This is a genomic window from Mesorhizobium sp. 128a, assembly GCF_053848025.1.
Genome location: NZ_JBSPKY010000027.1, coordinates 1 through 51,569 on the forward strand (window position 1 = coordinate 1; position 51,569 = coordinate 51,569).

44 protein-coding genes and 3 pseudogenes are annotated in these 51,569 nt (G+C 63.4%); 26 read left to right on the forward strand and 21 right to left on the reverse strand.

Features of this window, described 5'->3' with window-relative positions:
* From groEL to ACWTU9_RS29705, 3 genes are all read right to left on the reverse strand, one after another.
* On the reverse strand, positions 1-874 hold an 874-nt coding region (groEL, locus tag ACWTU9_RS29695; RefSeq protein ID WP_455861422.1), incomplete at its 3' end, for a chaperonin GroEL.
* 63 nt (positions 875-937) lie between these two features.
* Positions 938-1,234, reverse strand: coding sequence for a co-chaperone GroES (gene groES / locus ACWTU9_RS29700; protein ID WP_006203049.1), 297 nt, complete (start codon positions 1,232-1,234; stop codon positions 938-940).
* A 186-nt stretch (positions 1,235-1,420) separates the two neighbouring features.
* Positions 1,421-2,131: a class I SAM-dependent methyltransferase gene (locus ACWTU9_RS29705; RefSeq protein ID WP_455861423.1), complete on the reverse strand. Its 711-nt coding sequence runs from the start codon at positions 2,129-2,131 to the stop codon at positions 1,421-1,423.
* Positions 2,132-2,385: 254 nt separating this feature from the next.
* Here ACWTU9_RS29705 and ACWTU9_RS29710 point away from each other — a divergent pair, with 254 nt between their 5' ends.
* Positions 2,386-3,153, forward strand: a complete 768-nt coding sequence (locus ACWTU9_RS29710) for a hypothetical protein (RefSeq protein ID WP_455861424.1) — start codon at positions 2,386-2,388, stop codon at positions 3,151-3,153.
* Positions 3,154-3,167: 14 nt separating this feature from the next.
* On the opposite strand, the gene ACWTU9_RS29715 is transcribed toward ACWTU9_RS29710, so the two are convergent.
* The gene (locus ACWTU9_RS29715; protein WP_455861425.1) at positions 3,168-3,794 is read right to left on the reverse strand and encodes a TetR family transcriptional regulator; all 627 of its coding nucleotides are present in this window, start codon (positions 3,792-3,794) and stop codon (positions 3,168-3,170) included.
* 159 nt (positions 3,795-3,953) lie between these two features.
* Here ACWTU9_RS29715 and ACWTU9_RS29720 point away from each other — a divergent pair, with 159 nt between their 5' ends.
* Both ACWTU9_RS29720 and ACWTU9_RS29725 read left to right on the forward strand, forming a co-directional pair.
* On the forward strand, positions 3,954-5,138 hold the full coding sequence (locus tag ACWTU9_RS29720) for an MFS transporter (RefSeq protein ID WP_455861426.1): 1,185 nt from the start codon (positions 3,954-3,956) through the stop codon (positions 5,136-5,138).
* Positions 5,139-5,247: 109 nt separating this feature from the next.
* A complete protein-coding gene (locus ACWTU9_RS29725; RefSeq protein WP_455861427.1) occupies positions 5,248-6,183 on the forward strand; it encodes a bifunctional helix-turn-helix transcriptional regulator/GNAT family N-acetyltransferase in 936 nt (311 codons plus the stop codon).
* Between the two features lie 5 nt (positions 6,184-6,188).
* Here ACWTU9_RS29725 and ACWTU9_RS29730 read toward each other — a convergent pair whose 3' ends face one another.
* Entirely contained in the window at positions 6,189-7,022 is an 834-nt protein-coding gene (locus tag ACWTU9_RS29730; protein WP_455861428.1) for an AraC family transcriptional regulator, read from the reverse strand.
* 151 nt (positions 7,023-7,173) lie between these two features.
* Here ACWTU9_RS29730 and ACWTU9_RS29735 point away from each other — a divergent pair, with 151 nt between their 5' ends.
* A complete protein-coding gene (locus ACWTU9_RS29735; protein ID WP_455861429.1) occupies positions 7,174-8,703 on the forward strand; it encodes a winged helix-turn-helix domain-containing tetratricopeptide repeat protein in 1,530 nt (509 codons plus the stop codon).
* Here the strand turns inward: ACWTU9_RS29735 and ACWTU9_RS29740 are convergent.
* The 3 genes and pseudogenes from ACWTU9_RS29740 to ACWTU9_RS29750 all read right to left on the reverse strand — a co-directional run bounded on the left by ACWTU9_RS29740 (position 8,679) and on the right by ACWTU9_RS29750 (position 11,429).
* Positions 8,679-9,011, reverse strand: coding sequence for a hypothetical protein (locus tag ACWTU9_RS29740; RefSeq protein WP_455861430.1), 333 nt, complete (start codon positions 9,009-9,011; stop codon positions 8,679-8,681). The genes ACWTU9_RS29735 and ACWTU9_RS29740 overlap by 25 nt on opposite strands.
* 28 nt (positions 9,012-9,039) lie before the next feature.
* A complete protein-coding gene (locus ACWTU9_RS29745; protein ID WP_455861431.1) occupies positions 9,040-9,453 on the reverse strand; it encodes a hypothetical protein in 414 nt (137 codons plus the stop codon).
* 129 nt (positions 9,454-9,582) lie between these two features.
* Positions 9,583-11,429, reverse strand: a pseudogene (locus tag ACWTU9_RS29750) (FAD-dependent monooxygenase).
* Positions 11,430-11,497: 68 nt separating this feature from the next.
* On the opposite strand from ACWTU9_RS29750, the gene ACWTU9_RS29755 reads away from it, so the two are divergent.
* From ACWTU9_RS29755 to ACWTU9_RS29770, 4 genes and pseudogenes are all read left to right on the forward strand, one after another.
* Positions 11,498-11,968 carry a MarR family winged helix-turn-helix transcriptional regulator gene (locus tag ACWTU9_RS29755; protein ID WP_454576846.1) on the forward strand — a complete coding sequence of 157 codons (471 nt, stop codon included), beginning with the start codon at positions 11,498-11,500 and terminating at the stop codon, positions 11,966-11,968.
* Positions 11,965-13,158, forward strand: coding sequence for an HlyD family secretion protein (locus ACWTU9_RS29760; RefSeq protein ID WP_455861432.1), 1,194 nt, complete (start codon positions 11,965-11,967; stop codon positions 13,156-13,158). Before ACWTU9_RS29755 ends, ACWTU9_RS29760 begins: the two co-directional genes overlap by 4 nt.
* A gap of 341 nt (positions 13,159-13,499) precedes the next feature.
* Positions 13,500-15,034: pseudogene (locus tag ACWTU9_RS29765) on the forward strand (DHA2 family efflux MFS transporter permease subunit).
* A gap of 359 nt (positions 15,035-15,393) precedes the next feature.
* Positions 15,394-18,015 carry an EAL domain-containing protein gene (locus ACWTU9_RS29770; protein ID WP_455861433.1) on the forward strand — a complete coding sequence of 874 codons (2,622 nt, stop codon included), beginning with the start codon at positions 15,394-15,396 and terminating at the stop codon, positions 18,013-18,015.
* 14 nt (positions 18,016-18,029) lie between these two features.
* Here the strand turns inward: ACWTU9_RS29770 and ACWTU9_RS29775 are convergent, their stop codons facing one another.
* Positions 18,030-18,512, reverse strand: a complete 483-nt coding sequence (locus ACWTU9_RS29775) for a CAP domain-containing protein (protein WP_455861460.1) — start codon at positions 18,510-18,512, stop codon at positions 18,030-18,032.
* Between the two features lie 136 nt (positions 18,513-18,648).
* Between ACWTU9_RS29775 and ACWTU9_RS29780 the strand changes: the two genes are divergently transcribed.
* Positions 18,649-18,774 carry a hypothetical protein gene (locus tag ACWTU9_RS29780; RefSeq protein ID WP_455861434.1) on the forward strand — a complete coding sequence of 42 codons (126 nt, stop codon included), beginning with the start codon at positions 18,649-18,651 and terminating at the stop codon, positions 18,772-18,774.
* A 149-nt stretch (positions 18,775-18,923) separates the two neighbouring features.
* A complete protein-coding gene (locus ACWTU9_RS29785; protein ID WP_455861435.1) occupies positions 18,924-19,748 on the forward strand; it encodes a DUF2189 domain-containing protein in 825 nt (274 codons plus the stop codon).
* Between the two features lie 20 nt (positions 19,749-19,768).
* Here ACWTU9_RS29785 and ACWTU9_RS29790 read toward each other — a convergent pair whose 3' ends face one another.
* The 4 genes from ACWTU9_RS29790 to ACWTU9_RS29805 all read right to left on the reverse strand — a co-directional run bounded on the left by ACWTU9_RS29790 (position 19,769) and on the right by ACWTU9_RS29805 (position 24,799).
* On the reverse strand, positions 19,769-20,401 hold the full coding sequence (locus tag ACWTU9_RS29790) for a LysE family translocator (RefSeq protein WP_023742986.1): 633 nt from the start codon (positions 20,399-20,401) through the stop codon (positions 19,769-19,771).
* Positions 20,402-20,498: 97 nt separating this feature from the next.
* Positions 20,499-22,460, reverse strand: a complete 1,962-nt coding sequence (locus ACWTU9_RS29795; RefSeq protein ID WP_455861436.1) for a pilus assembly protein TadG-related protein — start codon at positions 22,458-22,460, stop codon at positions 20,499-20,501.
* Between the two features lie 195 nt (positions 22,461-22,655).
* Positions 22,656-24,590, reverse strand: coding sequence for a pilus assembly protein TadG-related protein (locus ACWTU9_RS29800; RefSeq protein ID WP_455861437.1), 1,935 nt, complete (start codon positions 24,588-24,590; stop codon positions 22,656-22,658).
* Entirely contained in the window at positions 24,587-24,799 is a 213-nt protein-coding gene (locus ACWTU9_RS29805; RefSeq protein WP_455861438.1) for a hypothetical protein, read from the reverse strand. Before ACWTU9_RS29805 ends, ACWTU9_RS29800 begins: the two co-directional genes overlap by 4 nt.
* 132 nt (positions 24,800-24,931) lie before the next feature.
* Here ACWTU9_RS29805 and ACWTU9_RS29810 point away from each other — a divergent pair, with 132 nt between their 5' ends.
* Positions 24,932-25,792 carry a TIGR01459 family HAD-type hydrolase gene (locus tag ACWTU9_RS29810; RefSeq protein WP_455861439.1) on the forward strand — a complete coding sequence of 287 codons (861 nt, stop codon included), beginning with the start codon at positions 24,932-24,934 and terminating at the stop codon, positions 25,790-25,792.
* A 10-nt stretch (positions 25,793-25,802) separates the two neighbouring features.
* A complete protein-coding gene (locus ACWTU9_RS29815) occupies positions 25,803-26,786 on the forward strand; it encodes a bifunctional riboflavin kinase/FAD synthetase (RefSeq protein WP_455861440.1) in 984 nt (327 codons plus the stop codon).
* A 12-nt stretch (positions 26,787-26,798) separates the two neighbouring features.
* Here ACWTU9_RS29815 and ACWTU9_RS29820 read toward each other — a convergent pair whose 3' ends face one another.
* A complete protein-coding gene (locus tag ACWTU9_RS29820) occupies positions 26,799-27,353 on the reverse strand; it encodes an HdeD family acid-resistance protein (protein ID WP_455861441.1) in 555 nt (184 codons plus the stop codon).
* Positions 27,354-27,567: 214 nt separating this feature from the next.
* Between ACWTU9_RS29820 and ACWTU9_RS29825 the strand changes: the two are divergent.
* From ACWTU9_RS29825 to ACWTU9_RS29835, 3 genes and pseudogenes are all read left to right on the forward strand, one after another.
* Positions 27,568-28,374, forward strand: a pseudogene (locus ACWTU9_RS29825) (MipA/OmpV family protein).
* A 227-nt stretch (positions 28,375-28,601) separates the two neighbouring features.
* Positions 28,602-31,523, forward strand: a complete 2,922-nt coding sequence (ileS, locus tag ACWTU9_RS29830) for an isoleucine--tRNA ligase (RefSeq protein WP_455861442.1) — start codon at positions 28,602-28,604, stop codon at positions 31,521-31,523.
* 199 nt (positions 31,524-31,722) lie between these two features.
* Positions 31,723-32,406, forward strand: coding sequence for a hypothetical protein (locus ACWTU9_RS29835; protein ID WP_455861443.1), 684 nt, complete (start codon positions 31,723-31,725; stop codon positions 32,404-32,406).
* Between the two features lie 27 nt (positions 32,407-32,433).
* Here the strand turns inward: ACWTU9_RS29835 and ACWTU9_RS29840 are convergent, their stop codons facing one another.
* Positions 32,434-32,886: a nucleoside deaminase gene (locus ACWTU9_RS29840; protein WP_455861444.1), complete on the reverse strand. Its 453-nt coding sequence runs from the start codon at positions 32,884-32,886 to the stop codon at positions 32,434-32,436.
* 179 nt (positions 32,887-33,065) lie between these two features.
* Between ACWTU9_RS29840 and ACWTU9_RS29845 the strand changes: the two genes are divergently transcribed.
* The 5 genes from ACWTU9_RS29845 (at position 33,066) to ACWTU9_RS29865 (ending at position 39,576) form a co-directional block, all read left to right on the forward strand.
* Positions 33,066-35,165 carry a pseudouridine synthase gene (locus ACWTU9_RS29845; protein ID WP_455861445.1) on the forward strand — a complete coding sequence of 700 codons (2,100 nt, stop codon included), beginning with the start codon at positions 33,066-33,068 and terminating at the stop codon, positions 35,163-35,165.
* On the forward strand, positions 35,162-35,716 hold the full coding sequence (gene rsmD / locus ACWTU9_RS29850; RefSeq protein WP_455861446.1) for a 16S rRNA (guanine(966)-N(2))-methyltransferase RsmD: 555 nt from the start codon (positions 35,162-35,164) through the stop codon (positions 35,714-35,716). Before ACWTU9_RS29845 ends, rsmD begins: the two co-directional genes overlap by 4 nt.
* Positions 35,717-35,811: 95 nt before the next feature.
* Positions 35,812-37,167 (forward strand): M16 family metallopeptidase, encoded by a 1,356-nt coding sequence (locus tag ACWTU9_RS29855; RefSeq protein ID WP_455861447.1) that lies wholly within the window; start codon positions 35,812-35,814, stop codon positions 37,165-37,167.
* Positions 37,168-37,297: 130 nt separating this feature from the next.
* Positions 37,298-38,719 carry a M16 family metallopeptidase gene (locus ACWTU9_RS29860; protein WP_454589454.1) on the forward strand — a complete coding sequence of 474 codons (1,422 nt, stop codon included), beginning with the start codon at positions 37,298-37,300 and terminating at the stop codon, positions 38,717-38,719.
* Complete coding sequence (locus ACWTU9_RS29865) at positions 38,716-39,576, forward strand: patatin-like phospholipase family protein (RefSeq protein ID WP_455861448.1); 861 nt, start codon at positions 38,716-38,718, stop codon at positions 39,574-39,576. The genes ACWTU9_RS29860 and ACWTU9_RS29865 overlap by 4 nt, the downstream gene beginning before the upstream one ends.
* 41 nt (positions 39,577-39,617) lie before the next feature.
* On the opposite strand, the gene ACWTU9_RS29870 is transcribed toward ACWTU9_RS29865, so the two are convergent.
* Entirely contained in the window at positions 39,618-40,154 is a 537-nt protein-coding gene (locus tag ACWTU9_RS29870) for a dihydrofolate reductase family protein (protein ID WP_455861449.1), read from the reverse strand.
* A 281-nt stretch (positions 40,155-40,435) separates the two neighbouring features.
* Here ACWTU9_RS29870 and ACWTU9_RS29875 point away from each other — a divergent pair, with 281 nt between their 5' ends.
* Entirely contained in the window at positions 40,436-41,881 is a 1,446-nt protein-coding gene (locus ACWTU9_RS29875) for a hypothetical protein (RefSeq protein WP_455861450.1), read from the forward strand.
* Between the two features lie 51 nt (positions 41,882-41,932).
* Here ACWTU9_RS29875 and ACWTU9_RS29880 read toward each other — a convergent pair whose 3' ends face one another.
* From ACWTU9_RS29880 to ACWTU9_RS29900, 5 genes are all read right to left on the reverse strand, one after another.
* Positions 41,933-42,949: a zinc-dependent alcohol dehydrogenase family protein gene (locus ACWTU9_RS29880; protein WP_455861451.1), complete on the reverse strand. Its 1,017-nt coding sequence runs from the start codon at positions 42,947-42,949 to the stop codon at positions 41,933-41,935.
* Entirely contained in the window at positions 42,943-44,169 is a 1,227-nt protein-coding gene (locus tag ACWTU9_RS29885; protein ID WP_455861452.1) for an arabinose transporter, read from the reverse strand. Before ACWTU9_RS29885 ends, ACWTU9_RS29880 begins: the two co-directional genes overlap by 7 nt.
* A gap of 32 nt (positions 44,170-44,201) precedes the next feature.
* Entirely contained in the window at positions 44,202-45,191 is a 990-nt protein-coding gene (locus ACWTU9_RS29890) for an aldo/keto reductase (RefSeq protein ID WP_455861453.1), read from the reverse strand.
* A gap of 11 nt (positions 45,192-45,202) precedes the next feature.
* Complete coding sequence (locus ACWTU9_RS29895; RefSeq protein WP_455861454.1) at positions 45,203-45,574, reverse strand: DUF2255 family protein; 372 nt, start codon at positions 45,572-45,574, stop codon at positions 45,203-45,205.
* Between the two features lie 102 nt (positions 45,575-45,676).
* Positions 45,677-46,072 (reverse strand): (R)-mandelonitrile lyase, encoded by a 396-nt coding sequence (locus ACWTU9_RS29900; protein WP_455861455.1) that lies wholly within the window; start codon positions 46,070-46,072, stop codon positions 45,677-45,679.
* 122 nt (positions 46,073-46,194) lie between these two features.
* Between ACWTU9_RS29900 and ACWTU9_RS29905 the strand changes: the two genes are divergently transcribed.
* The 5 genes from ACWTU9_RS29905 to ACWTU9_RS29925 all read left to right on the forward strand — a co-directional run bounded on the left by ACWTU9_RS29905 (position 46,195) and on the right by ACWTU9_RS29925 (position 51,552).
* Positions 46,195-47,088 (forward strand): LysR family transcriptional regulator, encoded by an 894-nt coding sequence (locus ACWTU9_RS29905; protein ID WP_454576816.1) that lies wholly within the window; start codon positions 46,195-46,197, stop codon positions 47,086-47,088.
* A gap of 188 nt (positions 47,089-47,276) precedes the next feature.
* Complete coding sequence (locus ACWTU9_RS29910; protein ID WP_455861456.1) at positions 47,277-48,326, forward strand: LacI family DNA-binding transcriptional regulator; 1,050 nt, start codon at positions 47,277-47,279, stop codon at positions 48,324-48,326.
* 70 nt (positions 48,327-48,396) lie between these two features.
* A complete protein-coding gene (locus ACWTU9_RS29915) occupies positions 48,397-49,638 on the forward strand; it encodes an ABC transporter substrate-binding protein (protein WP_455861457.1) in 1,242 nt (413 codons plus the stop codon).
* 178 nt (positions 49,639-49,816) lie between these two features.
* Positions 49,817-50,746, forward strand: coding sequence for a carbohydrate ABC transporter permease (locus tag ACWTU9_RS29920; protein WP_455861458.1), 930 nt, complete (start codon positions 49,817-49,819; stop codon positions 50,744-50,746).
* A complete protein-coding gene (locus ACWTU9_RS29925) occupies positions 50,746-51,552 on the forward strand; it encodes a carbohydrate ABC transporter permease (RefSeq protein ID WP_455861459.1) in 807 nt (268 codons plus the stop codon). The genes ACWTU9_RS29920 and ACWTU9_RS29925 overlap by 1 nt, the downstream gene beginning before the upstream one ends.
* The last annotated feature ends 17 nt before the right edge of the window (positions 51,553-51,569 follow it).

Below are 51,569 nucleotides of genomic sequence, written 5' to 3' on the forward strand. Positions count from 1 at the left end.
TGTCTTCCAGCATGGCCTTGCGGCGATCACCGAAGCCCGGCGCCTTGACGGCGGCGATCTTCAGGCCACCGCGCAGCTTGTTGACAACCAGTGTGGCCAGAGCCTCGCCTTCGACGTCTTCCGAGATGATGAGCAGCGGCTTGGAGGTCTGCACGACGGCTTCGAGAACCGGCAGCATGGCCTGGAGGTTGGAGAGCTTCTTCTCGTGCAGGAGGATGTAGACGTCCTCGAGCTCGGCAACCATCTTGTCGGCGTTGGTGACGAAGTAGGGCGAGAGATAGCCGCGGTCGAACTGCATGCCTTCGACGACTTCCAGCTCGGTCTCGGCGGTCTTGGCTTCTTCAACCGTGATGACGCCTTCGTTGCCGACCTTCTGCATCGCTTCGGCGATCATGGCGCCGACCGACTCGTCGCCATTGGCCGAGATCGTGCCGACCTGGGCAACTTCCTCGGAGGTCTTGATCTTCTTGGCAGCCTTGCCGAGCGCCGCGACGACTTCGGTCACGGCCAGATCGATACCGCGCTTCAGGTCCATCGGGTTCATGCCGGCGGCAACGGCCTTATGGCCTTCCTGAACGATCGACTGCGCCAGAACGGTCGCGGTCGTGGTGCCGTCGCCGGCGATGTCGTTGGTCTTCGAAGCAACTTCGCGAACCATCTGCGCGCCCATGTTCTCGAACTTGTCCTCAAGCTCGATTTCCTTGGCGACGGTGACGCCGTCCTTGGTGATGCGCGGGGCGCCGAACGACTTGTCGATGACGACGTTGCGGCCCTTCGGGCCGAGCGTGACCTTCACGGCGTCGGCGAGGATGTTGACGCCGCGCAGCATGCGCTCACGAGCGTCGCGGGAGAATTTTACGTCTTTAGCAGCCATGTTTTAGCTCCTGGCAAGGGCTTGCGATCAAGCCCGGAATTCAGTTGACGGTGAGGCCGATAATCAGCCGATGATGCCCATAATGTCGGATTCCTTCATGATCAGAAGGTCTTCGCCATTGAGCTTGACTTCGGTGCCCGACCACTTGCCGAACAGGATGCGGTCGCCAGCCTTGACGTCCAGGGGAACCAGCTTGCCGGCTTCGTCGCGGGCGCCGGAGCCGACAGCGATGATCTCGCCTTCCTGCGGCTTTTCCTTTGCCGTATCCGGGATGATGATCCCGCCGGCGGTCTTGGATTCGGATTCGACCCGGCGTACGACCACGCGGTCATGAAGCGGGCGGAACTTCGACTTTGCCATTTTTTCTTCCTCGAATGAGAACGGTGAGAACAGTTCCTCCATCCGGCGATGCCGGATATCAGTTAGCACTCACCCAAGGCGAGTGCTAACGTGGCGCTGAAATAGGCGCGTGGCTTGCGAGAGTCAAGGCGAACGGTGGGATCAATTTTGCCCAAATTTGAGCCCTGCCGTGGTCCGACGGGAAGCCTAGCGACGCCTCGGTGATCGAAGCACCAGCAGAGGGCATCGCTCCGCCAGCGGATAGGAGCCGCTCGGTACGACGCGCACTTCGCCGAACCACCCACCCGCCTCGTCGACCAGCACGGCCAGCGTTGCGAAGCTGTAGCTTATGTCGGAGCCGGCATAGACGTCGATCGTGTTGATCGACGCCATGCTCCATCCCGTCCGCGCGGCAAGGGCCTCGCGGTCGGGGAACAGGCCGTCGAATGTGTCGCGGATTGCCCGCACCTTGATGGCGAAATCCGGACCGCCCGTGGTGCACGCCATGGCGATCCGCCATTTGAGCGCGTGGAAATTCTCGATCGCGCCGGCCAGCACCTGAGCTTCAATGCTGGCCAGATCCTCGGGCGTTTCCGGGGCCGCGAAAACGCGGATCGCGGCCCGCCCGCCGGGTTTCAGCACCCTGGCGATTTCGCCGTGCAGGCGATTGCGTGCCGCCTTCGAGGCGATGGCGGACAGGCATCCGTCGCCAATGACGGCCTCGGTGCTGGCGCCGGCAACGGGCAGATCCAGCCAGTCTCCGACCACCGCCCTGCGCGAGGCATTGTCGCCTGCCCACACGCCCGAGATCATGGCCGCCGATTGGTCGATTGCCAGCATCGATCTGCCGAGCACGGCGAGTTCCGGCGTCACCCCCAGGAGCAGGACATCAGCATTTGCCAGGCTGACTTCGTGCACGAATATATCAACGGTTTCCGGCGTCGGCCGAAGCGGTGCGTCCAGGAGCCTCCAGTGACGGTGATAATTATCCCAATGATTTGTCATGCTGCCTTTGGGGGCCTGAGAGTTCTGGCTTTTGGCGGTCGCAGCCGCTTAATAGAAAATTGCAGAAGATCAAAAGGCCAGCTGTGGCACGTATTGTCGTCGTAACGCATGAGCACGACCGGTTCCAGAGCAGACGCAACGTCTTGTTGCGCAGGTCGAGCCCCTACATGCTTTTCGACGTTCTGGAAGAACTGAAAAGGCGCGGTCATTCGGTTCGGGTTCAGCAAGGCCCGGCCAGGGCGCACGGTGCCGACATAGCAATTCTACATGTCGATGCAACGGTTACACCGGCCGATTATCTCGACTATGCGCGGGGCTTTCCATTCTGCCTCAATCTGGCAACGGCCGACATCTCCAAGCGACGGGTCAGTGGCGCGTTGCTGGAGCATGACGACGCCTGGCAGGGCCCTGTCATCGTGAAAACCAATCTCAACAATCAGGGCATTCCGGAGACATTCCTCAACCGGCGATCCAGACGCGCGGGCAAGCAGCCACCTTTTCCGGATGTGCATGGGCTAAAGCCCTATGAGCTCTACGGGTCTCTTGGCGCCGTCCCGGATGGGGTCTTCGGCGGCGACGATCTGGTCGTGGAAAAGTTCCTTGCCGAACGGGAACCCGATGGCTTCGCAATGCGGTTCTGGGTGTTTTGCGGAGAGAGCGAGCGTTGCACCCGCTACATCTCGCCAAACAGTCTGGTCAAGGCATCCGAGACGATCCGCCGTGAGCCTGTCCCTGTTCCCGACGAGATCCGCGAGCGGCGACGAGAACTCGGCTTCGACTACGGCAAATTCGATTTCGTCATGCATGAGGGCAGGGCGGTCTTGCTCGATGCCAACAAGACGCCGGGCCGTCCCAAGAATCTGGTGAAAATGTTTACGGCTGGCACTGCGCACCTGGCCGACGGCTTCGAAGGCCTCATGCGCCGGGTGGGGTAGGCAGCACTCCGCGCCTAAAGAAATTGGCGCAGCTGCGTATGGATGATCGACCGGTAGTCCTCGATCGTATGGCGGCTTTCCGCCTCATCCTGGGTCAGCGCCATGCGCACGACTCCTCCGGCAAGCTGGAAGATCAGGAAAACCATGCGGCCGAACTCCTCGCGCCGTTCAGCTGCGAGAAACGGGCCGACATGGTCGCAGAACATCTTAGCCTGCTGCCTGGTCTCCGCGATGTCGAGATTCTGCAGCGCCTTGTCGGCCTGGATGGCGTTCTGCAAGTCCTGGATGGCCGGGTCCCCGGCGACGCGTTCATAGTAATCGTCGAGCAGCCGGTCGGAGGCGGCGATGACGTCGCCCCGCCCGCCGATGTCTGCAACGATCGCGGCAAGGCGCGCGCGGCTCACCTCGGAGAAGCGTTCGTAGAGCATCGCCAGGATCGCCGACTTGTTGGGGAAATAGTGATAGACGGTGGCGATCGGCCCGCCAGCCAGCGCGCCGACTTCCTTCATTGTGACGGCGTCGATGCCCTTTTCGCCGATCAGCCGCATGGTCGTCGACAGGATGGCGTCAATGCGCTCGCGGCTGCGCTCCTGCTTCGGCCTGCGCCTCGGTTCGGTCGCCGTCCTCCCTGCTTCGTTCATGTCGCAACCCTCTCGATCGCCAAGACCATTCGATCCCCAGCCTTGCTGAATGCCGAGCCTCACTAATGATTGACAAACAAATATGATCGAGTATCAGTTTCTAAATACTGACAGATTGTCAGTTTTTTTGCCGTCATGCAAGGACGTGGGGAGGCGCCCGTGACTTCTGTTCGTAACGTCGATGCCGGAAACGGCGACTGGCTGGTCGGCAACCCGACCGCGTCGCAGCTGGCCTCGGCGCTATGGGTCGGTTCGGTCGGCCTGCTCATCCTCGGGCTGCAGCCGGTGCTGCTCGGCGCACTCTACACCGAAGGACATGTCAGCGGCGATGAGCTCGCTCTGGTCGCCACGGCCGAAATGATTGCCATCGGCATCGGCTCGGCGGTCATCGCGATGATGCTGTCCGCGCACAATATGCGCTGGAAGAGTGCAATCCTTCTGGCCCTGCTGGCGCTGGCGAACTGGGCAACCGCCTATGCGGTCAGCCCGAACTCGCTGATCGGCGCCCGCGCCATGGCCGGCCTCGCCGAAGGCGGCTTGGTGGCGGTCGCCACCGAACTGATCGCGCGCTCGCGCCGGGCCGAGCGTATCGGCGGCTATTTCGTTACCATCCAGACCCTGGCGCAATGCGCGCTTGCGCTGCTGCTGGCGCTTTACGTGATCCCGGCCGCCGGATCGGCCGGAGGCTTCATCGCCCTTGCCGTCGTCTGCATCGCTTCGGTCGCGGTCGCCTTCCTGGTCCCGGCGGACTATGCCGACCTGCCCAAGGAGGAACAGTTCGGCAATGTTCTGACCGCGCCGTCGATTACCGCTCTGCTGTGCGTCTTCTGCTACTTCATGTTCTTCGGCTCGGTCTGGGCTTTTCTCGAGCCGCTCGGCGCACAATACGGGATCGACGGCCGCACGGTCGGCCTGATCGTATCGGCCAGCCTCGCACTGCAGGTTCTGGGCGCGATGACGGCAACTGTCTTCGAGGCGCGCATCGATTATCGCTTCGCCGTAGCGGCGATCGGCATTGTCGCGGTCGTCAGCGCGGTGGTGCTCGCCAGTAGTCCCGGCCTGACGGTTTTCTGGATCGCCGCCCTGGTCATGGGCTTCATCCTTCTGTTCATCGTGCCCTACCAGATCCGTCTGGCGATCACCGCCGACGAGACGCGCACCGCGGTGCTCCTGATACCGGCAGCCCAGCTCTTCGGGCTCGCGATCGGTCCGATCGCGGCATCGCTTCTCATCGACGGCAAGGATTTTCGGCCGGTACCGGAATTCGCCGCCGTGAGTGCCGCGGCCAGCGTCGTACTGCTTGGCCTGTTCATACTGGTTGCACGCCGCCGCGCTATCGCCTGACAGGGAGCGTTCTCGTCGAAGACACCATGGCGTGAGGTCCTGGGCATCGACATGCAGATACTTGACTAAGTCAAATAAATGTTTGATCGTCAGGGGCAGGAGGCTGCCAATGACGATCCATCATCAACCCGGCAAGGAACGCATCGACGCGGTGCGGGCTTTCAACCGCTTCTACACCCGCCAGATCGGGCTGCTCGACGAAGGCCTGCTGAAAAGCGCCTTCTCGCTGACCGAGGCGCGGGTGCTCTATGAGCTGGCGCATCGCGATGGCCTGACGGCTACCGATCTCATTCGCGATCTTGGCCTCGACGCCGGCTATGTCAGCCGGTTGCTAAAGAAGTTCGAGCACTTGCAGCTGATTTCGCGAACGGCGCTTGCGTCGGACGCGCGGCAATCGTCGATCACGCTGACGCCGGCGGGGCGGCAGGCCTTCGCACCGCTGAACCGGGATTCACATGACCAGGTCGCGGCCTTGCTGGAGCTGCTCCCGGCTGCCGAACAGGACCGGCTGGTCAAGGCCATGCAGACGGTGCAGCGCTTGCTCGGCGAGGATGCCGAGCCCAAAGTCCCCTACATGCTGCGGCCCTTGCAGGTCGGCGACATCGGCTGGATCGTGCGTCGCCAGGGACAGCTCTATGCGCAGGAATATGGCTGGGATGAAACCTATGAAGCGCTGGTCGCCGAAATCCTCGGCGCCTTCGTAAAATCCTTCGATCCAAAATGGGAGCGCAGCTGCATCGCCGAACGGCAAGGCGAGGTGGTCGGCTCGGTCTTCGTCGTGCGCAAGTCCGACGATGTGGCGAAGCTGCGCCTGCTCTATGTCGAGCCTTCGGCGCGCGGCCTCGGCATCGGCAAACGGCTGGTCGAGGAGTGCATCGGCTTCGCCCGCGCCAAGGGCTACAAGACGCTGACCCTGTGGACCAACGACATTCTGAGCGCCGCCCGTCACATCTATGAAAATGCAGGCTTCAAGCTGGTCGACGAAGAGCACCACCACGCCTTCGGCAAGGATCTGGTCGGCCAGAACTGGAATCTGGAGCTGTAGCGGTTTTAGGCCTTGACCGGGATCCAGATCTCCAGCCCGCCATCGCCGCTGCGTGGATCGAACTCCGGCCCGTAGCGCTCGAATTCGGGGCCATCCGCTATTTCGTGCCCGGACGCCGGCAGCCATTTGTTCCAGATTGTGTTGACGGTGCGGCGGATGGTCGAGATGTGCTCGGCATGGGTGAAGACGGCGTATCTCTGCGCCGGCACCCGCACGCGGGAAAGCTCCTTCGGCAGGTCGGAGAAATCCAGGACTTCGACCCCGGCGATGTAATCGAAATTGCCGGCATCGTCGCCGTTGACGCAGACGCCATAGGCGACATCACCCGTCTCGCCCGGAATGTTGCCGATATAGGGGCCGAAGCGCTGCCACTGCATCGGAATGGCGGCGCTGGTTTCGCAGCTGTAGCGCTCGCCGAGGCCGGCGATGAGAAAGGGCCGGCCGGTCTCGAAGCGCGGCGGCGGCAGTGAGGCAAGGAAGGACTGGTCCATCAGGATCGGCTCCACGAGGTCGAGGTTTTTGAGGCTGCCCTGCGCGCGCACCAGTTCCGGCGTAGTGCCGAACTGGTCGCGGAAGGCGCGGGTGAAGGCCTCATGCGAGGCGTAGCCGGCATCGAGCGCGACCGCGAGGATGTCGGGCGCGCCGCCGGCCAGTTTGCGAGCCGCTTCCGTCAACCGACGCGCGCGCATATAGCCCATCACCGAACGGCCGGTGGCGGCGCCAAAGGCGCGCGTCACGTGAAAGCGCGACACGCCGCTGCTTTCTGCGACGTCCTCAAGCGAGATCGCTTCCGGCAGATGGCTTTCGACGAACCACAGCGCCTTCTCAGTCGGATTCATGGGCTCCTCACATTTGGCGGGGTGACATTTATCCCTCTGGCCGACGGCCAGTTTGATCGAAATTGCGCACTGCGCAATAATGCGCTTCGACCAAGCCGCGCCGTTGTGGAATCGAAGCGGCGCGTTTCAGTGTCAGGGGAGGGGCGTCCCGATGACAGCGACCGCTGCCGATCAGCTTTTCCGGTTTGGCGGGTTCACGCTCGATCTCGCCATGGGCACGCTGCGCGGTGTCAACGAGCCACTGTTCCTGCGCCCCAAGGCCTATGCGCTGCTGTCGCATCTTGCCCGCAACATGGGCCGCGTCGTTCCGAAATCCGAGCTGATGGATGTGGTGTGGCCGGGCGTCTACGTCACCGAGGATTCGCTCACCCAGTCGGTGCGAGAGATCCGCAAGGTGCTGGGCGACGAGATGGTGCGCACCGTGTCCAAGCGCGGCTACATGCTTGCCGCCGAGGCGCAGACCGCGCCCGAGATCGGCGCCCAGCCGGTGGTGGCCGTGGTGCGCTTCCGCAATGAAAGCGGCGATCCGGCCGATGAAGCCATGGTCGACGGTTTTGCCGAGGATCTCATCAATGGCGTTGCGCGCTTCGGCACGGTTACTGTTCTAGCGCGCAACTCCAGCTTTTCCTTCGCGTCCTTCGGACGTTCCGAATGGCCTGAGATTCGCGCCCGCATCGGCGCGGACTATCTGGTCGAGGGGTCGCTGCGCCGCCAGGGCGAGCATGTCGTCGTCGCCGTCAGCCTCGTCGACATCGCCACCGCCCGCCAGCTCTGGGGCGACCGCTTCCAGTCGCAAGGCGACGGCCTGTTCGCGATCGAGCGCGAAATCGTCGAGCAGATCGTCAGCCGGCTGGTCACCCGCGTCACCAATGCCGGTATAGAGCAGGCGGCGCGCAAGCCGGTGACCAGCCTGGCGGCCTACGAGCTTCTGCTGCGCGGCTTTGCGATGTTGCGCGATCCCGCCCAGACAGACCAGCGCGGTGCCGAGGCTTTGTTCGAGGCGGCGGTCGCCAAGGATCCGAATTACGGCCTCGCCTATACCTATCTTGGCCTGGTGCGCGCACTGGATGGCGAATTCGGCCGCGCCACGGATGCGGTGCTGCAAAATGCCCGCGATCTCTCGGAGAAGGGCTTGGCTTTGTCTCCCGACCAGCCGACGGGCCACCGCGTGCAATCGCTGATCCGGCTATACATGCGCGAGCACGAGGCCGCCGAACACCACATGCGCATTGCGCTGCAGCTCAATCCCTACGACGCCGACTGCATAGAGCAGATGGGCATGCTGCTGACCATGCGCGGCCGGCCGCTGGAAGCGATGACATGGCTTGCGCGCGGCATTCGCATCGATCCCTTGCACCCGCACTGGTACCAGTTCGACCGCGCGCTGGCTCTCTACATGATGGGCGAATACCGGCAGGCGGCGGAAGCGCTGGAGCTGGCGACGCGTCCGGCGCCATGGATCCGCACCCGGCTGGCGGCCTGCTATGCCCAGCTGGGCGAGATGGAGAAGGCACGGCGGCAGATCGCCCTGATCGAGGAGGGCGATCCGTTTTCGCCGCTCGACTATGCACTGCGCGGCGTGCCGTTCGAGAACAAGGCCGATGCCGAGCATCTCGCCGAAGGCGTCAGACTTGCCCTCGGCGAGACCGAGCCCGGTCAATCGACCACGACCACGATGTAACGGCCCTGATAGGCGCGGTAATAGGTGCCGCCGCAACGCCAGACGTCGAAGCCGTTGACCTTTGTCCGCACGCAGCCTGCCGGCAGCCTGGCGACCCATGCCGTTGTGTGGCGCAGCACGCGCCATGCGGTGGCGCGGCGGGCAACGCCGGCGGCGCTGCGCGGTGTCCAGGGCGCACCGACGCGGGCCTGCGCCTCGCCGACCAGCGACAGCGCCGGTACGCTGGCGCCAACGATCTCGACACCGCTGAATGCTATTGCCAGCGCGGCAGCCACGGAACGGATTTTCTTCTGAGAATTCATAAGCATTTTCGTTTCTCCTGATGTGGATTTAAGTCTAATGGGAGGATGAAGCGGCAAGCCGGGCCGAGCTCGCCAATGCCGCCAGGTGAGCAACTACGAACAGGATGTGCGCCGCACTTGTGACGTAGCCGACGACGAGCACGTCGGCGGCGATGAAGAACTGCCAGAACGCGAGGTTTGCGGTTCCAAGCAGCGCGTGTACGGCAGCCAGGAAGGCGTGCCAGGTGCGGGCGTAGGCAATGCGCCAGAACGTCACCCCGATGATGAGGGCCAGGCCGTGCGCCTCGATGAAGCCGATGCCGGCGCCCGGCGCATCGCCGAGCAGGGCGGCCTCGGCGCCGGTGCCGAAGAACGAGCCGGCAATGTCGGTGGCGAGCCCGCCGGCCGATGCAAGGATTAAAAAGCCGGCATTGCAGCGGACGAGCAGTTTTCCAAAGAAGGGGTCCATAGTCGTTTCCTTTCGGTTTGAGGAGGCCGGCCGCGGCGCGCAGGTACGCGCACACGGCGAGTGCCGATGGCGAAACAAAAGGCAGGTTCGGATTGGTCAGCGCCGGCCGCTCAGGCCGGTGCCGAAGCGTTAGGCCAGGCTGTGCATGGTGCCCGCCACCCGATAGGGCGCCCGCTCGGCAGTCCTCGGCCTGATGGCAAGCCCGGCGAGATAGCGCTGGAAGCCGGCTGCCTCCTGGACGAGCGAGGCCAGCGCGACATGGCCGTCCGGCCTCACCAGATAGGCGCCGTCGCGCTGCAGGCCGGCTTTCGCAGCCATGTCCGACCAAGCGAAGATATGGATAGGAATGCCGGTCGAGGCGAGCATCGCCCGGAACTCGGTATTGGCCTCGCCATAGACATGCACCTGCCAGTCGAGCGAGCGCAGCGGGTCGAAATTGTCGCCGCTCGCGGACGTGACATAAGGCAGGCGGTCGCCGCCCTCCACCGTGCCGGCCTTGCCGCTGCTGATCGCACTTTCGCGGTATTGAATGCGGGTCTGCGAAATCAGTCCGAAGAAGGCTCGCGATCCCCAGGCCGTGCCGAGCCCGATGCGCAGGATCTTCGGCATCAGATAGCGGCGGAACAGGCCGACCAGGTGCGAGCGGCTGGTGGCGACCCGAAATGCCTGGTCGGTGCTATCGATCAGCTTGCGGGCAAAGGCGATGCGCTCCGGCTCGTAGCTGTCGAGCAGGCGCGGATCGGCGCGGCCCTGCACCACGGCGGCGAGTTTCCAGGCGAGGTTCACCGCATCGCCCATGCCGGTGTTCATGCCTGGCCACCGGCCGGGCTGTGGATGTGCCCGGCATCGCCGGCGAGGAAGACACGGCCGACGCGAAAGCGGTCGGCGACTCGGTGATGGACGCGGTAGGTCGAGAACCAGTTGACCTTGTCGATCGCCACGCCGGTCTCACGCTCAATATCGGCGCGGATCGCCTCGAAGCTGATCGTCTCGTCGGCTTCATGCGCCTTCGGCACGATGCCGATCAGGCGCAGCGAACCCGACTGCCGTACCGGCATGACGATCGCAAACCCGTAAGTGCTGATGACGGTGTCCATGCCGTTGCGGGTGACATCGCCACGGCCGTCGACGTCGGCGACGTAAAAGGCCTGCTCGTAGGTGCCGCCGGGAAAGCTGATGTCGAGCCCGTGGCGCACCGCGCTGCGGGCACCGTCGCAGCCCGCGAGATAGGCGGCGCTGACCGTCTCATCCGCGTCGTTCTTGCGGAGGGTGGCGACGACAGAACCGCCCTTGTCCTCGAAACCGACAAGCTCCGTGTTGCGCTCGACCTGCACGCCGGCGCGCTCCAGATGCGCGATCAATATGCGCTCGTGCACATCTTGCGGCAGCGCGAAGGCGAAGGGGTAGGGGCTGATGCCGCGACCGAAATCGGCAAGCGGCAGCCTCGCGGCAATGCCGGCCGGCGTATGCACGGTCAGCTGTTCGATCTTCACGCCGGCGGCGAGCACATCCTCGACGATTCCAATCTGGCGATGGAATTCCAGCGTGCGGGCCTGGACGGCGAGCGCCCGCGATGTCTCGCCGGGGCCGGCATCCTTGTCGAAGAGGCGAACCGGAACGCCGAGCCGGGTGAGCCAAAGCGCGAGCGTCAGGCCGGTGGGGCCGGCACCGGCAATGAGGACTTTTGTTTGAGCCGTGCTCATTTTCTTCTCCTTGAATAGTGCGAACTTTTTCATGTTCGCGCAACCGCTTGGGGGCGCCTTGGCGCCAAGCCGGGTCAGTCGGCCGTTTCGCCAGCACGCTCTCTTTCGGCGTTTCGGAGGCTGAAATCCCGATCGGTTTCTGAATATTTTCCGATGTTTTTTGGCGGTCGGCGTTGATGACTCGACAGTGTGAACAAATGTCGCCAGTGTCATTCGCAACCGGCTTTGATTGTGCCGGGTCACTAGCCACGATCGCTTTTGGATGGCTGCCATCCCTGTTTGCCGGCTCTGGCGCAATGCGGTACCTTGAATAGTAAGCACGCTTATTATATATACCGCTCATGGTTTCCGACGGCATAGATAGATTGGGCTTTTTGATCCACGACGTGCAGCGCCTGATGCGCAAGCGCTTCGAGGCGCGCGCCAGCGGGCTTGGCCTGTCCTCGGCGCAATGGCGGCTTCTGGTTCGCGTCGCCAAGGAGGCCGGCGTGGCTCAGGCGCGGCTTGCCGAACTGCTCGAAATCGAGCCGATCAGCGTCTCGCGTCTGGTCGACCGGATGGAGGAGGGCGGCTGGATCGAACGCCGACCCGACGCGACCGACCGGCGTGTGCGCATGATCTTCCCGACCGCCAAGGCGAATGCGGCCTATGCCGACGTCAAAAGCCTTGCCGGTGAGGTCTATGAGGAATCGCTGGTCGGCGTTTCACCGGAGGATCGCCGCGTGCTGATCCGGGCGCTGGACACCATCGTGCAGAACCTTGCCGACGGCGAGACGTCGTCTCTGAAGAGTACGGAAGGGGCAGCGGCATGAACGCGGCAGCCAAGATAGACGAGAATGTGACCGAGCTTGAAATGGAAGCGCCGGCACAGGCCGAAGCGCCGGCACAGCCGGCCGCCGCTCCTGTCGCGGTGACTCCGCAGGTACAGCCGACGCCGGCTCCGAAAAAGCCGCGCCGCCTCGGTCGCTTGCTGTTGATGGTCGTCCTGCCGGCGGCGCTGGCCATTGGCGGCGGCTATGTCTGGGTGACTGGCGGTCGCTACCAGGAGACCGAGAACGCCAATTTGCAGCAGGCCAAGGTGTCGATCGCCTCGAATACGGCCGGCCGCATCGTTCAGGTCGACATTTCGGACAACCAGTTGGTCAAGCAGGGCGATGTGCTGTTTGCCGTCGATCCCGAGCCCTACCGGATCGCGTTGGCCCAGGCCGATGCGGCGGTTGCGGTCGCACGCGTCGGCATCGAACAGTTGCGCGCTGCCTACAGCCAGGCGATGGCGCAGGAAAAGTCCGACGCCAGCCAGGTCGACTACGCGCAGTCGCAGTATGACCGCGCGGCCGACCTTGCCCAGAAGGGCATCAACGCCAAATCCTCGCTGGACGAGGCCAAGAACGATCTCGACAAGGCGAGGCAACAGCTAGCGGTGGCCCAGCAGGGCATCGTCAGCGCCAAGGCAGCTCTCGCCGGCAATCCCGATATCGAGACCGACAAGCACCCGACGGTGATGGCAGCACTCGCCGCGCGCGACAAGGCCGCCTACGATCTGGCGCAGACCACGGTCAAGGCGCCGGCTGACGGCGTCATCAGCCAGGCCTCCTCCTTCAAGGTCGGTCAGTATGTTGGCTCCGGCACGCCTTTGTTTGCCCTGGTCGAGACCGGCGACACCTGGATCGATGCCAATTTCAAGGAAACCCAGCTCACCCATCTGAAAACCGGCCAGAAAGCCGAGATTGTGGTCGACACCTATCCGGGCCGCACCTTCGAGGCGACAGTCAAGGCGATCGGCGCCGGCACTGGCGCGGAGTTCTCCCTGCTGCCCGCCCAGAACGCGACCGGCAACTGGGTCAAGGTCACCCAGCGCATTCCGGTGCGCCTGGAGCTCACCGATGCCGACGCCAAAATGGCTCTGCGCACCGGCATGAGCGCCTCGGTTACGGTGGACACCGGCGTTGCCCGCGGGTTGCCGGCCATCTTCGGCCACGCCACCGCGGGTGAGGCACAATAGACTGTGAGTGGGCCGTGATCCCGAACAGCAGGATCACGGCCGCGCAGGAATGCTCACTCAGGCGAGATGAGATGACAGGATTGGTCCGATGGCAGGTTGCGCGAGGGTGGGGTTGGACCGGGCCGCATCGTGGCCTGACCGTAACCTGCCATCTCGGCACTGACCCTTCGGTCCTTGGATTTCCGGGCGGCAAGCGCCTGATGTGTTGAGACCTTCGGTCGATGTAACCCCCACATCGATAGATCGCGTCCCACCGCGATGAGGGTCTCTTCACCAGAGAAGGCATCGCCGCCCGGAAGCCTAGTGTACACGTTTTTGTTACCTGCCGGAAGTTCCGCATCATGAGTACGCCAGAACCTTTCAAGGAAGTGCCGCATCGCGGCCTGATCACCGTGGCGTTGATGCTGGCGACCATCATGCAGGCGCTCGACACCACCATTGCCAATGTCGCGCTGCCGACCATGACCGGCGATCTCGGCGCCTCGCCCGACAACATCAACTGGGTGCTGACCTCCTACATCGTTGCCGCCGCCATCATGACACCGGTTACCGGCTGGCTGGCCGACCGCTTCGGTCGCAAGGAACTCTTCCTGGCGGCGGTGGTCGGTTTCACCGTGTTCTCGATGCTGTGCGGCATCGCCTGGAGCCTGGAGAGCATAGTTTTCTTCCGGCTGATGCAGGGCGTGTTCGGCGCGGCCATCGTGCCACTGTCGCAGACCTTCCTGCTCGACATCAACCCCAGGGAACGCCACGGCCAGGCGATGGCCATCTGGGGCGCCGGCATCATGCTGGGGCCGATCCTGGGCCCGACGCTCGGCGGCTGGCTGACCGAGAATTTCAACTGGCGCTGGGTGTTCTTCATCAATTTGCCGGTCGGCATCATCGCCTTTCTCGGCATGGCCGCCTATCTGCCGGTCGTTGCCCGGCGGGTGCGCAGCTTCGATTTCTTCGGTTTCGCCATGATCTCGCTCGGCGTCGGCGCGCTGCAGCTGCTGCTCGACCGCGGCGGCGAGGTCGACTGGTTTTCCTCGGTCGAAATCTGGATCGAGCTTGCTCTTTCGATCACCGGCTTCTGGGTGTTCATCATTCACACGGTGACGGGCGAACGTCCTTTCATCGACCCCAAAATCTTCCTCGACCGCAACTTCGTCACCGGACTGGCCTTCATCTTCGTCATGGGCGTGCTCATCCTGGCCTCGATGTCGCTGCTGCCGCCGATGCTGTCGACCATCTTCGGCTATCCGACCGTCACCATCGGTGTCGTCCTGGGGCCGCGCGGTGTCGGCACGATGATTTCGATGCTCGTTGTCGGGCGGCTCATGAGCAAGATCGACGCCAGGATTCTCGTCGTCATCGGATTTCTCTTGACCGCGCAATCTCTCTACACGATGGCGGGCTTCACGCCCCAGATGGACAATTGGCTGATACTCAGCTCCGGCGTCATCCAGGGGCTCGGCATGGGCATGGTGTTCGTGCCGTTGTCGACGGTGGCCTTCGCCACCCTCGACGTGCGCTCCGCACCGACGCCACAGCCCTGTTCAGCCTGGTGCGCAATCTGGGTTCCTCGATCGGCGTGTCGGTGGTGACGGTTCTCCTGGTGCGCAACACGCAGGTCAATCACACCGAGCTTTCGGCCTTCATCAACCCGTTCAACCCAAATCTGTGGGCGCTCTCACCGGCGGCGTCAGGTGGCGACCCGATGGCGCTTTCGCAGATGGATCGCATGGTCAACATCCAGTCGATGATGATCTCCTACGTCAACGACTTCAAACTACTGATGATGATGACGCTGATTGCCATCCCGTTTGTGTTTCTGTTGCGCAAGCCGAAGACGGCCCCAGCTGCCGGCGCGGCGCCTGCGGCACATATGGATTGAGACGCGCGTCGAGATTGGCCGATATCAGATGATGTTGTCGCGGCCGTACCCTGCGAATATGTAAGGTCCGGCGATTCTCGGGATGATCGCAAAATTCTCCAGACATAGGAGAATGTCGATTCTATAGCGTCAATAGCGATCTGACGACGGCATTTGGATTTAAGGTAACCAGGGCCCTTCACCTCTGATTTCGGTTCGGTTTATATGCTGTTAGTACATAAGTAACACTATCAACAGACTGTCGCATGGCCCATAAATGATTTTTGCGTTCTTTCAGACCCAGCTGGGAGAAGGTCTGTTTGGTTACGAAATCATCCAGGAAATCCCCCGAAACGACCCAATCTGTCGGCTTGGCCGCGTTGGCAAAGCTGGCCGGCGTTTCCTATGGGTCGCTGGAGCATGAACTGCGGGCGACGATCACCGCACTTGAAGGACAGGCGCTGCGCTTCGAGACGGTGATCGAGAACGTTTCGCAAGGCATCTGCTTTTTCGACCGCGATGAGCGGCTGATCCTGAGCAATCGCCGTTATGCGGAAATTTACTGCCTCGCACCCGAGCAGTTGCGGCCTGGCCTGACGCTGAGCGAAATCGTTGAGCGCCGCAGTGCCGCCGGCACGGCAGCGCTGACCACAGACGCCTATCTGGCGATGACGAGATCGGTCAATTCGGGCAAGGCGCCGAGGACCTGGACCGCCAAACTCGCCGACGGCCGGATCATCCAGATTTACAATCAGCCGATGTCCGACGGCAGTTGGGTGGCCACGCATGAGGACATTACCGATCTCATCGCCAATCGACAGATTGTCGACGAACGCCTCTCGTTGCAGGCACTGATAGACTGGGTGCCCAATTATCTCTGGGTCAAGGATACGCAAAGCCGCTTCATCGTCGTCAACAGCGCACTTGCGACCGACAGTGGCCGCGACAAGACCGCCGACATGATCGGCTTGACCGATTTCGATATCCATCCCCCGGAGGTTGCGCAGAAGTTTCGGCAAGTCGAACAGTCGGTGCTCGAAAGCGGACAACCTTTGATCGATGCGGAGGAGTTTGTCGTCGATGCCTCGGGCACCGTAAAATGGTTCTCGTCGACCAAGGTGCCGTTGCGCAATGCTCAAAACGAGATTTTCGGTCTGGTTGGCATCGCGCGCGACATCACGGCCCGCAAGCGGGCGGATGTCCTGCGCAGCGGACAGGCAAACATCCTGGAGATGATTGCGACGAGCGCCCCGCTCGAGAACGTGCTCGACAGCCTCATGCACCTGGTCGAGTCACAGTTGAAGGGGATTTTCGGTTCGGTCCTGCTGCTCGACAAGGATGGCATGCATTTGCGGCACGGTGCGGCGCCGAGCCTGGCCAAAGCCTATATGAGCGCCATCGATGGATCTGCCATCGGCCCCAAGACAGGGTCGTGCGGAACCGCCGCCTACCGTCGCGAACCGGTTGTCGTCACCGACATCCTGCAGGACCCGCTCTGGGAGGATTACCGCGACCTCGCTGCTCCCTATGGCTACCGTTCGTGCTGGTCGACCCCGATCCTGTCGCATCAGGGCGTCGTGCTGGGCGTCTTTGCCATGTATTCGATGAGCGTGCGCGAGCCTACCGAGACCGAGACTCGCCTGATCGAATTCACCACCCACATTGCCGGTATCGCGATCGAGCGCAAACGGGCTGAAGACCAGATCCACTTCATGGCCAACCATGACGCGCTGACCGGGCTGCCCAATCGCGCTTTGCTGGAGGATCGGCTTTCCCAGGCCGTCCTCTACGCGCAGCGATACAAGCGCTGGGTGACGGTGGTTTTCATCGATCTCGACAACTTCAAACTGGTGAACGATACGTTGGGCCACAATGCCGGCGACGAACTCCTGAAGACTGTAGCGAGCCGCTTGGTTGGATGCGTGAAGGCGACCGACACCGTCGTGCGGCTTGGCAGCGATGAATTCGTCATCGTCCTGTTCGATCAACCCGCCAATGTCGATGTCATCTCGGAAACCCTGCAGACGATCAGGGATGCGATTGCCGAGCCCGTTTCTGTCGCCGAGCATCGCCTGCGATTAACGGCCAGCATCGGCATCGCAAATTACCCGAAGGACGGGACGAGCCCGGATAGGCTGTTGGCCAATGCCGATGCCGCCATGTATCGCGCCAAGGAATTCGGTCGCGACAATTTCCAGTTCTATGCCCCCGAGTTCAACTCAAGCGCACATGAAAAATTCCTGCTTCAGGAGGAATTGCGAAACGCGCTCGCCCGTTCGGAGTTCGCGCTGCTCTACCAGCCGCAGGTCGATCTGCGGTCGGGTCAGGTCCTGGCCGTCGAAGCCCTGGTACGCTGGAACCACCCGGCGCGAGGCGTGGTGTCGCCGATGATGTTCATCCCGACCGCCGAGGAAACCGGGCTGATCGTGCCGATCGGCGACTGGATCCTGCACGAAGCCTGCCGGCAAAACAAAGCCTGGCAGCGCGCCGGTCTGGCGCCCGTCACCGTCTGCGTCAACGTGTCGGCGCGGCAGTTCAGGGAGAAGAACCTGATCGACCGCGTCGTCAACGCATTGAAGGAAAGCGGCCTGGAAGCCAGGTATCTCGAGCTCGAAGTGACCGAAAGCCTGATCATGCAGGATTTCGAGTTGGCGGTTGCAACGATGAACGGACTGCAAGAGCTCGGCGTTCAGATCTCGATCGACGATTTTGGAACCGGCTATTCCAGCCTCAGCGCGCTCAAGACCTTTCCGGTGCAGCGGCTGAAGATCGACAAGTCCTTTATCGACGACCTCGCGACCGACGAGAATGATCAGGCGGTTACCAGTGCCGTCATCTCGTTGGGTCAAAAGCTGAACCTGAGGGTCCTTGCCGAAGGCGTCGAGACGGAGGACCAGGTCACCTTCCTGCGCAAGAACAATTGCGACGAAATGCAGGGTAACTATTTCAGCAAACCGCTGTCGGCCGGGGATATCGGCGAGCTCATCGCGCGCAACCGTTGAGCGCCCGGCTGGCCCTATTTTCCGAGCACCAGGCTCCAGTAACGGATAGCGCCGTCGCGCCCGTCACGCACATAGGCAAGGCCGAAGCGGCTGAAATCCGGGTCGAGCATGTTGCGGCGGTGGCCGGCCGAATGCATCCAGATGTCGAACAGTTTCTGCTGGTCGAACCGGCCCTCGGCGATGTTCTCGGCGGCGGCGCCCCGCACGCCATTGTCCTTCATCCGCGACGCGAAATCCTTGCCCCAGCCTGTCGTGTGGCTCATGCGTTCGCGCGAGGCCATATAGCCTGCCTGCTGGAGAGCGGCCTGCTCGAGCTGTGCGTCCGGCGCCAGCGCCGGCAGCCCGGACGAGGCGCGGATGCCGGCCAGCGTCGCGGTGGCGGAGGACGAGACACCGGCGCCTTGCCCGGTCGGCACCGAGACCGTGCTGCAAGCCGCGAGCCCGGCCATGGCTGCAAGGCCGATCAGCAGCAAGCGCCTGTTTGGTTTTGCACGCATTGCGCCGGAGCGGGTTTGCGTGAGCGGGTGATTGGTGGTGCCGATCCGTGTCATGCCTGCCTGACTTAGCGGCGATCATGGCTTTTGCCGGGCAGGGCGCGCAGAAAAAATCGAAGTGTTGGAGATTGTGCCGAGATTGCTCCAGGTTAATTGGAAGCGCGCTCGGGCGCGCCGGACCGGCGCCCTGACTATGGCCCGCATCGCCTTCGTGGTCGATCCGGACCGCGACCACATCGAAGCGGTCTTCGACGCGCCGGCCTAGGAGCGCGCGCTGATTTCCCAGTGTCGATGAAAATCGCGTGATGCGGCGACTTTTCCCGCAATGTCGGCTATGATGCCGGCGTTCTTGAAGTGGCAGCTGCGGGCGGCCATCCAGGCGATGACCGCCCCCCGACACACGGGAGGAAGGGTATGGCCGGCTTTCATGTCATGGCGGACGCGCACGGACTGCATGTGCAGCCCACGGTGCGTCGTATCACCACCGCGGACCTCTGGGAGGCGCTCAAGCTCGGTATCGACGATTTCTGGGCCAAGCCGTCGCACTACGTGTTCCTCTGCCTGATTTATCCCGTCGTCGGCCTGATCCTGACGCGATGGACCTCTGGCTCCAACGCCTTCCAGCTCATCTATCCGCTGATGTCGGGCTTCGCCCTGGTCGGCCCGTTCGCAGCGATCGGCCTCTACGAGATCAGCCGCCGGCGCGAACGCGGCATGGACACGTCCTGGCGTCACGCGCTTGACGTGCGCCGCTCGCCGGCATTGCCGTCGATCGCGGTGATCGGCGTCATGCTGCTGGTGCTGTTCCTGTTGTGGATGTTCACCGCACAGTCGATCTACACCAGCCTGTTCGGCGATCAGCCGCCGGCTTCGATCGCCGGATTTCTGAGCGAGGTGCTGACGACCAGCAAGGGCTGGGCGCTGATCCTGTTCGGCAATGCCGCCGGTTTCATCTTTGCAGTGATCGTGCTGGCGACGACGGTGGTTGCATTCCCGCTGCTGCTCGACCGCGACGTCGGCGCAGTAGCGGCCATCGAAACCTCGGCGCGCGCGGTGATGGCAAATCCGCTGGAGATGCTGCTGTGGGGGCTCCTGGTCGCCGTGCTTCTGGTGATAGGCTCGATCCCGCTGTTTGCCGGGCTCGCCGTGGTCATGCCGGTGCTTGGCCATGCCACCTGGCACCTCTACCGCAAGGTGGTGGAGCCGGCGCGCGCCCAGCAGATACGGCGGCCGATGTAGTCTCGGCGCTCTGCGTCCGCTCAGCGTTGTGCGTCGGTTGCCATTTTGAGCGCCAGCGCGGCGAGCACCGTGCCCATCATCCAGCGCTGGATGACCATCCACAGCGGCCGTCCGGCGAGAAAGGTGGCGATTGAACCGGCTGTCACCGCGATGATGGCATTGACGGTCAGGCTGATCGAAATCTGCGTGGCGCCGAGCACCAGAAGCTGCGACAGCACGTGGCCTTTGCCCAGCGAGATGAACTGCGGCAGCAGCGACAGATAGAGCACCGCCACCTTGGGGTTGAGCAGATTGGTCATCAGGCCCATGGCGAACAGCTTGCGCGGCCTGTCCTTCGGCAGTTCGCGCACCTGGAACGGCGAGCGTCCACCGGGCCGCACCGCCTGCCAGGCGAGCCATAACAGATAGAGCGCGCCGGCGATGCGCAGCGCGTCATAGGCGAACGGCACGGCAAGCAGCAGCGCGGTGATGCCCAGCGCAGCCGATACGACATAGAACAGAAACCCGACCGCCACGCCGCCGAGCGAGATCAGCCCGGCCTTCGGTCCTTGCGACAGCGAACGCGAGATCAGGTAGATCATGTTCGGCCCCGGCGTCAGCACCATGCCGAGGCAGACAAGCGCGAAGGCGAGATGGTTGGCGGTTTCGGGCATGTACGTCTCCGGGAAGCGCTTGACCTTTGCCTCGCCGGACACTGGCGCGCAAGGGCTTGGCGGCGCCGACCGTTACGCCAGTGCCGGCGAACGCGCCTCAGCTCACCACGCGCAAGTTCGACAACTCGTTGGCGATCTCCTTGAAATTGTCCGACAGCGTGGCGCCCGTGGCGTTCCAGAACAGTTTCGCAGGCTTGGTCGGGTCGGTCGGATCCTTGCGGAAGCGCGAGTCGGACGAACACGTCTTCAGCGCGTCCATCGCGCTCTTGTCGCCGGCGTCGGTCGTCGACATATCGAGCGCCACCGTCATCACCATGATGTTGGCCGCCTTGGCGTTGTTGCACAACGTCGCCATCTGCTGGTTGAGCGCGGCGGTGTAGTTGCTCGACGAATAGTTGAACTGCCCGATGGCGCTCGACGTGCCGCCGAACAGGCGGGTGACCGAGGTGCCGTTGTAGCCGACGCCGGTATAGCCGTAGCCGGCATAGGTCGACTTGTTGCCGGCCGGGTCGGAGCTCACCGTCGAATAGGTGTTCTCGCCGTCGGTCAGCACGATGACCACCTTGTCGTTGCCGCGCTCGGTCTCAGGGCGTCCCTCGGTGAACGGCGCGGTGCTGGAGACGGTGCGCCAGCCCCAGGCCATGCCTTCCGGCACATTGGTGTTGCCGTTGGGCGCCATCAGATCGATCGCAGCTTTGATCTTGGCCAGCCCGGTGGCGTCGGTGACGTCGGTCAGCGGCGTGATCGGCGTCGTGGTGCAGCTGTAGTTAGGCCCGGCGCCTGTCGACAGCACCGGCGCATTGATCGGCCGTGGCTGGAAATACTTGGCCATGTTCGACTGCCTGGTCTTGCCGGTGGTGCTCGACGGATCGTCGTTCCACCAGCTGTTGACCGCGCCATAGGTCACCGGCTTCGGCTCATCCGGGTCCTGGGTCAAGTACCAGTGGTTGCCGGGTTCGTCCGGGGCGAACATCGGTACGAACATCGTCGCAGGGTCGCCGACGCTGGTGCCGGTGTTGTTTGGGCCGCCGGAGGCCGGCGTGTCGTCGACATTGTACGGGTAGGGTCGCACCTCGACACAGCCTTGCCAGCTGGCGAACGGGCCGTAAGTGTCGTTGTAGTCGTATTCGTCGTGGCTGCGCCTGCAGGTGTGGTTGGACCGGTACTCGTCGCAGACCACGCGCTTGCTGCCGACGATACGCTCGTGGCTGGTGACCACCTTCATGTCACGGTAGAGCGAGAAGCGTGTCAGCATCTGGCCTTCCTGCTCGCCCCATCCGGTGCCTTTCTTGTACCAGATGCCACCGATCTTCTGGGCATATTTGTCGGCGGCGTTCAGCGTCGACCAGTCGAAGTTTTCATTATGGATGGGCGACAGCCCATAGGCGTCGATCCATGACGCATTGTCGTTGCTGGCGCCGACATTGACCGATGCGGCGAACGGCACCAGGCTGAACTGGACCGGCTTGTCGATCTGCTTGATCATCGCCGCCTGCGAGGCGAGCGTGTCGACCAACTGCTTGGCGGCCTGCTTGAGCAGGTCGATGCGCTTTTGTCCGGAGCCGGTGCCGGGTGTCGACATCGAGCCCGAATTGTCGAGCACCATGGCCACTTCCAGCGTGTTCTTCAACCGCACCTGCGAGCACACGGAGTAATCGATGTTGCCTGACGTCCTGCCGATCAACATCGACGCTGCCGGTAGGAAATAGGGCTTGTAGACCAGGCTGGCGCAAAGCTTAACGATGCCGCCGCCGGTCGTGCTGCTGGGCAGCGTGACATCGAGCGTCGTGTTGGCGGGGTCGACTTCGTTGAGATTTGCCTTGAAGAAGTCGAGCGCATAGGCGCGCAACTGGTCGTCTGTGGCGCCTTCCACCAGACGGCGCGCGGTGGCGAAGTTGGCGGCGTCGAGCGCGTTGACCACTCTCTGCTTCTCGCTGACCATGCCGCTGAAGTCGACGGCCATCGCCACGCCGCCCATCAGCGGAACCATGGCCAGAACGGTCATGAGAGCATAATTGCCGCGCCGGTCGCGCCAGAAGTCACGCCAGAATTTGCGCATGTGATGTAAGCGGCCCCGCCTGCGGATTCTCCAATGCCGCCACACTTTCACAAAACGCTGAAGGACGGGTTTGGGAAACCGCTCGATTGCGCGCTGAGCGCTTCACCAAGCGCTAACCAAGGGTTAGAGCCAGCGCGTGAGCAACCGCCACAAACAAGACGCCCCGCCACAGGCGGGGCGAAGGAGTGCGCCGGGTCAGTTGACGATGCGCAGATTGGACAGTTCGTCGGCAATTTCTGCGAAAACTTGAGACAGCGTTGCGCCTGTGGCGTTGTAGAACAATTTGGCCGCCTTCGACGGGTCGGTGGGATCCTTGCGGAAACGCGAGTACGAGGCACAGCTTGTCAGCGCCGCAATGGCGTTCTTGTCGGCGGTCTTGGTGGTGCTCAGGTCAAGCGAGACCGTGATCACCAGGACATTTGCGTTCTTGGCGTTGATGCAAAGCGTTTGCATCTGCTGGTCGATGGCCGCCGTGTAGTTGGTGGCGGTGTAAGTGGTCTTGGAAACGGCTGTGTTCATGAACATGCGGGTCGTGGTTCCTGACCCCGTATACGTCACACCGGTGTATCCGTAGGCCGCGTAGGTTGACCGGTTTTTGACACTGGTGCTGTCATTGGCGGACGACGGAGGCTCGCCATAGGTGTTGGCTCCATCGGTCAGCACGATGACAACCTTGTCATTGCCTCTTTCGATGTCAGGTCGACCCGAAGTGAACGGCTCTCCATGCGACAGGGTCCTCCAGCCCCAGGCGAGACCCTCGGGCACATTGGTGTTGCCCGTTGGTGTCATCTTGCCGATGGCTGTCGTGATGGTATCGAGGCCTGCCTGCGTCGTGACATCCTGAAGTGGCGTGATCGGGGTGGTCGTGCAGGCGGCGTTGGGGCCGCCGTCAGTAGGCTCGGCTGCCGCATTCCACGGCTTGGTGTAAAAGTACTTGCGCATGTCGGCCTGCCGCTTAGGGACAGTCAGCGTCGTGTCGGAACTATCTGCCCACCAGCTGTTTCCGTAGCCGGACGAATAGCTCGGAAGGTCATTGGTGCCGTTAAGGTCGCTGTCGCGAAATAAATTGCCTGGCTCGTCGGGTGCGAACATCGGCACGAACAGGCTGGCGGGATCGCCCGACGTCGGCGGCGTATCGTCGTCATTGTACGGGTAGGGCCGCGCTTCCACGCAGCCCTTCCAGGCTTGGTAAGGGGCGATCGCAGTGGTCTGGCAAGTGCTGCCGGTCTTTTTCGTGCAGGTCTGGGCCAGTATGTCGTGATCATAGAGGCTGAAGCGGGTTACCCTGGTGTCTTGACCGTATTTGCCCGTGCCCCAGCCGCTGCCCCGCTTCCAGTAAACACCGCCAACGTTTTCAATGTATTTGGTTGCGTTGTAACCAGGCGAGCCAGCCGTCTTGTACATCTTCGTCCAGTCGAAATTCTCGTGATGAACCGGCGAGATGCCATTCAGATCCAGCCATGTCGGCAATGGATCCGGCGAGGTCGGGAGGCCGACATTGACCGAGGCTGAAAACGGAACGAGGGCGAACTGCACCGGTCGGGTGACCTGCTTCATCTGCTGGGCCTGCTTGGCCAGCGTGTTCACAAGTTCGGTCGCTGCGGTCTTGAGCAGCTCTATTCGCGCCTGGGGGACGCCGGCGCCATTGAGGCTCATCGATCCCGAGTTGTCGAGCACCAGCGCAACCTCGAGTGTGTTCTTGAGACGAACTTCGGAGGTGGCTGTCAGGTGGACATCGGTGTCACTGGACGATTTGCCAAGCATCCACGCCGCGACCGGCAGAAAGTATGGCTTGAACGTCAGCGTCGCCTGAAGTTTCAGCGTGCCGCCGCCGGCGTTGTTGTTGGGCAACGTCACGGTCAACGCCGTATTGGCCACTGGGACGTGGCCGAGATTGGCCTCGAAGAAATCCTTGGCATAGGCCTTGACCGCCGTGTCAGTCGCGCCGGAGACGATCTGCTGGGCGGTGGCGATGCCTGCGGCATCGAGCGCGTTCAGTGTGTCTTGGCGCTGGCGGATCAGCTGGGTGTAGTCAATTGCGATCGCCAGGGCGCCCATCAAGGGCACCATGGTGATAACCGTCATCAAGGCATAATTGCCGCGTCTGTCGCTCAGAAATCTGCGGATCATGCCTTCAGCACCCCTGCCAGGACCCAAATGTCGAATATCAGCGCGAAAATGCCCACAAAATCGTTAAATTTCAGGTTGCTGAAAAGCGTCCAAGATCGGCCCACCTTTTCAACGCTCGTTAACCACTCGGCCCTGGCGATCGGCGATGCGGCATTTCGATAGGCCGAAGCTTCGGGGGAAGTGCGCTTGCTGGGTGTTGCAACCGCCATCAGCCCATGGCTCGACGGCGTCGAAAACGCCGAAAGCTGGTGACAGGATGAAACGCTTCGGTTAATGCGGGGCCGGTTGCGGCGGACCGTCGGCTGCAGCTCTCGCAACGATTGTCACATCAGGAAAACGGCATGGCGGATTCGCCCGACATCATCGGCTCGCTCGCGGATTTGTCGGGAGCCTACGCGGCCATCCTGTGCGATGTCTGGGGCGTGATCCACAATGGCGAATGGCATTTCCCGGCGGCTGCCGAGGCGCTTGCCGCCGCGCGTGCGGCCAAGCTCCCGGTTGTCCTGATCACCAATTCACCGCGCCGTAATGCCGATGTGGTGGCGCAGATGAATGCAATCGGCGTCCCCAGCGCCGCCTACGACCGTGTCGTCACATCAGGCGATGTAACCCGCGACCTCATCGCCGAAGGCCCGCGAAAAATCTTCCACATCGGCGCCGACCGCGATTTTACCCTCTATGACGGTCTCGATATCGAGCTCGTCGAGGAGTTCGAGGCCTCCGGTGTCGTCTGCACAGGCCTGTTCGACGACGAGGTGGAAACACCTGAGGATTACGCCGAACTGCTGCGCCGGCTGCGGGCTAGGAACCTTCCTTTCATCTGCGCCAATCCCGACATCGTGGTCGAGCGCGGCGAGCGCATGATCTGGTGCGCCGGAGCCTTGGCCCGCGACTATGCCCAGCTCGGCGGCCGCACGCTGATTGCCGGAAAGCCCTATGCGCCGGTCTATGACGCAGCGATGCGAGAGATCGCCTTGCTTCTCGGCCGTGACGTCGAGCGCTCCGAGGTGCTGGCCATCGGCGACGGCATGATGACCGATGTCAAGGGCGCCGCCAACAATGGCATAGACGTGCTTTACGTGTCGGGCGGCATTCATGCGCGCGACTATGGCGATGCCATGCAGCCGGACCCCGCCAGGCTTGCAGCCTTTCTGCAAAAGCACGGCTACCGGCCGGTCGCCGTCATTCCGAGACTGCGGTAGGGTCGCTTCCATGAGCGCAGCCTTCGAACATATTTCCGCGACCGCGCCGCTGCCTGCGCATTTGCGTGGCGGCGTGGTGGCGATCGGCAATTTCGACGGCGTTCACCGCGGCCACCAGGCCGTGCTCGACCGCGCGCTTGCCGAAGCCAGGCGGCGCGGCGTGCCGGCGCTGGTGCTGAGCTTCGAGCCGCATCCGCGCAAGGTGTTCAGGCCCGATATGCCGCTGTTCGTGCTGACGCCGCCGTCGATGAAGGCGCGGCTGTTGTCGCATCTGGGCTTTGCCGCACTCGTCGAACAACCGTTCACGCGCGCCTTTGCTGGCCTGTCGGCCGAGACTTTCGTGACCGATGTGCTGGAGACGAACCTCGGCATCACCCATTCCGTCACCGGCTTCGATTTCCACTTCGGCAAGGACCGGCAAGGCGGCCCAGCCTTTCTGATGGCCGCAGGCGAGCGGCATGGTTTCGGCGTCACCCTGGTCGACGCCTTTCGCGACGAAGGCGCCGAGGTGGTGTCGTCGAGCCGCATCCGCGCATTGTTGTGCGAGGGCGAAGTCGCCGAGGCCGCCGGGCTGCTCGGCTACCGCTTCACCGTCGAAAGCGAAGTCATCGGCGGCCAGCAACTCGGCCGCGCGCTCGGCTTCCCGACAGCCAACATGAGGCTTTCTCCGGAAGCGACTCTGAAGGAAGGCATTTATGCCGTCCGCTTCCGCCGTGCCGACGGCGCGCTTTATGACGGTGTGGCCAGCTTCGGCCGCCGCCCGACCGTCGACGACAATGGCGTGCCGTTGCTCGAAACCTTTGTCTTCGACTTTTCCGGCGATCTCTATGGCGAGATCTGCGAAGTCTCGTTCTTCGGCTTTTTGCGCCCCGAGGTGAAGTTCGACGGGCTCGATGCGCTGGTGGCGCAAATCAAGCGCGACGAGACGGAGGCACGCGCGCTGCTGGCCGGCGTCAGGCCACTTTCAGACCTGGACAGCGCGATCGCTTTTTGAGCTTCCGGCCGCTTACCTCTTCAGGGCCAGTCCGAGAGCGATGAAGCTCCAGCCCTGGAAGATCAGGTCGATGGCCAGGAACAGGCCTAGCACCCACAGGCTGTTGACCGGCCAGCCCATGGCGATGGTCAGGCCCGCCAGCACGCTGATCAGGCCGGCCGCGACGACCCAGCCCCAACCGTTTTCCGGCCGGTGGCTGTAGCCGACCCAGGCCCTGAGCGCGCCCGAAGCGACCAGCGCCACCGCCAGCAGGAAGGTCAGCACCGTCGATGCGAGCAGCGGATTGTCGAAGGCGAAGAAGCCGGCAACCGCATAGAGCAGGCCGCTGAGCAGCCAATAGAAGAAACGACCCCAGGTCTTGACGCCGAAGGCATGCACGATCTCGATGATGCCGGCCATCAGCATCAGCCAGCCGACGACGTAGACAGAGGCGACGGTGGCGATGAACAGATTGCCGAAGGCAATGCCGCCGAAGACGAGCAGCAGCACGCCGAGCGCGATGAACCACCCCCATTTGTCTCGTGTCCGGCCGATCGCGTCTTTCAGGGTGTCGCCGTTCAGGGTCATAGCCGCATCTCCCTAGAGGTCACTTGGCATCAAAGATCGCCTGGCATGTTGCCATAGCTGAGGTTAGTCTTGGCGGCGGTGCCCGTCCAGCGATGGCAAGCGGCCCTGAGCGAACCCAAACCGTGCTGCTCTATCTCGGATTTAAATCAAATTTTACCAAACGGCCTTCAAAGCTGTGACTGGGGCACGGTTGTATCGTGTTAGTGGAGTGACCATGAGTCCGGTCAGGAAAATGTCTGCGGTTTTGGCGGCTGTCATGCTGGGTGCACCGGCAGTGGCGAATGCGGGCGAAGGCACCTTCGGCTGGCTGTCGGGCGACTGGTACCTGACGCTCGGCGCCACTGGCATGGTCGCACCGAAATTCGAGGGCTCCAACAGCCTTCTGCTCAGCGCCACGCCGATCATCTCGCTGGGCAAGGTCGGACCTGCTGCCCGCTTCACCTCGCGCAATGACAACATTTCGCTGGCGCTGGTCGACGACGGCGGCGTCCGCGCCGGCCTGACCGGAAAGTTCCTGTTTTCGCGCAGCAGCAAGGACGAGCTGAAAGGCCTCGACCCGGTGCGTTGGGGCGGTGAAGTGGGCGGTTTCTTCGAGTTTTACCCGACGGACTGGTTGCGCGCCCGCGCCGAACTGCGTCACGGTATCCGTGCCCATGACGGCTTTGTCGCCGACATCGCAGCCGATGCCTTCTACGATATCACGCCGACGGTCCGGATTTCGGGCGGCCCGCGCGTGTCGTTCGCCTCGTCGGGTTATTTCGACTCCTATTACGGCGTCAACGCCAAGGAGGCCGCGGCCTCGGGCCTCAGCGAATACCATCCCGGCGGCGGCCTGAAATCGACCGGCCTCGGCAGCGCCATCACCTAGAAGGTGACGGAGCCGATGACCGCCAGCCTGTTCGGCGAGTATGCCCGCCTGATGGGTCCGGCCGCCGATTCCAGCCTGGTCAAGGAGCGCGGCCAGCGGGACCAGTTCACGGTCGGCGTCTCGACCACCTACCGTTTCAACTTTTCAATGTAGGCGATTTCCGCGCTTTATTCCTGCCGTGGCTTCGGCTAAAAGCCGGGCATGACCAGCTTTTCGCGCCTTTTCGCGATCGCGATACGAATTACAGGCCCGGTGTTCCGGGTGGCCTGAGCGCCGCCGGAGCCGCCGGGAGTTTCTGCGCGCCCCCTCGCGCTTTTTCCAAATCATGATAGTTCAACGCCCGAGCCTCAATGCCGCCGGGCAATGCAAATGGCAGACCAATGACAGACACTGTTGAAACGATCGACTATTCCAAGACGCTTTACCTGCCGCAGACGGATTTCCCGATGCGCGCCGGCTTGCCGGAGAAAGAGCCGCTGCTGGTGAAGCGCTGGCAGGACATGGACCTTTATCGCAAGCTGCGCGAGGAGGCCGCCGGCCGCGAAAAATACGTGCTGCATGACGGCCCTCCCTACGCCAACGGCAACATCCATATCGGCCATGCGCTGAACAAGATACTCAAGGACGTCATCACCCGCTCGTTCCAGATGCGCGGCTACGACTCCAACTATGTGCCGGGCTGGGACTGTCACGGTCTGCCGATCGAATGGAAGATCGAGGAGCAGTATCGTGCCAAGGGCAAGAACAAGGACGAGGTACCGGTCAACGAATTCCGCAAGGAATGCCGCGACTTCGCCGCGCACTGGATCTCGGTGCAGGGCGGCGAATTCCAGCGGCTCGGCGTCGTCGGCGATTTCAAGAACCCCTATACGACGATGGCCTTCCACGCCGAGTCGCGCATCGCCGGCGAGCTGTTGAAGTTCGCCATGTCGGGCCAGCTCTATCGCGGATCCAAGCCGGTGATGTGGAGCGTCGTCGAACGCACCGCGCTGGCCGAAGCCGAGGTCGAGTACCAGGACTATGAGAGCGACACGATCTGGGTGAAGTTTCCGGTGTCGCAGAAGTCACCCGAATTGCGGGATGCCCATGTCGTCATCTGGACGACGACCCCATGGACCATCCCGGGCAATCGCGCCGTCAGCTATTCGCCGCGGGTTGCCTATGGGCTCTACGAGGTTACCGCAGCTGAGAACGCCTTTGGACCGCAGCCGGGCGAAAAGCTGATCTTTGCCGACGCGCTGGCCGAAGACTCGGCGGCCAAGGCCAAGGTCACCTTGAATCGCCTTCACAACATTTCGGCAGAACAGCTTGAAAGCCTTACGCTTTCGCACCCCTTCAAAGGGCTTGGCGGCGGGTATGAATATCCGGTGCCGATGATCGCCGGAGAGCATGTCACCGACGATGCAGGCACCGGTTTCGTCCACACCGCCCCCAGCCATGGCCGCGAGGATTTTGACGCCTGGACGGATGCGGTAGCGGATCTGCAGGCGCGCGGCATCGACACGGCGATCCCGTTCCCGGTCGACGATGCCGGCTTCTTCACAAAAGACGCGCCGGGCTTGGGTCCGGATCGCGAAGGTGGTGCTGCGCGCGTCATCGACGACAACGGCAAGAAGGGCAACGCCAACCAGGCCGTCATCGACGAACTGATCAAGCGCAACGCGTTGTTCGCGCGCGGCCGTCTGAAGCACTCCTATCCGCACTCCTGGCGTTCGAAGAAGCCGATCATCTTCCGCAACACGCCGCAATGGTTCGTCTATATGGACAAGGACCTTGGCGACGGTACGACGTTGCGCAGCCGGGCGCTGAAGGCCATCGACGATACCCGTTTCGTGCCGGCCGCCGGCCAGAACCGCATCCGCGCCATGATCGAGGAGCGCCCGGACTGGGTGCTGTCGCGCCAGCGCGCCTGGGGCGTGCCCATCGCCGTCTTCGCCGACGAAGACGGCAATGTGCTGAAAGACGAAGCCGTCAACCAGCGCATCATGGACGCTTTCGAACAGGAAGGCGCCGACGCCTGGTTCGCTGAAGGCGCCAAGGAGCGTTTCCTAGGCAACCATGATGCCTCCAGGTGGAAGCAGGTGATGGACATCCTCGACGTCTGGTTCGATTCGGGCTCGACGCATGTTTTCACGCTCGAGGACCGGCCGGATCTCAAATGGCCGGCCGACGTCTATCTCGAAGGTTCCGATCAGCATCGCGGCTGGTTCCACTCCTCGCTGCTGGAAAGCTGCGGCACCAGGGGCAGGGCGCCTTACCAGAGCGTCGTCACCCATGGCTTCACCATGGATGAGGAAGGTAGAAAGATGTCGAAGTCGCTCGGCAACACTGTCGTGCCCCAGGACGTCATAAAACAGTCCGGTGCAGACATTTTGCGGCTGTGGGTGGTGACGACTGACTATTGGGAAGACCAGCGGCTCGGCAAGAACGTGCTGCAGACCAACATCGACGCCTACCGCAAGCTCCGCAACACCATCCGGTGGATGCTGGGCACGCTCGCCCATGACGATGGCGAGGAGGTGGCCCTGGACAAGATGCCGGAACTGGAGCGGCTGATGCTGCACCGGCTGGCCGAGCTGGATGAGGTCGTGCGCTCGGGCTACGATGCGTTCGAGTTCAAGCGCATCACCCGCACTTTGCTCGACTTCATGGTGGTTGAGCTGTCGGCCTTCTATTTCGACATCAGGAAGGACGCGCTCTATTGCGATGGGCCTTCCAGTGTGAAGCGCAAGGCCTCGGTGCAAGTGGTGCGCCACCTCTTCGACTGCCTGGTGAAATGGCTGGCGCCGATGCTGCCCTTCACCACGGAAGAAGCTTGGCTCGACCGCTATCCCGATGCAGTCTCGTTGCATCTCGACCAGTTCCCTGAGATTCCAGCCAACTGGAAGAACGAGACGCTGGCGGAGAAATGGCGCAAGGTACGGCAGGTCCGCCGTGTCGTCACCGGGGCCCTTGAGATCGCACGGGCGCAGAAGGTCATCGGCTCATCGCTGGAAGCCGTGCCCGTCGTGACCCTCGACGATGCCGCGCTCGAAGCCGCGATCGCCGATGTCGACATGGCCGAAATGGCGATCACCAGCGATCTCGTCATCGTGCATGGCAAGGCGCCGGCAGGCGCCTTCACGCTCGACGACGTCAAGGGCGTCGCCGTCGTGGTCGAAAAGGCCGAGGGCCGCGGCTTGGTCAAATGCGCCCGCTCCTGGCGCTATACGGCCGATGTCGGGCAGGACGGCGAATTCCCCGACGTTTCGGCGCGCGATGCCGCGGTGCTCCATGAACTCAAGGCTCTCGGGCGTTTGTAAGCGTTAGTAAGCCGGTACACAAAAGCCATGCCGTGGGCGAAAACCGCCCGCGCGTTGCCCTTAACGAGTGGTTGAGGTAAACACGCGAAACTCCGGAAGACAAATTGTCGCCGGATTTCCATCGCAAGAGCGTGAACGATGGGGACCGGACCTTTGGCCGGTGACGATCGAGAGGCTGTCTAGAGTGGGACTTTTTGGCATGACCGACAGAACTTCCGTGCGCGTTGCGCTGCTGGCGCCGCTTGTCGCGTCCGGCCTCGCTCTGTCCGGCTGCATGGGTTCGCCCACCTACGGCACCGACAAGACGGCTGGCGAGCAGCTTGTCGGCGACCTGTCCGGCGCTTTCGCGGTCGCGCCGAAGCGCAAGGAACAGATCGACTACAAGCCTCGCCCGGAGTTGGTGAAGCCGGCGCCGGGGCAGAAGGAAGTGCTGCCGGCGCCGCAGGAAAGCATCGAGACGGCGAGCACCGATTGGCCCGAATCGCCCGAGCAGCGCCGCGCCCGGCTGCGTGCCGACGCCACGGCCCACCAGGACGATCCGGCTTACCAGTCGCAAATCGTCGATGACGTGCAGAGCGATCCGGCGTCGGTAAAGAAGGCTTTGGCGGAATCGGGCTCCAGTCACCCGCCGCGTTGGTCGCCGGCGGATTCGGACAAGGGTCGCGCCGCCGAGATCCAGCGCCGCATGGCCGAGCAGAAGCAGGGCGATCCCAACAACCGCCGATATCTGAGCGAGCCGCCTCTGGCCTATCGCGCCGCCGCCGACACCGCGCCGCAGGGTGAACTCGGCGAGGACGAATACAAGAAGGAACGCCGCCTCAAGAAGGAAGCCGCCGCCAAGAGCAAGAGCGGCGGGCTGTTCGACTGGCTGCCTTCCTGGTAGGAGCGTCGCCTTCGCAGTTTGAAGGCTCTACAGTTCACGTCTTTCCCTAAAGAATGCCTTCAGCAGCAAGGCCGCATCGGCCTCGGCCATGCCCGGATAGATATCGGGCGTATGGTGGCAGGTCGGTGAAGCGAAGAAGCGCACCCCGTTGACCACCGCGCCGCCCTTCTCGTCGGCCGCGCCGAAATAGAGCCGGCGCAGCCTGGCGAAGGAAATGGCGCCGGCGCACATGGCGCAGGGCTCCAGCGTCACATAGAGGTCGAGCCCTATCAGCCGCTCGCTGGAGAGGGTTCGGCAAGCCTCGCGTATCGCCAGCATTTCGGCATGCGCCGTCGGATCGGCAAGTTCGCGGGTGCGATTGCCGGCGGATGCCACCAGCGTATCGCCGCTGGCGATGACGGCGCCGACGGGAACTTCGCCACGCAAGGCGGCGGCTTGCGCCTCTTTCAGCGCCAGCGCCATGAAATCCGGCCGCTTCACGCGGTTTCCATTCCGATTATCTCCTCGCCACTTAGCGGTGATCCTGTTATGGAGCGCGTCAACCCGAATATCGGAACAGATTTTCGGAAATGATCATGCGCCAAATCAAAGTGCTATAGCGTTCGTTGCGCGCCCAAAGGGTGCGCCACGCTGTAGCAGCGCAAACGGACAAAGGCCACATGGACGACAACGACAAGAAATCTCCGCGCCACAAAGGCCCGGGCAAAAGCGGCCCGAGAGCCGCGGGGCCGCGCCGCAATGGCGCCGCCGGCAAAGGCGGCAAGCCTTCCTTCGGGGCCAAGAAACCCTATGCGCCACGCGGCGCCCGGCCGGCAGCGGCTGAAGGCGAGCAGCCGAAGCGCGACTTCAAGAGCGGCGACCGGCCGTTCAGCAAGGGTCCGCGCCCGGAAGGCAAGCCCTACGAAAAGCGCGAAGGTCCGCGCAAGCCTTATGCGCCACGCGGCGACCGGCCGATGGCGGCCGATGGCGAGCGGCCGAAGCGCGACTTCAAGAGCGGTGACCGGCCGTTCAGCAAGGGTCCGCGTCCCGAAGGCAAGCCGTTCGAAAAGCGCGAAGGTCCGCGCAAGCCTTATGCGCCACGCGGCGACCGGCCGATGGCGGCCGATGGCGAGCGGCCGAAGCGCGACTTCAAGAGCGGCGACCGGCCGTTCAGCAAGGGTCCGCGTCCCGAAGGCAAGCCCTATGAGAAGCGCGAAGGTCCGCGCAAGCCCTACGCACCGCGCGGTGACCGGCCAGCTTCCGCCGAGGGCGAAACGCGTTTCGACCGGCCAAAGCGCGATTTCGGCGATCGCGCACAGCGCGACGCCGGAGATCGTCCCAAGCGCGATTTCGGTGGCGACCGGCCGCAAGGCGCATCTGGCAACGGCTTCAAGCCGCGCCCGCGCGCCGTGGAGGCTGAAGAAGCCGGCGAGCGTATCGCCAAGCGGCTGGCGCGCGCCGGCCTCGCCTCGCGACGCGATGCCGAGGATCTGATCGCGGCCGGTCGCGTCAAGGTCAATAACCAGACTTTGACCTCGCCGGCCTTCAACGTCATGCCCGGTGACATTATCCATCTCGACGGCATGGAAATCCCGCCGATCGAACGCACAAGGCTGTTCCTGTTCCACAAGCCGGCCGGGGTCGTCACCACCAACCGCGACCCCGAGGGACGCAAGACCGTGTTCGACGTGCTGCCGGCCGAATTGCCGCGGCTGATGACCATCGGTCGGCTCGACATCAACACCGAAGGCCTGCTGCTGCTCACCAATGATGGCGGGCTATCGCGCGTGCTTGAACTGCCTGCCACCGGCTGGCTGCGCCGTTACCGCGTGCGCGTTCATGGCAAGGTCGAGGAAAGCGTGCTCGCGGGCCTGCGTGAAGGCATCGCCGTCGATGGCGTCTTCTACGGTGCCATCGAGGCGACGCTCGACCGCGAGCAAGGCACCAACGCCTGGCTGACGATCGGCCTGCGAGAAGGTAAGAATCGCGAAGTGAAGAACATCCTTGGTTCGCTCGGCCTCGACGTGACGCGGCTGATCCGCATCTCCTACGGGCCGTTCCAGCTCGACGACCTCGCCGAAGGCCATGTGCTGGAGATCAAGGGCCGCGTCTTGCGCGACCAGCTCGGCGAACGCCTGATCGAGGATTCCGGCGCCAATTTCGACGCCGAGATCACCAAGCCGTTCTCAAATCACCCGGTGCGGCGTGAGCGCGAAGTGGAGCCCGAACGGCCGAAATTCACCCGCGAGGGCGACCGCCGACCGATCGGCGAGGGCGGTCTGATCAAGAACCGCAAGCGTCGGGAAGGCAGCCGCGACGAAGCGCTGGGCAAGCTGTCGACCAGCCCTGAAAGAGGCGCTGCGCCGGCAAAGAGCTTTGGCGACCGCGGCCCACGGCCCGAGCGAAGCGAGTTTTCAGGCAAGCCGCGTGGCGATTTCGGCGACAAGCCGCGCGGAGGCTTCGGCGACAAACCTCGTGGCGCCTTTGGTGACAAACCGCGCGGCGGCAAGAAGCCTGAGCGCGAGCAGCGGCCGATCGAGCCGCCGGGCCAGCGCAAGGCCAATGTCTGGATGGCGCCGGGTGCGCGTCCGATCGGCAAGGGCAGGGCGGAAGCCGATGCCGCCAAGGCGGCTGACGCCAAGGCGCGCAAGGCCTCGTTCAAGCCGGCCTATGGCAAGCCGGGAGGCGCAAAGCCGTTCGGCAAGCCGCGCGGCGAGCGTCCGGATGGGGGCAGAAATAGCGGTGCTCCACGAGGTCCCAAGGGTCCCCGGTCCAGATGAGAATCGTTGGTGGTGAATTTCGCGGGCGTCCGCTGGCGACGCCGCGCGACCATGCCATCCGACCGACCACCGACCGCGCCCGCGAGGCTGTCTTCAACGTGCTGGCGCACCGCTTCGCCGACAAGCTCGAGGGCGCCCGTGTGCTCGACCTGTTCGCCGGCACCGGCGCGCTCGGCCTCGAAGCGCTGTCGCGCGGCGCTTCGTATGGCGTCTTCATCGAAGAATCAGCGGAAGGGCGCGGCTTGATCCGCACCAATGTCGAAGCTTTTGGTCTCACCGGCCGCACCAAGATCTTTCGCCGCGACGCGACTGCCTTGGGCGAGGCCGGCACGCTTGCGGCCTTTGGCCTGATCTTCGCCGATCCGCCCTATGGCAAAGGTCTCGGCGAACGCGCGCTGCGTTCGGCCAAGGCAGGCGGCTGGCTGCTGCCCGGCGCGCTCTGCGTGGTCGAGGAAGCTGCCTCGGCGCCCTTCGAGGTTGGTCCCGAATTCGCGGTGGTTGATGAACGCAACTACGGCGAGACGGTGATCCGGTTCATCGAGGCTGGGTGAGGACGGCGCGGTTGGCGCCTTCAAAATGACGCACAATTCACTTTGCCTCGGTGGCCAACCTGCCTATCGTCGCGCGACAACAACCGGAGCCATCAATGACACTTCATGCCGAATGGCTGCGGAGAGCGTTGCTCGCCACCGCGCTGACCGTGGCCGGCCCGGCTCTTGCCGCGGACGATGGCAAGGTGGCGAACTTCCTGCTCGACAACGGCATGGAAGTGGTGGTCATCCCCGATCATCGTGCCCCGATCGTCACCCATATGGTGTGGTACAAGATCGGCAGCGCCGACGAGCCGGCAGGCAAATCCGGCATCGCGCATTTCTTCGAACATCTGATGTTCAAGGCCACGACCAACCACGCCGCGGGCGAATTCGACCGCGCCATTTCGGACATAGGCGGCTCCAACAACGCCTTCACTTCCTATGACTACACTGCCTTCCACGAGACGGTGACACCCTCGGCACTCGAACTGATGATGAACTTCGAGGCCGACCGCATGCGCAACCTCATCTTGACCGACGAGGTCATCAAGACCGAGCGCGACGTGATCCTGGAAGAGCGCCGCTCGCGCATCGACAGCAACCCCGAGGCCGTGCTTGACGAAGAGGTCGATGCGACGCTTTGGCAGAACCAGCCCTACCGCATTCCGGTGATCGGCTGGATGCAGGAGATGGAGCAGCTGAACCGCACCGATGCGGTTGCCTTCTACGACAAGTACTACCGGCCCAACAATGCGGTGCTGATCGTTGCCGGCGATGTCGAGCCGGACGCGGTGAAGGCGCTGGCCGAAAAGACCTATGGCAAGGTCGCGCGCGGCCCGGACCTGCCGCCGCGCATCCGCCCGGTCGAGCCCGAGCAGAACACCAAGCGCACGGTGACGCTCACCGATGCGCGCGTTTCGGTGCCGAGCTTTTCGACGCAATGGGTGGTTCCGTCCTACCACACGGCAAAGCCCGGCGAGGCCGAGGCGCTCGACCTGTTGGGAGAGATCCTTGGCGGCGGCAGTCGCAGCCGGCTTTACCAGCAGCTCGTGGTCAAGCAAGGCATCGCATCGGGGGCCGGCGCCTTCTTCCAGGGCACGATGCTCGACGCCACCAATTTCACCGTCTACGGCGCACCGCGCGGTGACTCCAAGCTGAGCGACATCGAGGCGGCCGTCGACGCCGAGATCGCCCGCATCGTCAAGGACGGCGTCACCGCCGACGAACTGGAGAAGGCCAAGGCTCGCTACATCAGGGCCATGATCTTCGCCCGCGACAAGCAGGACGAGATGGCCAATCTCTACGGCGCCGAGCTCGCCACCGGCGGCAACGTCAAGGATATCGAGGAATGGCCGGACCGCATTCGCAAGGTCACCGTCGATGAGATCAAGGCGGTTGCCGCACGCTATTTGCTGCTCGACCGTTCGACCACCGGCTATCTCTTGCCGCAGCAACAGGCGGGGAATTGATTCGATGACGAACCTGCTTGGCGTCGTGCCTTCTCCGAACCGGGCTCCCTCTTCTCCCCTTGTGGGGTCCAAAGGACGGGGCGAGACCCGTGGCTCGCCCCAGGGCGGTGGCCTCGCGAAGCGAGGTCGGATGAGGGGTGTTCCAGCTTGGCAAGGACGGCGATCCGTCACCCACCCCTCATCCGTCTCGGCGCTGCGCACCGATCCACCTTCTCCCACAAGGGGAGAAGGGAACCCTGCGCTCCGCGCCTTCACCACTTTGTTCCTCTCGATCCTCTTCCTCATCCTGCCGGCGCTTGCGGCCCGCGCGATGGACATCCAGCCGGTGACCTCGTCAAAGGGCATCAACGCGTGGCTGGTCGAGGATCACTCCATTCCGATCATCGCCATTCGCTTCGTCTTCGATGGCGGCTCGACGCAGGATCCGGCGGGGCGGGAAGGGCTGGTCTATCTGATGACCGGCCTGTTCGACGAGGGCGCCGGCGATCTTGACAGCGAGGCCTTCCAGACCAGGCTTGACGATGCCGGCGCCGAAATGGGCTTTGACGCTGCGCGCGACGGCACCTATGGCTCGATGCGCATGCTGGCCGAGCAGAAAGATGCGGCCTTCGACCTGCTCAGGCTGGCGGTCACCAGGCCGCGCTTCGACCAGGCGCCGATCGACCGCATCCGCTCCCAGATCCTGTCCGGCATTATCGCCAGCGAGCGTGACCCCAACACCGTCGCCCAGACCAAATGGCTGCGCGCCATCTATGGCGACCATCCCTATTCTCGGCCCGACCAGGGCACCAAAGACAGTATCGCCACCATCACCGCGGCGGATCTGGCTGCCTTCCACAAGGCCAATTTCGCCCGCAATGGCCTGCATGTCGCGGTGGTCGGCGACATCGACGCCGCGACGCTGAAACGAAAGCTCGATGACGTGTTCGGCGATCTGCCGGAAAAGCAGCTGCTGCGGCCGGTTGCCGACACCGAGCTGAAGCTCGGCCAGCAGCTGGAGGTCGATTACGACCTGCCGCAGACCTCACTGCAGTTTGCCTATCCCGGCGTGAAACGCGATGCACCGGATTTCTTCCCGGCGGTGCTGATGAACCAGATTCTCGGTGGCGGCACCTTCACCTCGCGCCTCTATGGCGAGGTGCGCGAAAAGCGTGGCCTTGCCTACAGCGTCGATTCCAACCTGGTCGATCACCAGCATTCCAATGCGTTGATCATCACCACGGCGACGCGTTCGGACCGCGCGGCCGAGACGCTCGCCATCGTCAAGGACGTGGTCAAGAAGATGGCCGAGGAGGGCCCGACCGAGGCCGAACTGGACGCGACCAAGAAATACATGGTCGGCTCCTACGCCATCAGCAATCTGGATTCTTCCAGCGCCATTGCATCGACGCTGGTGGAATTGCAGCTCGACAATCTCGGCATCGACTACGTGCAGCGCCGTGCGGCGCTCATCAACGGCGTGACGCTCGACCAGGTCAAGGCGGCGGCAAAGAAGCTGCTGACCCCGGCCCCCGCGATCATGAGCATCGGCCCGAAGCTGGAGGCCAAATGACGGCGCCCACTTTCGGCATAGCCTTTGGCGGCGGCGGCGCCCGCGGCCTGGCCCACATCCACATCGTCGAGGCGCTGGACGAGCTCGGCATCAAGCCAGTGGCCATCGCCGGCTCCTCGATCGGCGCCATCATGGGCGCCGGCATGGCCTCTGGCATGAGCGGCAAGGAGATCAAGGACTATGCCCGTTCGATCCTGGGCCGCCGCGCAGAGGTGGCAGCGCGGATGTGGCGCTCGCGGCCCGGCACCATCGCCGAGGCGATGCAAGGCGGCATCCGCGTCAGCCAGTTCAACATCGAGCGCATCCTGAAGGCATTCCTGCCCGAAGCGATCCCTGAAACCTTCGCCGACCTGAAAATCCCGCTCAAGGTAACGGCGACCGACTATTTCGGCCACAAACTGGCGGTCTTCGACGATGGCGACCTGCATTCGGCCCTGGCCGCCTCGGCCGCCATTCCCGCCGTCTTCCGCCCGGTGACGCGCGACGACCGCGTGCTGATCGACGGCGGCATCTACAATCCGGTGCCGTTCGATCTGATCGAAAACGCCGCCGACATCATCATTGCCATCGACGTGGTCGGTGCGCCGAGCGAGGCCGAGCGCAAGCACCCGACCACTGTCGACCTGATGTATGGCGCCACACAACTGATGATGCAGTCGATCATCGCCCACAAATTGAACCAGCGCCCCCCTGACATCTTGATCCGCCCGCCAGTGTCGAAATACCGCGTGCTCGATTTCATGAAGATCGACGCGCTGATGGCCGAGACGGAGGAGATCAAGGACGAGCTGAAGCGCGAGGTGGAGCGGGTGGTAGAGGCGCGTGCCAAGGGGAAACGAGGGAAGAAGGCTGGGTGAGGGAAGCTGCTGATCTCCCCACATGTGGGGAGATTGGCTAATCACTTCTTCCCGGCCGCATATTCCAGCGCCACCACGCCATTGCTGAATGTCATGGCCGAGATCGGCTCCAGCGCCACCGGCATATCGGACGGAAACAGCTTCTTGCCCTCACCGACAGTGCCTGGGTAGCTGAGCAGCCTGACGCGGTCGACCAGGCCGTGGCGCAGCAATTCCTGCGCGAGGCTGAGGCTGCCATGCACATAGATGTTGCCGCCACTGCCTTGCTTCAGCGCTCTGACCGCGTCGGGCAATGACCCTTTCAGCAATTCCGCCGGCTTCCAGTCCAACGTCTTCAGGCTGGTCGAAGTGACATATTTCGGCAACGCGTTGAAGCGGTCGGCAAAATCGCCGGTTTCACTCGGCCATGAGCCGGCAAAGATCTCATAGGTCGTGCGCCCCAACAGCATGGCGCCGCTGTCGGCAAGCTCGTCCTCCTTGAACCTTTGCATTTCGTCGTTCCAGGTCACTTTGGGCAGCTTCTCGACCTCGGCAATGCCGTCGACGCTGATGAATTCGGTGATGATCAATTTTCGCATGGCGTTCTCCTTTGTTTGTCAAAAGACGGATGGCGCCAACCCTTTCCGACACGCTGGGTCAAAACAAAGCCCCGCACTTGATGGGCCGTGCTCAGCGCGCGACGCGCCGTCAAAGTCCGGCAATGGGAAAAAAATCCTCTCGCTGGGTCGGAGGCATCGATCAATATGACTATCCAAGCTTGGCCGGGAAGGGCTTCCCCAACGGAACAAGCGGATGTAGAAGGGAACATTAGCAAATCGTTAAGTATAGAATTTGGAGTGAGTGCGAAGGGTGTTAGGTCATGAACCTCAAGAGTCTGATGAAGCGTGCCGCGAATTCCGACAAGGCATTTGAGAAGATCGAAGCCGAGTTGGCGGATGCGGTCGGCGAGTGTCTTAAACTGGACGATCTGTCGCCGCCGCAAGACGGCCCTGTCCCCGACGAGAACCTTGCCGCAAACAATGAGCGCTTGCAGCCTGAGGACAGTCCCCGGGCTGACGACGGCACGACGCCTGCCGAGACCGCACGGCGGCTGACGCCGCATGCGCAAAGCCGCCTGGCCGCATTGAGCGCAGTGGATGGGCTCTTTCACAATGCGCAGGACTATCTGGACGAGATCAACGCGAAACTCTCGGATATATCGAATTCGCACAATCTCACCCGCGACTACCTGAACCTCCTGCACGGCGACGTTCTTCGCGCCAACGAGCTGGAGCTGGCAACCATCGACCTGACCGCGCGTGAGGGAGCGTTGTCGGAACAGCTCCACGACGCGACCAGGAAGCAGCGCGAGCGCGAAGCCGCCTTCGAGGTCCTGAAGCAGCGCGAGGCAAGCCTGGTCCAGGACCGGGAGACACTTCGCGAGGCACTTGCGGCGGTAAGGCTGGAACTCGTGAAGTCAGCCAATGCAAGCGCCAAGCGCGAGGCCGAGTTTGGCGACATCGTCAAGGCGCTGACGGCCAAGACGGTCGAGGCCAACAGACGGGCGCGCGAAAACAAGCTGCTGCGCGAAAAGCATGTCAGCCTGGCGATGGATGTCGACACGGCGCGCAAGCGCGAAACCGGAGTGCGCCACAGGCTGGACGAGCTTTCGGCGATCCACACCACCGAGGTGGCGCGGCTTGCGGAACTGCTGGCGGCACTCGGCAAGAGCGAGAAGGAGGAACTGCGGTTGCAGAGATCCCTTGAGCAGGCGCAGACCAAGCTGGCGGAAATGACTGAAGCGGCTTCCATGATGGAAGCCGACACGCAGGCCGAACTCGCCCGCAACCAGCTGGAGACAAGCGGCTTGCGTTCCGAGATCCAGAGCCTGCAATCGAGGCTGGAACTGGCCTCGAACGAGAGCAGTGCGGCCTCAGCCGAGGCCGCCAAGCTCAAGGCTCAATGGGGCGACGCCGTTGCTGAAAAGCAGGTCGCGGACGAAAGGCTGGCTGCTCTTATGAAGGAGAGCGAAAGCGACAAGATGAGCCTTTCGACCGCGAACGCCGATCTATCGCAGCTTTCCCTGCAGCAGGCCTCCGTACAGATGGAGTTGGATGTCCAGCGGCAGGAATGCGAGGATCTGCGAGCCGAGGTCGCGGCTCTCAATGCCCGTGTCAAGGAACTGCTGCCCTTTGAGCGCCTGCACAAGGTTGCCAGCGCCAAGCCGCGCGAAGGCGTCGTGGTAGAAATCAACGGTCCGGTGGCGGGAGCCGCCCGCGCCGCAAGCCGCCGCCGCGCGCGCCGCAACCTGCGCGCCACGCCGTAGCGGCGTTGCTACGGCGGCTGACAGCATTGCAGGACGGGTCCTGCAACCAGGTCAGACCCGAAGCAGGGTCTTGATCGCCCGGCGTTCGTCCATTGCGCGGTAGCCTTCGGCGACATCGGCCAGCGGCAGTTCCAGATCGAACACCTTGCCGGGGTTGATCCGACGCTCGAGCACAAGGTCCATCAGGTCCGGCAGGAAGCGACGCACCGGGGCCGGGCCGCCAAGCAGGCTCTTCTGCGCGAAGAACAACTGCTGCCCGTCGAACTCGACGCCGTGCGGGACGCCAACATAGCCGATCGAGCCGCCCGGCCGTGTGCTGTTCAAGGCCTGCATCATCGATTCCTTGGTGCCGACGCATTCCAGAACTGATTCGGCGCCGACGCCCTTGGTCAATTCCTTGATCCGCGCCACGCCCTCGTCGCCGCGCTCCGAGATGATGTCGGTCGCGCCGTATTCGAGCGCCAGATCCTGCCGTGTCTTGTGACGGCTCATCGCGATGATGCGCTCGGCCCCCATCTGCTTTGCCGACAGCACGGCCATCAGGCCAACCGCGCCGTCGCCGACGACGACAACCGTCGAGCCAGGCTGCACGCGCGCGGCACTGGCCGCATACCAGCCTGTGCCAAGCACGTCCGACGTCGCCAGCAGGCTGGGGATCAGGTCGTCGGAGGGTATCTCCGCCGTTGCGACCAGCGTGCCGTCCGCCAGGGGCACGCGCGCAAGCGGCGCCTGCGCTCCGGTCATGAACTCCCGCTTCTCGCAGGACGACTGGAAGCCAAAGCGGCAATGCGGGCAGGTGTTGTCCGACAGGCAGAACGAGCCGACGACGAACTGGCCCTTGCGGACGCTGCGCACGGCGCTGCCGACCTCTTCGACGATGCCGCAATACTCATGCCCCATCGCCAGGGGCGACGTTGTGTCATTGAGGCCGCGGAAAGGCCACAGATCCGAACCGCATATGCAGGTGGCCGACAGACGAATGATCGCATCGGTCGGCTCAACAATCCTAGGTTCGGGCACGTCCTCATAGCGGACATCCCCTGGCCCATAGAGCATTGTTGCTAGCATTGGATATCTCCTTGGTTGGCAGACGTTTTAAGGTGGAGTGAGGTCTGAGGTGCGGAGAACCGCAGCCGTGCCGCGATCGGCACGGTGCAGAGCGCCAGAAGCGCGCCGATGATGAAGACCGATCCGAGCCCGTAAAGGTTGGCGACGAGGCCGAGAAGCGGCGCGAGGATGCCCAGCGCGAGATCGAGGAAGGCGGTATAAATACCCATGGCCAGCCCGCGGCTTTCGACCGGCGCGCGCCGGACCGCTTCGATCCCGAGGCCCGGATAGACAAAGGCATAACCAAAACCGGTCAATGCTGCTCCAACGAAGCCGGGCAGGGCGGATGGCGACAGCCCCATCAAACCCATGCCAAGGGCTTGCAGCACCACAAAGATCATTGCGGCGCGAGCTCCGCCCATGCGGTCCGGCAGGCCGCCGAAGGCAAGCCGCGCCAAGATCAGGGCCAACGCGAAGGCGGTGAAGGACAACCAGGCCGGCTGCCAACCCTGCTGGGCGAAATACAGCACGGAAAATGCCGTCATCGCGCCATAGCCCAGGCTGGCGCACGACATGCCGATGCCGGGCAGCCAGACGGCCTTGGCGACGCTGGCGAATGCGCGCTTGGCCTGCGGGTGCGGATGCACGGCGCGCATTGGAGCGACGATAAGCATCGTTGCCAGCGGCACTAGCAGCGTGGCGACGCCGATGGCTGCAAAGCCGAAGCAATTGAAGAGCAGACTTCCCACGGGTGCGCCGGCGGCCAGCCCGACATACATGGCCGTGCCCATCCAGCCGATCACCTTGCCGGTGCCGCCGGGATTGGCGAGCGCCAGGCCCCAGGCTTGCGCGCCGGTGATGACGAAGCTTTCGGCGCCGCCAAGCAGCGCCCGCCCGACCAGCAGTACCATGGCAGACCAAAGCGGATTGCCGATAACGAGGAGCGAGAGAAGATAAAGCAGGCCCGAAGCCGCGCCCATCACCAGCCCGGCCACCACCGCCTGCTTCGGCCCGCGCCGGTCCGAGAACGATCCGGACCACAGGCGCGAGACGAGGGCCGCTACGAATTGCGCCCCGGAAACGAGACCGATCGCGAAGGGGCCGTAGCCCAACCTGTCATGAATGTGAAGCGGCAGGGTCGGCAGCGCCGCACCCGTGACCAGGAAAACGACGAGCACGGCTGCCGTCAAGGGAAACAGCGAACTGCTGGTCGAGGTCACCGACCGTTGACGCATCGTCATCGACATATTGCTCTTTTCCGGGGGGCCGCCCCTCAAAGTCCGGAGCGGCGCAGCATCGCCTCGGGGTATCGCGCCCCTTCGATCCTGATGGCTGCGGCCCCGGTCTCGATTTCATGAAGGTCGTCGTCCGAAAGCGCCACCGACAGAGCCCCCAGATTCTCCTCAAGCCGCTCGAGCTTGCGGGTCCCGAACAGCGGGACGATCCACGGCCTGCGTGCCAACAGCCACGCAAGAGCTACCTGGGCCGGTGTCGCGCCATGACGCTCGCCGACGCCACGGATCAGATCGACGAGCGCCTGATTGGCCGCGCGTGCTTCGGGCGCAAATCGCGGAATCTGGCCGCGGAAGTCGTTGCCGGCGAAGGTCGTGTTCGCATCGATCTTGCCGGTCAGAAAACCCTTTCCGAGAGGGCTGAACGGGACGAAGCCGATGCCGAGTTCTTCCAGCGCGGGAATGATCTCGGCCTCGGGTTCGCGGGTCCACAGCGAGTATTCGCTTTGCAGCGCTGCAACCGGCTGGACGGCATGGGCGCGGCGTATCGATTGCACGCTGGCTTCCGACAGCCCGAAATACCGCACCTTCCCCTGGCCGATCAGGTCTTTGACCGTGCCGGCGACATCTTCCATCGGCACGTCGGGGTCGACACGGTGCTGGTAGAGAAGATCGATATGTTCGGTCTTCAGGCGACGAAGGCTGCCCTCGACTGCTGCCCGGATGTGCTCCGGCTTGCTGTTGACGCCGCCATGATTTTCGCCGGTATCGGCGTCGACATCCCAGCCGAACTTGGTTGCGATTTTGACCTGGCCGCGCACGGGGGCCAGCGCCTCGCCGACCATGTCTTCGTTGGTGAACGGACCATAGACCTCCGCCGTGTCGAAGAAATCCATGCCGCGATCGACCGCCTCGCGGATCAGCGTGATCATCTCTGCCCGATCTGCTATCTCGCGGGCTTGGCCATAGCCCATGCAGCCGAGCGAGAGAGCGGAGACCTCCAGGCCCTGACCGAGTTTGCGCTTTTGCATGCTGGGTCTCCTCAATCCTTCGGTGTAATCGTGACCGTCGCCGCGCGGGCGCGCTCGCTGATCATTGGCGCGAGATATGGGCTCGTGCTGTATTTGCGGCGGTAGGCCTCATCGATCCGATCGTTTGCCGCCCTATCCACCGGCTCGAAGGAGACTTCCTTCGTCATGCCGGCCGCGGCGATGCGTCCGGCCTTCTGGCGGATGGCGGCCTGATACCATCGCGATTTCTGGCCGTTATAGCCGCGAACATAGAGATCGCCGTCGACAACCACCGACCAGATCCAGGTCGGGGTGCCGTAGGTCTTGCCGTCCTCGCGGAACGGCGCGATGTGCAGGTCGTCGCTTTGCGCGATCCGCTGCAATTCCTGATCTTGCCATGACATGGCAGGCTTCCCTTTAGTCGATGTGTTTGATCGTGATCCTGACCAGCCGGCGTGCCAGAGGACGCCGAGGCCGGTGTCGATCAGCTTGCGCGCTTGATTGGCTCAGCCGGCGTATTGCTTGTCCGAAACCTGCTCCATCCAGTCGACGACCTTGCCGTTCTGAACCTCCTGGATCGCGATATGCGTCATGGCTGTCTCGGGACCGGCGCCATGCCAGTGCTTCTCGCCGGGGGCGATCCAGACCACGTCGCCCGGCCGGATGTCCTCGATCGACCCGCCCCAGCGCTGCACGCGACCGACGCCCGAGGTGACGATGAGCGTCTGGCCGAGGACATGCGTGTGCCACGCCGTGCGTGCCCCTGGCTCGAAGGTAACGTGCCCACCCTGGACGCGTTCCAGCGCATGCGGATTGAACAGCGGGTCGACGCGGACCGTGCCGGTGAACCAGTCGGTCGGCCCCTTGCTCGACGGACGAGAGCCTGCGCGCATGATTTCCAAGGGACTTTCTCCAATTCCTTTGCGCCCTTCCGTGAGGGCGGTTTTGAAATCGGAATCTAGCCAAAGCGGGACCATCGGATTAGTGGGTATAATGTTCATGCGGTTGTGAGCGAGATTCATAAATGCCGAGAGAACGCATTAACGACATGATCGCTTTCGTGGCGGTCGCCCGCGAGCGCAGCTTTACCAGGGCAGCCGCCAACCTCGGCGTGACGCCTTCGGCCCTCAGTCATACGATCAAGGGCCTGGAGGAGAAGTTGGGGATCAGGCTGCTGGCACGCACCACCCGTAACGTCGCGCCAACGGAAGCAGGCGAGCGGCTCATGCGAGCCATCAGTCCGCATTTCGACCAGATCGAAGCCGAAATTGTCGCGCTCAGCGAACTGCGGGACAAGCCGGCCGGTACGGTGCGCATAACCTGCAACGACTATGTGATCGACACCATCTTCCGTCCGACGCTCGCGACCTTCCTGCGCGAATATCCCGACATCCATGTCGAGCTAAACATAGACTACGGTTTCACCGACATCATTGAGCAACGGTTCGACGCCGGTGTCCGGCTTGGCGAGGCCGTCAGCAAGGACATGATCGCCGCGCGCATCGGCCCCGACTGGCGTTTTGCCGTTGTTGGCTCGCCTGCCTACTTCGAGCGGCGCTCGCAGCCGGAAACCCCTCAGGATCTCACCAACCACAATTGCATCAACCAGCGCCTGAACAGCGCCGGAGGGCTCTATGCCTGGGAGTTCGAGAAGAATGGCCGAGAGCTGCGCGTGAGGGTCGAGGGCAGCCTCACCTTCAACAGCGCCGTGCCTATCCTCAATGCCGCCATTGACGGTCTGGGCCTGGGCTTTGTGCCGGAGGACCTGGCACGGCCACGTATCGCCGACGGACAACTGGTCGAGGTACTGGCCGACTGGTGCCCGAAGCTCCAGGGCTATCACCTCTACTATCCCAACCGTCGCCAGGCTTCGCCCGCGTTCGCGTTGCTGCTTGAGGCACTGCGCTACCGACAGTAGGCAAGAAATTGCTGCGCCGAGCGAAACCGGGCATGTCGATGGCCTCTTGCCATGGCCGAATCCTTCGCATAATCTCACTTGAGAAAACCTTTTCCCAAACCGCGCCTTCGCTCACTGCCCTCACCGGTCGGTACTGAGCAGGGCGACAAGAGAAAACCTTTTCCCAACTAAGGAATCCGCGTCGCAGAATGGTTTCCGATGCCTCGCCAGCGCCCGCAAAAACCCCGGTCACCTTGCGTGAGGTGGCCTCAGTCGCCGGCGTCAGTGTCGCCACGGCCTCCAAGGCGCTGAACGGACAGGGGCGCATGACCGCCGAGACGCGCGAGCGTATTCGCGAGACGGCGCAGCGGCTCGGCTTCCGGCCGAACAGCCTGGCGCAGAGCCTGTTGCGCAAGCGCTCCTTCACCGTCGGGCTGCTTACCAACGATACCTATGGCCGCTTCTCGCTGCCGCTGATGGCCGGCGTCTCCGACGCGCTGGTCGATGCCGGCGTCTCGGTGTTCCTGTGCAATGTCGAGGACGACCAGCGGCTCGGCCAGCTGCATGTCGAGGCCATGCTCGACAAGCGCGTCGACGGCATCATTGCCACCGGCAAGCGCATCGACCGCCACCTGCCGGTCGACCTCGCCAATTTGCGCATCCCGGTGATCTACGCCTTCACACAGCCCGATCCCGACGCCATCGGCTTCGAATCCGACGATGCCGGCGGGGCGCGGCTGGCGGTCGAGCATTTTTGCGCGCTTGGGCGCCGGCGCATTGCCCATGTCAGCGGTCCCGCGAGCTTCGCCGTGGTGCATGAGCGCGCCCGGGCCTACCGCGAGGTGCTGACCGAGCATGGCTTGCCGGTTGCCGAGCCGCTGCTCGGACACTGGTCGGAAGCCTGGGGGCATGAGGCGGTCGCAAGACTGTTCGACGGCAAGGCGGGCAGGGGGGAGAAACCTGACGCCGTCTTCTGCGGCAACGACCAGATCGCGCGCGGCGTCATCGATGCGCTGCGCGAGCGCGGCATCGGCGTGCCCGGCGATGTCGGCGTCATCGGCTTCGACAATTGGGAGATCGTCGCCGAGGCGACGCGGCCGCCACTGACCTCGGTCGACATGAACCTGGCAACCCTTGGCCGCGAGGCCGGGCTTGCGCTGCTTTCGCTCGTCGGCGGCCAACCGGCCGCGCCGGGCATCCGAAAACTGCCGTGCCGGCTGGTGGTGCGTCAGTCATGCGGCCGTCCGCCAGACGGGTGAGACAGGCTGCGGCTTACCGGTCAACCGGGAGCGCGGCCGAACAGGGAGGAGAACCATGAGGAGGAAAACCATGAAGACCATGATTGCCGGGCTTGCCTTCGCCGCGAGCATCTTTGCTCTGCCCGCCATGGCCGCCGACACCGCCAACATCTGGGTGCGCGCCGACGGCTCGAATTTCATGCCGCGCATCGTCGACGCCTTCAACAAGGCGCATGAGAACCAGATCAAGCTCGACATCATCCCCAATGCCGAGATCATTCCGAAATATGGCGCCGCCGCCGCCGGCGGCACCGCGCCAGACGCGCTGTCGCTCGACCTGATCTACACGCCGGCCTTTTCCGCCGCCGGCCAGTTGGAAGACATCACCGACTGGGCGAAGTCGCTGCCCTATTTCGCCAGCCTGTCGCCGGCGCACGTCAAGACCGGCACCTACAAGGGCCGCATCTACGGCCTGCCGTTCTCGGCCGACAGCTCGGTGCTGATCTGGAACAAGAAGCTGTTCAAGCAGGCCGGGCTCAACCCCGAAAAAGGCCCGACCAACTGGGCCGAAATTGAAGCCGACGCCGAGAAGGTCAACGCGCTCGGGGGCGACATCAAGGGCTTCTATTTCTCCGGCAATTGCGGCGGCTGCAACATCTTCACCTTCACGCCACTGGTCTGGGCCTCGGGCGGTGACATCCTCTCCGAGGACGGCTCCAAGGCGACGCTGGACAGCCCGCAACTGCGCGGCGCCATCGACCTCTACCGCTCGATGGTCAAGAAGGATCTGGTGCCTTCAGGCGCGCAGACCGACACCGGCTCCAATTTTTTTGCCGCCTTCGCCGCCGGCAATATCGGCATCTCGCCCTCGGGCGCGTTCGCCATCGGCGCGCTCAACACGCAGTATCCTGATGTCGATTACGGCGTCACCTTCCTGCCGGGCAAGGATGGCGCCTGGTCATCCTTCGCCGGCGGCGACAATTTCGTCGTCACCAAGGGCACCACAAAGCTCGCCGTGGTGAAGGAGTTTCTCGACTTCGCCTATTCGCTCGAGGGTCAGACCATCCTCGCCAAATACGGCAGCCTGCCGGTGCGCGGCGACATCGCCAAGGAGGCGCTGAAGGATCTCGACCCGCGCTACCAGATCGCCGCCGAGGCGATGGCCAAGGGACGCACGCCCTATTCGGTGGTGTTCAACGATTTGATCAACTCCGCCAACGGCCCGTGGACGCAGATGGTCAACGAGGTCTTCTTCGGCGACGATGTCGACGGCGCGATCGCCAACGCGCAGGAGACCATGCAGTCGATCATCGACCAGGCGCCGCAGAAATAGGCGACACCGCCCACCTCCCCCTTGAGGGGAGGTCGGACCGCAGGTCCGGGTGGGGTCGTCTGCGCAGTGCTCAACGCTACTTTTCGTCGGCGCGCTGCGCAGAGGACCCCACCCCCGGCCTGCGGCCGGACCCTCCCCTCAAGGGGGAGGGGGACGCCGCGCCAACGGAAGAGCAGTCATGACATCGATCACAGCAGCAACCTCCGCCCCAGCCCGCCCGCGAAAACTGGTCGGTGCCGGCCGCCGGCAGTGGATCGGCCTGCTCTATGTCGCGCCCGCCGTGGCGCTGGTAGTTGTCTTTTTCATCATCCCGCTCGGCATGACGGCGTGGATGTCGTTGCACAACTGGCCGCTGATGGGCGAGCACAGCTACATCGGCCTCGATAATTATTGGGCGATCCTGCGCGACACCAGGTTCTGGAATGCCCTGCGCTTCACCGGCCTCTACACGGTGGTGGTGACGATCGCGATCTTTTCCGTCGCCTTTCCGCTGGCGCTGTTCATCGAGCGTCCCCGGCGGCTCACCGCCTTCTACCGTACGTCCTTCTTCATGCCGGCCGTCATCGGCTTTGCTTCGGCGAGCCTGCTCTGGTCGTGGCTGCTCAATGTCGATTCCGGCCTGTTCAGCCCGACCGCTTACGACCTCGGCCTGACCGGGAAGAAATTCAACCTTCTGGCCACCTTCCAGCCGGCCTTCTGGTCGATCATCGCCATGGTCGTGTGGAAGGTGGCTGGCTTCACCATGATCATCCTGATGACCGGCCTGCAGTCGATCCCGACCGATCTGCAGGAGGCGGCGATGATCGATGGTGCTGGACCCTTCGCGCGCTTTCGCGCCATCACGCTGCCGCTGATGCGCCGCACCCTGGCGCTGGCGTTGATCCTGTCGGTCGCGGGCTCGATCCTCGCCTTCGACCAGTTCTACATCATCCTGCGCGGTGGCCCGCGCAATCAGACGCTGACCGCCGTCTACTGGATCTTCAACCAGTCCTTCGTGTCGTTCAAGCTGGGCTATGGCGCCGCACTGTCGATGATCCTGCTCGCCATCCTGGTCGCGCTCAGCACGTTCCAGCTCTGGCTGCTGCGCAAGCCCGAGGGGGTCGACTGATGGCGCAGGCAAGAAGCCGCAACAGCCGCCTGCGCCTCGGCATCGCCGAGCACGCGACCGGCATGATCGCCTCGGTGCTGTTCCTGGCGCCGATCGTCTGGACGGTGCTGTCTGCCTTCAAGCCGTCGCAGGAGGCGCGCCTGCCGCCGCTGCCGCCCTGGCCGACCACCGGCTTCTCGGTCGAAAATTACGGCACGCTCAACACGTTCGGTGACGGGCTCTGGCTGCCGGCGCAAAACAGCATCTACGTCTCGGTGATGACGGTCGTGTTTTCCGTCATCGTCAGCGTGCTTGCCGGCTACGGCTTCTCGCGCTTCCGCTTTCCCTTCAAGGACCTGCTCTTCGTCGTCATCCTGTCGACGATCATGATCCCGTTCCAGTCGATCCTGACGCCGATCTTCCTGGTGCTGACCAAGGTCGGCCTGCACAACACGCTGACCGGGCTGGTCTGCGTCTATGTCACGCTGCAGCTGCCGTTCTCGATCTTCATGATGCGCAACGCCTTCGACGCGGTGCCGCGCGAGATCGAGGAGGCGGCCCGCATGGACGGCGCCAACAATCTCACCATGCTGCTGAAGGTGATGCTGCCTTTGGTCTGGCCCGGCATCGTCACCATCGCGCTGTTCGCCTTCCTCGGCGCCTGGAACGAGTTCCTGGCCGCCCTGGTGCTGATGACCGACCAGTCGAAATTCACGCTGCCGATCATGATGACGGCACTTCAGTCCGGCCGCTTCGGCGCCATCGACTGGGGCGCCGTGGGCGGATTCAACCGGTCGTCGCAACACCCTCGATCATATCTTGTTTGAGCAACTGGTCGAGAGCC

Excerpts from the sequence above, each read along its gene's own strand:
- groES (WP_006203049.1), bottom strand. The coding sequence starts at position 1,234 with ATGGCAAAGTCGAAGTTCCGCCCGCTTCATGACCGCGTGGTCGTACGC.
- ACWTU9_RS29710 (WP_455861424.1), top strand. The coding sequence starts at position 2,386 with ATGCTTTTCGACGTTCTGGAAGAACTGAAAAGGCGCGGTCATTCGGTT.
- ACWTU9_RS29715 (WP_455861425.1), bottom strand. The coding sequence starts at position 3,794 with ATGAACGAAGCAGGGAGGACGGCGACCGAACCGAGGCGCAGGCCGAAG.
- ACWTU9_RS29725 (WP_455861427.1), top strand. The coding sequence starts at position 5,248 with ATGACGATCCATCATCAACCCGGCAAGGAACGCATCGACGCGGTGCGG.
- ACWTU9_RS29730 (WP_455861428.1), bottom strand. The coding sequence starts at position 7,022 with ATGAATCCGACTGAGAAGGCGCTGTGGTTCGTCGAAAGCCATCTGCCG.
- ACWTU9_RS29735 (WP_455861429.1), top strand. The coding sequence starts at position 7,174 with ATGACAGCGACCGCTGCCGATCAGCTTTTCCGGTTTGGCGGGTTCACG.
- ACWTU9_RS29740 (WP_455861430.1), bottom strand. The coding sequence starts at position 9,011 with ATGCTTATGAATTCTCAGAAGAAAATCCGTTCCGTGGCTGCCGCGCTG.
- ACWTU9_RS29745 (WP_455861431.1), bottom strand. The coding sequence starts at position 9,453 with ATGGACCCCTTCTTTGGAAAACTGCTCGTCCGCTGCAATGCCGGCTTT.
- ACWTU9_RS29755 (WP_454576846.1), top strand. The coding sequence starts at position 11,498 with ATGGTTTCCGACGGCATAGATAGATTGGGCTTTTTGATCCACGACGTG.
- ACWTU9_RS29760 (WP_455861432.1), top strand. The coding sequence starts at position 11,965 with ATGAACGCGGCAGCCAAGATAGACGAGAATGTGACCGAGCTTGAAATG.
- ACWTU9_RS29775 (WP_455861460.1), bottom strand. The coding sequence starts at position 18,512 with ATGCGTGCAAAACCAAACAGGCGCTTGCTGCTGATCGGCCTTGCAGCC.
- ACWTU9_RS29785 (WP_455861435.1), top strand. The coding sequence starts at position 18,924 with ATGGCCGGCTTTCATGTCATGGCGGACGCGCACGGACTGCATGTGCAG.
- ACWTU9_RS29790 (WP_023742986.1), bottom strand. The coding sequence starts at position 20,401 with ATGCCCGAAACCGCCAACCATCTCGCCTTCGCGCTTGTCTGCCTCGGC.
- ACWTU9_RS29795 (WP_455861436.1), bottom strand. The coding sequence starts at position 22,460 with ATGCGCAAATTCTGGCGTGACTTCTGGCGCGACCGGCGCGGCAATTAT.
- ACWTU9_RS29800 (WP_455861437.1), bottom strand. The coding sequence starts at position 24,590 with ATGATCCGCAGATTTCTGAGCGACAGACGCGGCAATTATGCCTTGATG.
- ACWTU9_RS29805 (WP_455861438.1), bottom strand. The coding sequence starts at position 24,799 with ATGGCGGTTGCAACACCCAGCAAGCGCACTTCCCCCGAAGCTTCGGCC.
- ACWTU9_RS29810 (WP_455861439.1), top strand. The coding sequence starts at position 24,932 with ATGGCGGATTCGCCCGACATCATCGGCTCGCTCGCGGATTTGTCGGGA.
- ACWTU9_RS29815 (WP_455861440.1), top strand. The coding sequence starts at position 25,803 with ATGAGCGCAGCCTTCGAACATATTTCCGCGACCGCGCCGCTGCCTGCG.
- ACWTU9_RS29820 (WP_455861441.1), bottom strand. The coding sequence starts at position 27,353 with ATGACCCTGAACGGCGACACCCTGAAAGACGCGATCGGCCGGACACGA.
- ileS (WP_455861442.1), top strand. The coding sequence starts at position 28,602 with ATGACAGACACTGTTGAAACGATCGACTATTCCAAGACGCTTTACCTG.
- ACWTU9_RS29835 (WP_455861443.1), top strand. The coding sequence starts at position 31,723 with ATGACCGACAGAACTTCCGTGCGCGTTGCGCTGCTGGCGCCGCTTGTC.
- ACWTU9_RS29845 (WP_455861445.1), top strand. The coding sequence starts at position 33,066 with ATGGACGACAACGACAAGAAATCTCCGCGCCACAAAGGCCCGGGCAAA.
- rsmD (WP_455861446.1), top strand. The coding sequence starts at position 35,162 with ATGAGAATCGTTGGTGGTGAATTTCGCGGGCGTCCGCTGGCGACGCCG.
- ACWTU9_RS29855 (WP_455861447.1), top strand. The coding sequence starts at position 35,812 with ATGACACTTCATGCCGAATGGCTGCGGAGAGCGTTGCTCGCCACCGCG.
- ACWTU9_RS29860 (WP_454589454.1), top strand. The coding sequence starts at position 37,298 with ATGAGGGGTGTTCCAGCTTGGCAAGGACGGCGATCCGTCACCCACCCC.
- ACWTU9_RS29865 (WP_455861448.1), top strand. The coding sequence starts at position 38,716 with ATGACGGCGCCCACTTTCGGCATAGCCTTTGGCGGCGGCGGCGCCCGC.
- ACWTU9_RS29870 (WP_455861449.1), bottom strand. The coding sequence starts at position 40,154 with ATGCGAAAATTGATCATCACCGAATTCATCAGCGTCGACGGCATTGCC.
- ACWTU9_RS29875 (WP_455861450.1), top strand. The coding sequence starts at position 40,436 with ATGAACCTCAAGAGTCTGATGAAGCGTGCCGCGAATTCCGACAAGGCA.
- ACWTU9_RS29880 (WP_455861451.1), bottom strand. The coding sequence starts at position 42,949 with ATGCTAGCAACAATGCTCTATGGGCCAGGGGATGTCCGCTATGAGGAC.
- ACWTU9_RS29885 (WP_455861452.1), bottom strand. The coding sequence starts at position 44,169 with ATGACGATGCGTCAACGGTCGGTGACCTCGACCAGCAGTTCGCTGTTT.
- ACWTU9_RS29890 (WP_455861453.1), bottom strand. The coding sequence starts at position 45,191 with ATGCAAAAGCGCAAACTCGGTCAGGGCCTGGAGGTCTCCGCTCTCTCG.
- ACWTU9_RS29895 (WP_455861454.1), bottom strand. The coding sequence starts at position 45,574 with ATGTCATGGCAAGATCAGGAATTGCAGCGGATCGCGCAAAGCGACGAC.
- ACWTU9_RS29905 (WP_454576816.1), top strand. The coding sequence starts at position 46,195 with ATGCCGAGAGAACGCATTAACGACATGATCGCTTTCGTGGCGGTCGCC.
- ACWTU9_RS29910 (WP_455861456.1), top strand. The coding sequence starts at position 47,277 with ATGGTTTCCGATGCCTCGCCAGCGCCCGCAAAAACCCCGGTCACCTTG.
- ACWTU9_RS29915 (WP_455861457.1), top strand. The coding sequence starts at position 48,397 with ATGAAGACCATGATTGCCGGGCTTGCCTTCGCCGCGAGCATCTTTGCT.
- ACWTU9_RS29920 (WP_455861458.1), top strand. The coding sequence starts at position 49,817 with ATGACATCGATCACAGCAGCAACCTCCGCCCCAGCCCGCCCGCGAAAA.
- ACWTU9_RS29925 (WP_455861459.1), top strand. The coding sequence starts at position 50,746 with ATGGCGCAGGCAAGAAGCCGCAACAGCCGCCTGCGCCTCGGCATCGCC.